This window comes from Nocardioides sp. GY 10113 (assembly GCF_004919105.1).
GTDB lineage: Bacteria > Actinomycetota > Actinomycetes > Propionibacteriales > Nocardioidaceae > Nocardioides.
The window spans coordinates 57537-106167 of sequence record NZ_STGK01000015.1; the positions used below are offsets into that span (position 1 = coordinate 57537).

A 48631-nucleotide genomic window follows, 5' to 3' on the forward strand; every position below is an offset into this window, starting at 1 on the left:
GTCGGCGAACTCCGGGTCGGTCATGATCGTCGCCGGGTTGGAGTTGACCAGGATGACCCGCAGGCCCTCCTCCTTGAGGATCCGGCAGGCCTGGGTGCCGGAGTAGTCGAACTCGCAGGCCTGGCCGATGACGATCGGGCCGGACCCGATCACCAGGACGGACTTGATGTCCTCGCGCTTGGGCATGTCAGGCCTTTCCGTCCATCAGGTCGACGAACCGGTCGAAGAGGTACGCCGCGTCGTGCGGGCCGGCGGCGGCCTCGGGGTGGTACTGGACGGAGAAGGCCTTCAGCCCTCCGTCGGGGTCACGGAGCTCGAGGCCCTCGACCACGTCGTCGTTGAGGCAGACGTGGCTGACGGTCGCCTCGCCGTACGGCGTGGTGGTCGAGCCCTCGAGCGGGGCGTCCACGGCGAAGCCGTGGTTATGCGCGGTCACCTCGACCTTGCCGGTGGTGCGGTCGATCACCGGCTGGTTGATGCCGCGGTGGCCGTACTTGAGCTTGTACGTGCCGAAGCCGAGGGCCCGACCGAAGAGCTGGTTGCCGAAGCAGATCCCGAAGTAGGGGATCCCGGCGGCCAGCGCGCCGCGGAGCAGCTCGACCTGGCCGGTGGTCGCGGCCGGGTCGCCGGGGCCGTTGGAGAAGAACAGACCGTCGGGGGCGACCGCCTGCACCTCCTCGAGGGTGGCGGTGGCGGGCAGCACGTGCACCTCGATGCCGCGCTCGGCCATCCGGTAGGGCGTCATCGCCTTGATGCCGAGGTCGAGGGCGACGACGGTGTGCCGCTTCTCCCCCTGTGCCGGCACCACGTAGGCCTCGCCCGTGGAGACCTCTCCGGAGAGCTCGGCGCCGGCCATCTGGGCGGACGCCTTGACCCGCTCGAGCAGGGCCTGCGGGTCGGTCTCGGTGCTGGAGATGCCGGCCCGCATCGCGCCGCGCTCGCGCAGGTGGCGGGTGAGCGCGCGGGTGTCGATGCCGCTGATGCCGACGATCCCCTGGGCGACCAGCTCCTCGTCGAGGCTGCGCTCGCTGCGCCAGTTGCTGGCCCGGCGGGCGGGGTCGCGGACGACGTAGCCGGAGACCCAGATGCGGGCCGACTCGGGGTCCTCGTCGTTGACGCCGGTGTTGCCGATGTGCGGAGCGGTCATCACCACGATCTGGCGGTGGTAGGAGGGGTCGGTCAGGGTCTCCTGGTAGCCGGTCATGCCGGTGTTGAAGACGGCCTCGCCGAACGTCTCGCCGGTCGCGCCGTAGGCCTCGCCGCGGAAGACGCGGCCGTCCTCGAGGACGAGCAGCGCCTCGCCGGTGGGGGTGCCGGTCATGCCAGGTCTCCTTCCAGCACGGTCGGTACGCCGCGCAGCAGGGTCGAGTGGACGGCACCCGTGAGGGAGCGGCCGTGCCAGGGGTTGTTGCGGGACAGGGAGACCGATCGGTCGCGGTCGACGGTCACCTCCGCCGCCGGGTCGACCAGGGTCAGGTTGGCGGGCTCGCCGACCGCGATCGGCCGCCCGTGGCCGGCCAGCCCGGCGATCCGGGCCGGGGTGGTGCTCATCGCGGCAGCGACGTCGGCCCAGCCCATCTGGCCGCTCTCGACCATCACGGTGGCGACCACCGGCAGGGCGGTCTCCAGGCCGAGCATGCCGAAGGCGGCGTCGACGAAGGCGTGCTCCTTGTCGTGCCGGGCGTGCGGCGCGTGGTCGGTGGCGACGGCGTCGATGGTGCCGTCGGCCAGCGCGGCGCGCAGCGCCTGCACGTCCTCGTCGGGCCGCAGCGGCGGGTTGACCTTGAACGTCGGGTCGTAGCCGGTGAGCAGGTCCGTGGTGAGCAGCAGGTGGTGCGGCGTGACCTCGGCCGTGACGTCGATGCCCTGCGCCTTGGCCCAGCGGATCACCTCGACGCTGCCGGCGGTGGAGACGTGCGCGACGTGGACGCGGCTGCCGGTGTGCCGGGCCAGCATCACGTCGCGCGCGACGATGACCTCCTCGGCGACGCCGGGCCAGCCGGGCAGGCCGAGCCGGCCGGAGAGCTCACCCTCGTGGCAGCAGGCGCTGGGGCCGGCGAGGTCCGGGTCCTGGCTGTGCTGGCTGATCACGCCGCCGAACGCCTTGACGTACTCCAGCGCGCGGCGCATCACGCGGGCGTCGTGGACGCACTTGCCGTCGTCGGAGAAGACGCGCACCTGGGCGCGCGAGCGGGCCATCAGCCCGAGCTCCGCGAGCTCCTCGCCCGCCAGTGCCTTGGTCACCGCGCCGACCGGCTGCACGTCGACCAGGCCGACGGAGCGGCCCAGGTCGTAGACGCGCTCGGCCGCCTCGGCGGTGTCGGTGACCGGGTTGGTGTTGGCCATCGCCAGCACCGCGGTGAAGCCACCCACGGCGGCGGCGCGGGAGCCGGTCAGCACCGTCTCGGCGTCCTCGCGGCCCGGCTCGCGCAGGTGGGTGTGCAGGTCGACGAGGCCGGGCAGCAGGACCAGGCCGTCGGCGTCGATGGTCCGCGTCTCCGCGTCGGCGCTCAGCGTGCCGATCTCGCGGATCACGCCGTCGGCCACGAGCACGTCCGCGGCGTCGGCGCCGAGCAGGCGGGCGCCCTTGATCAAGTAGGGGCTGTGCTTCTCGACAGGCTGGGCACTCATGCGCTCTCCTCCCCGGTGAGCAGGTGGTACAGGACGGACATCCGGACGGCGACGCCGGCCGAGACCTGGTCGAGGACGACCGAGCGGCCCACCGCGTCGGCGGCGTCGGCCGAGATCTCCAGCCCGCGGTTCATCGGGCCGGGGTGCAGGATCGGGGTGTCGGGGCCGAGCAGCGCGAGGCGGTCGCGGGTCAGGCCGTAGCCGACGGTGTACTCCCGGGCGGTCGGGAAGTAGCCGCCGCTCATCCGCTCGCGCTGGACGCGCAGCATCATCACGGCGTCGGCCGTGGGCAGCACGCTGTCGAGGTCGTAGGAGAGGTCGAACCCGACCGACTTCGACCAGTCGCCGACACCGGCCGGCATCAGGGTCGGCGGCGCGACCACGGTGACGCTGGCGCCGAGCTTGAGCAGGCTCTTGATGTTGCTGCGGAACACCCGGCTGTGCGTCAGGTCGCCGACCAGGACGACGTGGCGGCCCTCCAGCGAGCCGAGCCGCCGGGTCAGCGTGTAGGCGTCGAGCAGCGCCTGGGTGGGGTGCTCGTGCATGCCGTCGCCGGCATTGATCACGGGCACGTCGATCCACTGGCTGATCTGGTGCGCGGCTCCGCTGGCGGAGTGGCGCACCACCAGGCCGTCGATGCCCATCGCGGTGACGGTGAGCACGGTGTCGCGCAGGCTCTCGCCCTTGCTCGCGCTGCTGCCCTTGGCGGACAGGTTGATCACGTCGGCGGAGAGCCACTTGCCGGCGATCTCGAAGCTGGACCGGGTCCGGGTGGAGTCCTCGAAGAACAGGTTGATGACCGTGCGGCCCCGCAGCGCGGGGAGCTTCTTCACGGCGCGACGCTGGACGTCGTGCATCTCGGCGGCGGTCTCGAAGATCTCCTCGATCCCGGCCGCATCCAGGTCGTCGATGCTGAGCAGGTGCCGGGTCACGCGTCTCCCCCAGTCTCCGCCGCGCGGGTCTCACCGGCGGGCTGGCCGGCGGCGATGTCGTAGATGCGGACCTCGTCGGCCCCGTCGGTCTCGTGCAGCCGCAGCCCGACCCGCTCGCTGCGGGCGGTGGGCAGGTTCTTGCCGACGAAGTCGGCGCGGATCGGGAGCTCGCGGTGACCGCGGTCGACCAGCACCGCCAGCCGGACGACGGCCGGCCGGCCCAGGTCGCTCAGCGCGTCCAGCGCGGCGCGGATGGTGCGCCCGGAGTAGAGCACGTCGTCGACGAGCACCACGGTCCTGCCGTCGATCCCGGAGGCGGGCAGGTCGGTCTTGTGCGGGGCCCGGGTCGGGTGGGAGCGGAGGTCGTCGCGGTACATCGTGACGTCCAGCGACCCGGTCGGGACCGTCGCGCCCTCGACCTCGGCGATGCGCTCGGCCAGGCGCTGGGCGAGCGGGACGCCGCGCGTGTGCAGGCCGAGGAGCAGGAGGTTCTCGGCGCCCTTGTTGCGCTCGAGGATCTCGTGCGAGATGCGGGTCAGTGCCCGGGAGATGTCACCGGCGTCGAGGACGACGCGCCCGGTGTCGAGCTGATCATGGACCTGCGGCTGGGTAGGCATGCGCCTGCCTGACCTCCTTCTCCGCCTCACGGGACGGCTCGTTAAAGGATGTCTGAACGACTCCAGACACTACCGGTTGCGGGGAGCGCGGGGCCAAACGGGCGCGCTCGCGCGTCGCGTTTCGAGGCGTGGCTCACAGCTCCGCCAGCGCGCTCTCGATCGCCCGGTGGAACGTCGGGTACGCGTAGATCATGGTGCGCAGCGTCTCGATCGGCACCTGGGCGTGCACGGCCGCCACCAGGAGGCCGATCATCTCCCCGCCGCTGGGCCCCGCGGTGGTGGCACCGACCAGCACCCCACGCCCGGCGTCGGCGACCAGCTTCACCAGGCCGCTGTTGGCGGTGCCGTCCGGTCCCGGCCCGTGGATCCAGCCGCGCGAGGACGCGGTGAGGTCGGTGCGGCCGACGGCCACCTCGAGGCCGGCGGCGCGGGCCTGCGCCTCCGTCAGGCCGACCGCACCCACCTCGGGGTCGGTGAACGTCACCCGGCTGACCGCGCGGTAGTCGGCCCACGGCCCGTCCTCGCCGCGCAGGTCCCGCAGCGCCACCGCTGCCTGGTACATCGACATGTGCGTGAAGGCGCCCTCGCCGGTGATGTCGCCGATCGCCCACAGGCCCTCGCCCGCGCGCATCCGCTCGTCGACCGTCAGGAACCGCGCGGCCGGGTCCAGCCCGACCGACTCCAGGCCCAGGTCGGCGAGGTTGCTGCGCCGCCCCGCCGCCACCAGGAGCGCCTCGCACGCCACCGTGTCGCCGTCGGTCTCGACCGAGAACACCCCGTCGGCGTGGCTGACCCGGGTCACCGTCGTACCGGCCCGGACGGTGATGCCGTCTGCGGAGAGCGCCGCGGCGACGACCTCGGCGGCCTCCGGCTCCTCCGGGCCGAGGATCCGCGGTCCGGCCTCGAGCACGGTGACCTCGACGCCGAAGCGGGCGAAGGCCTGCGCCAGCTCGCAGCCGATCGCTCCCCCGCCCAGCACGGTGAGGCGGGCCGGCAGGTCGCGGACCCGCATCGCGTCCCGGTTGGTCCAGTACGGCGTCGCGGCCAGCCCCTCGATCGGCGGCACCGCGGGATCGGTGCCGGTGTTGAGCACCACCCCGCGCCGGGCGCGCAGCGTCACCGGGCCGCGGCCGGTCTCGACGACGACCTCACCGGGGCCGGTCAGGCGCGCGGTGCCGCGGACGAACCGCGCGCCGGCCGACTCGAGCCGTTCGACGGCGACCCGGTCGTCCCAGTCGTCCGTCGCCTCCTCGCGGATCCGGCGGGCGACCGGCGCCCAGTCCGGAGCGACCTCGGCCGTGCCGGCCGTGCCGGCCACGCGACGAGCCTCGGCCAGCGTGTTGGCGGCGCGGATCATGATCTTCGACGGTATGCACCCGAAGTAGGGACACTCGCCGCCGACGAGGCGGCGGTCCACGGCGACGACCTCCAGGCCGTCCCGGGCGAGCTCGCCGGCGAGGTGCTCACCGCCCGGTCCGGTGCCGATCACGACCACGTCGACGGTCTGGGCGGGCGCCGCCGGGTCCGGGCTGTCGGGCATGACACGACAGTACGGATCGGCGATGACTCAGGCCAGAGGCGCCGAGGTGAAGCGAGGTTGGCCGTTCGTGGCGCGGCCAGCGCACCTAGTTGCCGCTGCCGGGCAGCCGGGGCAGGTGGTTCGGCGGCGCCGCCGGGGCCTTCCGCGGCTCCTCCCGCCGGGTGGCGGCCACGGTCGGGAGCACGTTGCCGGGCCGGGTGGCGCCGGTCGTCGGCACCCGCGTCGGCGTCGTCGTGGCGGTCGTGGCGGTCGTCGGCGGCGTGGTGCCGGTCGTGGCGGTCGTCGTGCCGGACGTCGGCCCCGTCGTCGGCGGGGTGATCGGCTCCGTGGTCGGCTCGGTCGTCGGCCCGGTCGTCGGCTCGGTCGTCGGCTCGGTCGTCGGCTCCGTCGTCGGCGGAGTGACCGGCTCCGTCGTCGGCTCGGTCGTCGGCTCGGTCGTCGGCGGAGTGACCGGCTCCGTCGTCGGCTCCGTCGTCGGCTCGGTCGTCGGCTCCGTGGTGACCGTGGACTCGGTCGGCGTGACCTCCTCGCACACCTCGTACTGCATGAACCACTGCCCGTTGCCGGAGCCGCCCTGCGAGACGAAGTAGGGCTCGTCGACCGCGTGCCCGCCGTGCACGGGCCCCTGAGGCTGGCCGTTCGTGAAGTTCCAGCCGTCGGCGTCCGGGGAGGGCGGCTGGTCGGTGGGGCCGCCGGTCCAGACGGCCAGGTAGACCGTGCACACCTCCTCGGCCGCCGCCGTGGGCAGGCTCCCCCGCGGGCCCACCGCACCGAGGAGCGCCGCGCCCAGCGCGACGACCACCGCGACGACGGCCGCGAGTGTGATCAGGATCCGCCTACCCACGCCCTGATACTGACCGCTCGCCGCCCGGCCGTCTACACCGTCGGCGCCGGACGGCCGGAGCGACCGGCCGCGGCATGCCGAAGCCCCGCCCGCCGGGTGGCGGACGGGGCTTCGTGACCGTGACGGGCGTCAGCCCGGGCCGGTGCTCAGACCAGGCTCTCCTTGCCGCGCTGGATCGCGCCCAGCACGCCGTTGACGAAGGCCGGCGACTCGTCGGTCGACAGGTCGGTGACCAGGCTCATCGCCTCGCTGACCGCGACCGCGTCGGGCACGTCCTCGGCGTACAGCAGCTCCCAGACACCGAGCCGGAGAACGTTGCGGTCGACCGCGGGCATCCGCTCGAGGGACCAGCCCTGCGCGAACTGGCGCAGCACCTCGTCGATCCGGGCCTGGTGGGCCACCACGCCCCGCACCAGCACCGCGGTGTAGGGGTTGGTCGGGGCGTTGCCCTCGGCGACCGCCCGCTCGAGGCCGTCCACCCCGCTCTCGCCGCGCAGGTCGGCGGCGAAGAGGAGGTCCAAGGCCCGCTTGCGGGCCTTCGTACGTGCGCTCATCGGGTCCGATCAGCCCTTGACGCGGCCGAGGTAGGAGGAGTCGCGGGTGTCGACCTTGACCTTCTCGCCCTGCTCGACGAAGAGCGGCACCTGGATCTCGTGGCCGGTCTCGACGGTGGCGGGCTTGGTGCGGCCGGTGGCGGAGTCGCCGACCACGCCGGGCTCGGTGTAGGTGATCACGAGCTCGACGGAGGCGGGGAGCTCGATGAAGAGGACGCGGCCCTCGTTCATCGCCACGATCGCCTCGGCGTTCTCCAGCAGGAAGTTCTTCGCGTCGCCGACGATCTCGGGGGTGACCTCGATCTGGTCGTAGGTGTCGGTGTCCATGAAGACGTAGTTCGTACCGTCGTTGTAGAGGTACTGGTACGTGCGGCGGTCGACCGTGGCGGTCTCGACCTTGGTGCCGGCGTTGAAGGTCTTGTCGACGTTCTTGCCCGACTCCACGTTCTTGATCTTGGTGCGCACGAACGCCGGGCCCTTGCCGGGCTTCACGTGCTGGAACTCGACCACCTGCCAGAGCTGGCCGTCGATCTTCAGCACCATGCCGTTCTTCAGGTCGTTCGTGGTTGCCATGCGTTCGTCTTCTCCGATGCAGGGATGGGCGATGTCAAAGGTGCGTGCCGCACGGGGTCGGGCCCGGGGCGCGCGCGTGGGCCCGCACGCGAGCCAGCGAGCAAGTCTAGTCCGCTGAACCTGGATCCACCGATTCTCGGCTGCTACGCGGCGATCGGTGGATCCGGGCGGGGCCGGGATCCACCGGTTCGCCGGCCCCGGTCAGCCGGCCGCGAGGAACTCGAGCGCCTGCCGGTAGCCGTCGATGCCCTGCCCCGCGATCACGGTCGCCGCGTGCGGGGTGACCACCGAGGTGTGCCGGAACACCTCGGGACGCTGCCCCGGGTCGGAGATGTGCACCTCGACCAGCGGCGCGACGAGCTGCGCGCAGGCGTCGTAGAGGGCGTAGGAGTAGTGCGTCCAGGCGGCGGCGTTGAGCACCACCGGCGTCTGCTCGTCGGCGGCGTCGTTGAGCCAGTCCAGGAGGTCGCCCTCGTGGTTGGTCTGCCGGACCTCGACCTCGAGCCCGAGCTCGGCGCCCCAGCCCTCGCAGAGCTCGGCGAGCTCGTCGTACGTCGTGGCACCGTAGATCTCCGGCTGGCGCCGGCCCAGGCGACCCAGGTTGGGACCGTTGAGCACCAGCACCCGGGTCACCGGGACACCGCCTCGAACGCGGCCCGGAGGTCGTCCTCCGACGGCCCGGCGAGCACGACCGGACGGGCGAGGTCCTCGAGGACCACGAACCGGATCACCGATCCGCGGGCCTTCTTGTCGACCGCCATCGCGGACAGCAGCTCCTCGAACGTCGCCTCCCCGCCGTACGACGTGGGCAGGCCCACGCGGGCCAGCACGCTGCGGTGCCGCTCGACCACGGCGGCGTCCAGTCCGCCGGTGCGGGCGGCCAGCTCGGCGACGTAGACGCACCCGATCGCCACAGCCTCGCCGTGGCGCAGCGCGTAGCCGGAGGCCCGCTCGATGGCGTGCCCGAGCGTGTGCCCGTAGTTGAGCGTCTCGCGCCCCGGGTGGGCCGCGCCGGCGGCTCCAGCGGTCTCCTTCAGGTCGCCGGCGACGACGTCGGCCTTGACCCGGATGGCGCGCTCGACCAGCTCGCGCAGCGCCGGGGAGTCGGCGGTGAGGTCGGCTGGATCGGTCGCCTCGACCAGGTCGAGGATCGCGGGATCGGCGATGAAGCCGGCCTTGATCACCTCGGCCAGTCCGGAGACGAGCTCCTCACGCGGGAGCGTGTCCAGCAGGGCGAGGTCGCAGAGCACGCCGACGGGCTCGTGGAAGGAGCCGACCAGGTTCTTGCCGACATCGGTGTTGATGCCGGTCTTGCCGCCGACCGCGGCGTCGACCATCGCGAGCAGCGTGGTCGGCACGTGCACCACGGCGACCCCGCGCAGCCAGGTGGCCGCCACGAAGCCGCCCAGGTCGGTGGTGGCACCCCCGCCGAGGGTGACCACCACGTCGGAGCGGGTGAACCCCTCCTCGCCGAGCGCGTCCCAGCAGGCCGAGGCCGTCTCGGCGGTCTTGGCCTCCTCCCCGTCGGGGATCTGCAGCACCGTGACGTCGTACTCCTCGGCGAGCGCCGGATAGGCGTCCAGCACCCGGTCGAGCAGGCCCTCGAGCGACTCCGGGCAGACGACGGCGACGCGCTGCGCGCCGGCAGGCAGCAGCGCGGGCAGCCGGTCGAGCGCGCCGTGACCGACCAGCACGTCGTACGGCGCGGCGGTGGCGACGGTGATGGTGGTCGGCGCGGGGTGGGTGCTCACCGGGCGATCAGCTCCTGGATCTCGCGGGCCACGTCCTGCGGATCGCGGCCGTCGGTGTCGACGGTGTGGGAGGCGACGGAGTCGTAGACCGGGGTGCGCTCCTCGAGCAGCGCCTTGATCCGGCCACGGACGTTGCCGAGCAGCAGCGGCCGGGAGGTGCCCAGGCCGACCCGCTTCACCGCGTCGGCCAGGCCGACCCGGAGGAACACCACGGCTCCGCCGGCGGCACGGTAGTCGGCGAGCAGCGCCCGGGTGCCGGGGTCGAGCACCGCTCCCCCGCCGAGCGAGAGAACGCCGTCGTGGTCGGCGAGCGCGGTCGCGACGGCAGCGCGCTCGAGCTCGCGGAACCGCTCCTCGCCGTCGCTGACGAAGATGTCGGCGACGCTCCGGCCGGCGCTCGTCTCTACGTCGGTGTCGGTGTCGCGGCCGGTGACGCCGAACGCCGAGGCGAGCAGCGCGCCGACGGTCGACTTGCCGGCGCCCATCGGGCCGACCAGGACGACCAGCGGCTGTCGGCCGGCCTGGCTCACCGGTACCTCAGCGCGTCCAGGTACCCCTGGGCGTTTCGCCGCGTCTCGGCCACCGAGTCGCCGCCGAACTTCTCGATCACCGCGTCGGCCAGGACCAGGGCGACCATCGCCTCGGCCACGATGCCGGCCGCCGGGACCGCGCAGACATCCGAGCGCTGGTGGTGCGCGACGGACTCCTCGCCGGTGGCCAGGTCCACGGTGCGCAGGGCGCGCGGCACCGTGGCGATGGGCTTCATGGCGGCCCGGACCCGCAGCACCTCGCCGGTGGTCATGCCGCCCTCGGTGCCGCCGGAGCGGCCGGAGACCCGGCGCAGCCCCTCGTCGGTGGGGACGATCTCGTCGTGGGCCAGCGAGCCGGGCGTGGCGGCGAGCTCGAAGCCGTCGCCGACCTCGACCCCCTTGATCGCCTGGATGCCCATCAGCGCGCCGGCCAGGCGGGCGTCGAGGCGCCGGTCCCAGTGCACGTGCGAGCCGAGACCCGGCGGAAGGCCGTGCACGACGACCTCGACGACGCCGCCGAGGGTGTCGCCGTCCTTGTGGGCCTGGTCGATCCGCTCGACCATCGCCTTCGAACCGTCGGCGTCGAAGCAGCGCACCGGGTCCTCGTCGAGCCGCGCGACGTCGTCGAGGGTGGGCAGCTCGGTGCCCGGGGTGCGCACCCCGCCGATCTCCAGCACGTGCGAGACGACCGTGGCGCCCACGGTCTGCGCCAGGAAGTTGCTGGCCACCCGACCGAGGGCGACCCGGGCGGCGGTCTCGCGGGCGGAGGCGCGCTCCAGGATCGGGCGGGCGTCCTCGAAGTCGTACTTCTGCATGCCGGCGAGGTCCGCGTGGCCGGGCCGGGGCCGGGTCAGCGGGGCGTTGCGGGCCAGCGAGGCCAGCTCCTCGGGGTCGACCGGGTCGGCGGCCATCACCTTCTCCCAGCGGGGCCACTCGGTGTTGCCGACCTCGATGGCGACCGGGCCGCCCTGGGACTCGCCGTGGCGGACGCCGCCGATGATCCGGACCTCGTCGGCCTCGAACTTCATCCGGGCGCCGCGTCCGTAGCCGAGGCGTCGGCGGGCGAGGGAGTCGGCGATGTCATCGGTCGTGATCTCCACGTGGGCCGGGAGGCCCTCCAGGATCGCGACGAGCGAGGGTCCGTGGGACTCCCCGGCAGTCAACCAGCGCAGCATGGGAGGAGTCTCCCACGGTGTCAGCCGGGGATCGGGACCTGTCCCAGGAGCACGCCGGCGAGCGCGCCCAGCGCGAGGAACGGACCGAACGGGATGTGGCGCCTGATGGCGTTGCCCGCGCGACGCAGCGGCAGCAGCGCCACCGCGCCGAGCACCGCCGCCGCGAGCACCGACGCCACCACCGTCGGTACGCCGAACGGCCCGAGACCCAGCCCGAGCAGCGCGCCGAGGCGAACGTCGCCGAACGCCATGATCCGCGGGCTGGCCAGCCACAGCAGGCCGTAGTAGCCGCCCAGGCCGAGGAACCCCACCGCCCCGGCGACCAGCACCTCGGGCCGTCCGACGGCGGCGGCGCCCACCGCGACCAGGACCGCGACGATCGCGGCGGTGGGCCAGATCAGGCGCGAGGGGAGGTACCAGGTCACGTAGTCGACGACGGCCAGGGCACAGCAGACCGGCACCAGGACCAGCAGCCAGGTCAAGGCCCAGCTCCACCCGACGACGCCGCCGAGGAGCCCCGCGGCGAGCGTGCACGCGGCCGCGCAACCCCACGCCAGCCGTGGGCGCGAGGCGAGCTCGGCGTAGGGCACCTTGGCCGGGAAGTCGCCGGGATCCTCGTCCGGATCCGGCTCGGGCTCCGGCAGCGCGGCGATCATCCGCGGGACCAGCGTCCCACCGAACGTCCCCGCGGCGGCGCAGAGGGCCGCGGCCCCCAGGTGCCACTCCACGCCCGGCAACCTACTGTGCCGCGGCGCGGCCCGCGGCCCGTTCGGCGAGAGCGCTCTCGCCGGCGGCGCGCATCGCGGCGCGCGGCGCGGCCCGCCCGGTGAAGGCCTCGAACTGCAGGTAGGCCTGGTGCAGCAGCAGGTCCAGGCCCGAGACCAGCGCGCCGCCGGCCGCCGCGGCCAACGGCGTCGGCCACGGGTCGTAGAGCACCTCGAAGAGCACCGGCGCGTCCGCGAACCGCGCGACCAGGGCCGGCTCCTGCGCCGCCGCCGGGATGGTGGAGACCACCACCTCGGCGGCGCCCCGGTCGCACCCGGCGAGGTCGGCGTGGGTCACCTCGGGGCGCCCCGGGTGCGCCGCGATGGCGGCCAGCGTCGGCGTGGCACGCCCGGCGTCACGGGCGGCCACCACGATCCGGCGAGCGCCGAGCTCGGCCAGCGCCAGGCCGGTGGAGGCCGCGGTCGCTCCCGCGCCGAGGATCACCGCGGTGTGCACCGGGCCGTCGTAGCGCTCGCGGATCGCAGCCACCGCGCCGGGCAGGTCGGTGTTGTCGGCTGCCCAGTCGGTCCCGTCGATGCGGAGCAGCGTGTTGGCGCCGCCGGCCAGCCGCGCCCGGTCGGTGCTGCTCGCGGCCAGCTCGAGCGCCTCGCGCTTGAGCGGCGCGGTGACCGACAGGCCACGCCAGTCGGGTCCGAGGCCGGCGAGCACCGCGGCCAGACCGCCCGCGGGCACCCGCACCGCGTCGTACGACGCGGAGAGGCCGAGGGCGGCGTAGCCGGCGCGGTGCAGGGTCGGCGACAGCGAGTGCGCGACCGGGTCCCCCAGCACCGCGCAGCGCGGAACGACCGGTCCGCCCCCGCGCTCCGCCCCGGGGTCCGACACGGGGTCAGGCGCCGGCATCAGCAGTCGTCACTGGTCTGGCAGTACTCCTGGACCCGCGCGACGTTGGCCTGGTGCTCGGAGTAGCTGGTCGCGAACAGCGTGCCGCCGTTCTCGAAGTCCGCCACGAAGTAGAGCCAGTCGCCGTCGGCGGGTCGCAGCGCGGCACGGATCGTCTGCCGTCCGGGCGAGCCGATCGGTCCCGGCGGCAGGCCCGGGTGCTGGTAGGTGTTGTAGAGCGAGTCACTCGCCCGCTCCTCGGCGGTCGTCCACGGGTCGCCGTCGCGCTTGCTGACGTAGGCCACCGTGGAGTCCATCTGGAGCGGCATGCCCATCTCCAGGCGGTTGTAGATCACCCGGGCCACCTTGGGGTAGTCCTGAGCCCGGTTGACCTCGAGCTCGAGGATGCTGGCCACCGTCATCAGCTCGTGCGCGCTCAGGCCGAGCGCACGCGCACCGGCGGGCACCTCCAGCTCCTTCTCCACCGACGCGGTCAGGTCGACCATCTCGCTGAGCAGCGCCCGCGGCGTGAGGTCGTCGGGCAGCTCGTAGGTCGCCGGGAAGAGGTAGCCCTCGGGGTTGCCCTCCGCCTCGGCCGGCAGCCCGATCTTCGACGGGGACTTCAGCAGCGCGGTGAGCTGGGACTTCTTGAAGTCGGACTTGGCGACGATCGCGTCGACGATCTGGCTGAGGCGGGAGCCCTCGGGGATCGTGACGGTCTTGGTGGCCCGCATGTTGCCGGGGTCCACCAGGTAGGCGACGGCGTCCGCGGCCGCCATCTGCTTCCTCATCACGTAGGTGCCGGCCTGGATGCCCTGCGCCTTGGAGTTCTCCGCGGCGGCGTCGACGAACGCGTCGCCGGAGGCCACCACGTCGAGGTCCGCGAGCTCGGAGCCCATCGAGCGGAGGGTCTGGCCGGGGTCGATCACCACGGTGACCTTGCCGCTGCCCGGACCGGGGTAGTCCTCCGGGCCGGCGAACATCGACCGGACCGAGTCGAAGGCGCGCGGCAGGAAGATCGCCGCCAGCAGCGCGAACACCGCGGTCACCACGAGGATCGGCACGCAGCCGGAGCGGCCGCGCCCGGCGAAGCCGCCGCGGCGCGGGGACCGGACAGCCCGCCGCCCGCCGCGCTCGGCCCGGCGTCCGCCAGGGGCCGTCGGCACCGCCGCCGGCGCCGCCCCCGACGGGAAGGTCGACGGGGAGGCGGGCGGGGAGGCGGGCGGGAGGGCCGGCGCCGGGGCGCCGTCTGCGTCACTCATGGGTCTCCTCGGAGTCGCCGGTCCTCCCGGCAGGGCTGTCGTCTCGCTCGCCGTCCGGGTCCGAGTGTCCCGGCGTTGCGACCAGCTCCCCCGGAGGGTTCCCGGTCGCGCGCTCGGTGTCCAGCGCGTGCTGCAGGATCACGACCGCGGCCGCCTGGTCGATGATCGCGCGCCGCTTCTGTCCCTTGCGCTGGTCGCGCAGCATAGCCTCGGCGGTGACCGTGGTGAGCCGCTCGTCGACCAAGCGGACCGCCACCGGCGCGATGCGCGCCGCGAGCCGAGCCGCCAGCTCGCGGACCTTGACGGCTGCGGGCCCCTCGGCACCGGAGAGCGACCGGGGAAGCCCGACGACGACCTCCACGGCCTCCTCGCTCGCCACCAGCTGGGCGATCCGGCGCAGGTCGCCCTTCCCGCGGCGCACCGTCTCGACCGGGGTCGCGATCATCCCGGAGGGGTCGCAGCGGGCCACGCCGATCCGGGCGTCGCCCGGATCGACGCCGAGGCGTACGCCGTACCTCACCTGCGCTCGATCCCGTGCTCAGACGCCCGCGACGGCGGCCGTCACCGCGGCCAGGGCCTCGTCGATCCGGGAGACGTCGGAGCCACCGCCCTGGGCCATGTCGGCCTTGCCGCCGCCGCGACCGTCGATGAACGGCGCCACCGCACGGACCAGCTCGCCGGCGGCCAGGCCGCGGGCCTGGGCCGCCTCGTTCAGGGCCGCCACCACGGCGGCCTTGCCGTCGGCGACGCCGATCAGGACCACCACGGCGGGTGCGTCCCCGGGGAGCCGGCCCCGGACGTCGGTCGCGAGCGTGCGCACGTCGCCGCCGGCGGCGCCGTCGAGGCGCTGGGCCACGACCTGCACGCCGTTGACGTCGACCGCACCCGCGGCCAGCCCGGCGCCGCCGGAGAGCAGTTGCGCCAGCCGGATCCTCTCCAGCTCCTTCTCGGTCTGCTTGAGCCGGTCGAGCAGGTCGCCCACGCGGCCGACGAGGTCACCGGACTGGACCTTGAGCAGCGTGTTGAGCTGGTTCACCACGTCCCGCTCGCGGGCCAGGTAGGCGAAGCCCTCCACGCCGGTGAGCGCCTCGATCCGGCGGTTGCCGGAGCCGACGCTGGCCTCGCCGGTCACCACGATGGTGCCGATCTGGCTGGAGTGCTCGACGTGGGTGCCGCCGCAGAGCTCGCGCGACCAGGGGCCGCCGATCTCGACGACGCGGACCTTCGACTCGTCGTACGTCTCGCCGAAGAGTGCGATCGCGCCCCACTCCTTGGCCTCGGGCAGGGTCATGTAGTCCCAGGAGACGGCGAGGTCGGCCCGCAGGGCGTTGTTGGCGACCTCCTCGATCTCCTTGACCTGGCCCTCGGGGAGCGCCTGCGTCCAGCCGAAGTCGAGACGCAGGTAGCCGGGGCGGTTGTAGGAACCCGCCTGGAGCGCGGTGGGGCCGAGCACCTCGCGCAGGGCCGCGTGCACCACGTGGGTGCCGGAGTGCGCCTGGCGGGCGCCGAGGCGCCACTGCGGGTCGACCCGGGCGTGCAGCAGCGACGCATCCGCGGGCAGCTCGCCGTCGACGACCCGGACCTGGTGGACCACGAGCCCGCGGACCGGGCGCTGGACGTCGAGCACCTCGAGCGTGCCGCCGGCGAACTCGATGACGCCGGCGTCGGCGGCCTGGCCGCCGGACTCGGCGTAGAAGGGGGTGCGGTCCAGCACCAGCTCGCCGATCTCGCCGCCGGCGAGCACCGGCACCGCAACACCCTCCTTGAGCAGCGCGAGCGGCGTGGACTCGGTCTCCAGCGTCTCGTAGGCCAGCCACTGGGTGGGGCCGTTGGCGTCCAGGATCCCGCGGTAGACGCCCGTGTCGGCGTGCTGCCCCTTCTTGGCGCGGGCGTCGGCCTTGGCCCGCTCGCGCTGCTCGGTCATCAGCTGCCGGAAGCCGGCCTCGTCGACGTCGAGCCCCGCCTCCGAGGCCATCTCCAGCGTCAGGTCGATCGGGAAGCCGTAGGTGTCGTGCAGCGCGAACGCCTTCTCACCGGGGATGGTGGCGGCGCCGGCCTTCTTCACCTCGCCCGCGGCGAGGTCGAAGATCTGCGTGCCCGAGGCGAGCGTCTTGCGGAACGCGTCCTCCTCGGCGAACGCGACCCGCGCGATCCGGTCCCAGTCGGTGTGCAGGTCGGTGTAGGTCTCGCCCATCCTGTCGCGCGAGACCGGCATCAGCTCGGGCAGCGCGCGGTCGCCGTACCCGAGCAGGCGCATGTTGCGGATCGCGCGGCGCAGCAGGCGGCGCAGCACGTAGCCGCGGCCCTCGTTGCCGGGCGTGACGCCGTCGCTGATCAGCATCATCGACGAGCGCACGTGGTCGGCCACGACGCGGAACCGGACGTCGTCGGGGTAGGCGGCGCCGTACTTCTTGCCCGACAGCTCCTCGGCCTTCTCGATGACCGGGTACATCACGTCGGTCTCGTACATGTTCGCCTTGCCCTGGAGCAGGTAGGCGACGCGCTCGAGGCCCATGCCGGTGTCGATGTTCTTCTTGGGGAGCTGGCCGGCGATGTCGAAGTCCGACTTCGATCGGACCGCGGAGAGCTCGTCCTGCATGAAGACGAGGTTCCAGAACTCGAGGTAGCGGTCGCCCGCGTCCCAGTCACGGTCGGCGCCGAACTCGGGGCCGCGGTCGATCAGGATCTCCGAGCACGGGCCGCCCGGTCCGGGGATGCCCATCGACCAGTAGTTCTCCTTGGCCGGCAGCCGGACGATCCGGTCGTCGGGCAGGCCGGTGACCTTCTTCCAGATCGCCACCGCCTCGTCGTCGCCGTCCAGGACGCTCGGGTAGAGGACCGACTCGTCGAAGCCGAAGCCGCCCTGGTCCTGGGAGCGCGTGACCAGCTCCCAGGCGAACTCGACGGCGCCCTCCTTGAAGTAGTCGCCGAAGGAGAAGTTGCCGCACATCTCGAAGAAGGTGCCGTGCCGGGTGGTCTTGCCGACCTCCTCGATGTCCGGCGTGCGGATGCACTTCTGAACGCTGGTGGCGCGCGCGTACGGCGGCGTCTCCTGACCCAGGAAGTAGGGCTTGAAGGGCACCATGCCGGCGTTGACGAACAACAGGTTGGGGTCGTCGAGCAGCAGGGAGGCGGAGGGAACGACCGTGTGCCCCCGCTCCTCGAAGTGGGCGAGGAACCGCCGGCGGATCTCGGCGGTGCTCAGGTAGCCCGTCATCAGTCGTTGCCTCTCTCAGGTGCTTCGTTGGGTCGTGCCAGTGCTGGGGTGGGGTGCGGTGCCGCGGTCAGCTCGCCCGGCCCGTCGGCCCCGGCGCTCGCGAGCCGGTAGCGCTCGCGCAGGTCCGCCTCGGCGTGCACGCGGCCCTGCTCCAGCTCCTCGCGGAACATCCGGGCCCCCACGAAGGCGGCGCCGACACGGTCGCGCATCCCGTCGACCGTGAACGCCTCGAGGACGCGGCGGACACGGACCACGCCGTAGACGCCGGCGGCCACACCGGCGCCGAACCAGATCCCACGGCCCATCATGTCGGCTCCATCCCCGCCCGCTGCCGGGCCTCGTACTCGCGGCGGGCCTGCCGCAGGTCGGTGCGTCGCTGCTTCCGGGCCCGCTTGACCTCGCGCCTCATCTCGAAGCGGATCCGGTTGCGGACCTCCGGCGAGAGCGCCCGTCGCAGGCCGGCGGCCAGCGCGGCGGTCTTGATCACCGACTCGCGCAGCACGATGTCGGCGAAGACCGGAGCGGGCACCACCGGCGCCGGCTCGCGGTGCTCCTGGCCGAGCGCGGTGATCAGGTACTCCCGGTCGTCCGCGACGGCCGGCACCTGGCCGCCATCGGCTGCGGCCCGGGTCGCCCGCTCGGCCCGCGCCGTCTGGGCCCCCAGCTGTTCCTCGATCCGGACCAGCTGGCGCCGCAGCTCCTCGGCGTCGGCTGCCGCCTGCGCGAGCAGCTCGGTGGTCCTCCTCCGCTCCCGCCCGATCCCACGCGCCAACACGCTCACGGCGAGGGCCAGGCCGACGAGGGCGAGCAGCGCCAGGGCGGCCAGCCAGTACGGCAGCGAGAGGTCGGGGGTCACGGGGGACAAGACTATCGGCCGCGAATGATGGAGCGGATCCGCTCCCACCGCTGCTTGATCTGCGCCTCCGCACCGAGCTCGGTCGGACGGTAGTAGCGGGCGTCGGCGACCGCGTCGGGCGCGTACTGCTGGGTGGCGATCCCGTACGGCGCGTCGTGGCTGTACCGGTACCCCTCACCGTGGCCGATCTTCTTGGCGCCGGCGTAGTGGGCGTCGCGCAGGTGCGGCGGCACGGCGCCGATCTTCCCGGCCCGCACGTCGCGCAGCGCCTCGTCGACCGCCAGGTACACCGCGTTCGACTTGGGCGCCACCGCGAGCGCGACCACGGCCTGGGCCAGGGTGATCCGCCCCTCGGGCAGTCCGATGAGCTGGACCGCCTGGGCGGCGGCGACGGCGGTCTGCAACGCCGTCGGGTCGGCCAGTCCGATGTCCTCGCTGGCCGAGATGATCAGCCGGCGCGCGATGAACCGGGGGTCCTCCCCCGCCTCGAGCATCCGCGCCAGATAGTGCAGGGCGGCGTCGGCGTCCGAGCCGCGGATCGACTTGATGAACGCGCTGATCACGTCGTAGTGCTGGTCGCCGTCGCGGTCGTAGCGGACCGCGGCCTGGTCGGCGGCGGCCTCCGCGGTGGACAGGTCGATCACCACCCGGCCGTCCCCGTCCGTGTCGCCGGCCAACGAGGCGGCGCCGGCGGCCGCCTCGAGATAGGTCAGCGAGCGGCGCGCGTCGCCGCCGGCGAGTCGGACCAGGTGGTCGCGGGCCTCGTCGTCGAGGCGGTAGGCGTCCGCCAGGCCGCGCGGGTCGCTGACCGCGTTCGCCAGCACCGCCCGGATCCCGTCGTCGTCCAGCGACTCCAGGCGCAGCAGCAGGCTGCGCGAGAGCAGCGGCGAGATGACGCTGAAGGACGGGTTCTCGGTGGTCGCGGCGACCAGGGTCACCCAGCGGTTCTCCACGCCCGGCAGCAGCGCGTCCTGCTGGGCCTTCGAGAAGCGGTGCACCTCGTCGACGAAGAGGACCGTCTCCTCGCCCGTCGCGACCAGCGTGGCGCGGGCCGAGTCGATGGCGGCCCGGACCTCCTTGACGCCGGCCTGCACCGCGGAGATCTCCACGAAGCGACGGCCGGTCTGCCGGCTGACGATGGAGGCGATGGTCGTCTTGCCGGTGCCGGGCGGCCCCCAGAGCAGCAGCGACAAGGAGCGGTCCCCGTCGACCAGCTGCCGTAGCGGCGAGCCCGGGGCGCGCAGCTGCGGCTGCCCGACCAGCTCGTCCAGGGAACGCGGACGCATCCGCACCGCCAGCGGTGCGGATGCGTGGGTGGCGTCGCTCAGCGAACCGCCCGTGCCGGCGCGACGGCCTCCGGCGATCTCCTCGCCGAAGAGGCCGTCGCTCGCGTCAGCCTCGGCCACTCAGTCAACCAACCCGTCAGCCTCGGCCGATCGTCTTCGCGTCCAGGTCGAACCAGGTGTCGGCGTAGCCGGGCCCGTCGACCAGGTCCGAGCTCGGGGTAGCACCCGGGTCCGGCTGGCCGTGGGCGTCGACGCCCAGCAGCCGCGCGGTCACCGGCTGCTGCGGTGCCTCGCCGAGCCGCGCCGGGAAGTGGCACGCGACCTTGTGGCGCTTGCCGATCTGCAGCAGAGGCGGCTCGTGCTTGGCGCAGATCTCCTGGGCGATCGGGCACCGGGTCCGGAACCGGCAGCCCGAGGGCGGGTCGATCGGGCTGGGGACGTCGCCGGTGAGCTGGATCCGCTCGCGCCGACCACCGGTGACCGCCTGGCCCACGTCGGGCACCGCGGACAGCAGCGCCTGCGTGTACGGGTGGTGGGCGTTGGTGTAGATCGAGTCACGGTCGCCGATCTCGACGATCTTGCCCAGGTACATCACCGCGACCTCGGGGCAGAAGTGCCGGACCACGGCGAGGTCGTGCGCGATGAACAGGAACGCGATGTCGAACTCACGCTGCAGGTCCTGCAGCAGGTTGATCACCTGCGCCTGGATCGACACGTCGAGCGCGGAGACCGGCTCGTCGGCCACGATCAGCTTCGGCTGCAGGGCCAGCGCACGGGCGATGCCGATCCGCTGCCGCTGCCCGCCGGAGAACTCGTTCGGGTAGCGGTTGTAGTGCTCCGGGTTCAGGCCGACGATCTCGAGCAGCTCCTGGACCCGCGCGAGCGTCTTCTCCTTGGGCACCATGTTGTGGATGCGCAACGGGGCGCCGACGATCGAGCCGACGGTGTGCCGCGGGTTCAGCGAGCTGTAGGGGTCCTGGAAGATCATCTGGACGTCGCGCCGCAGCGGCTTCAGGTCCCGGCCCGAGAGCGGCGCGATGTCACGGCCCTCGAACTCGACCTTGCCGGCGCTCGGCTTGTAGAGGCGCGTGATCGCGCGGCCCGCGGTGGACTTGCCGCACCCCGACTCGCCGACCAGGCCGAGCGAGCCGCCCTTGGGCACCTCGAACGAGAGGCCGTCGACCGCCTGGACGTCACCCACCTTGCGGCGGATGACGCCGGTCGAGCGCACCGGGAAGTACATCTTCAGGTTCTCGACGCGGAGCACCGCCGGCGCGTCCGGGTCCAGCTGCGCCGCGGCGTGCGCGTGGCTGGCGACGTCCGCGAAGGTGGGCAACTCGTCGCTGTCCCCCGACAACGCCTCGGCGAGCTGCTCGTCGGGGGTCAGGTCCGGGGTGTCGTTCTCGGTCGGCTCGGGCTGTTCGGACGGGGCCATCTCAGCGCTCCTCGGACAGCTCGTGGGCGATCTCGGGCGCGACCAGCGTCTCGTAGATCACCTCGGGGTTGGGCAGGTGGCACCGGGTGAGGTGCGTGGCGCCGCGCGGACCGGGAACCAGCTCCGGCAGCTCGGTGCGGCACAGGTCGCCGGGCACCTTGTCGCGGTGCAGGCAGCGCGGGTGGAAGGCACAGCCCGGCGGCGGGGTCAGCAGGCTCGGCGGGTTGCCGGGGATGGGGACCATCCGCTTGTTCGGGTCGCCGCCCACGTCGGGGACGCTGGAGAGCAGCCCCCAGGTGTAGGGCATCTCCGGGTGGATCATCACCTCGCTGACCGGCCCGTACTCGACCGCGCGACCGCCGTACATGACCAGCACGTCGTCCGCCATCTCGGCGACCACGCCGAGGTCGTGGGTGATGATGATGACCGCCGCGTTGAACTCCTTCTGGAGGTTCTGCAATAGGTCGAGGATCTGTGCCTGGACGGTCACGTCGAGGGCCGTGGTCGGCTCGTCGGCGATCACCAGGCCCGGGTCGTTGATCAGCGCCATCGCGATCATCGCCCGCTGGCGCATGCCGCCGGAGAACTGGTGCGGGTAGGCGTCGTAGCGTCGGTCCGGCTGCGGGATGCCGACGAGCTCGAGCATCTCGATCACCCGGGTGCGGGCGGCCTTCTTGCTCACGTCGTGGTGCACCCGGTAGGCCTCGGCGATCTGGTTGCCGACCGTGTAGTACGGGTGCAGCGCCGAGAGCGGGTCCTGGAAGATCATCGCGATGTCGCGACCCCGGAGCTTGCGCATCTCGGCGTTCGACAGCTGCAGCAGGTCGGTGCCGTCGAGCCGGATGCTGCCGCTGACCTGGGCGCGCGTGCCGCGGTGCAGGCCGAGGATCGCCGAGCTCGAGACCGACTTGCCGGACCCGGACTCGCCGACGATGCCGAGCGTCTTGCCGCGGTCGAGGGAGAACGAGAGGCCGTCGGTCGCCTTGACGATGCCGTCCGGCGTCGGGAAGTGGACGCGCAGGTCGTCCACGGTGAGGAACTTATCCATCTTGGGGGTCTCCGATTCCTAGCCCAGCCGGACCCGGGGGTCGATGAAGGCGTAGGCGATGTCCACGACGATGTTGGCGAGGACCACGAACGCGCCCGCCAGGACCACGACACCGATGATGGTGGGCAGGTCCCAGGCGTTGGACGCCTGGACCGTCAGCAGGCCGAGGCCGGGGTAGGCGAACACGGACTCCGTGATGATCGCACCTCCGAGCAGCGTTGCGAAGTCCAGGCCGGTCATCGTGACGAGGGGGGTGAGTGCGGCCCGGAGACCGTGCTTGAACAGGACCGTGCGGCCGGGGAGACCCTTGGCGGTCGCGGTCCGGATGTAGTCCTCGTTCAGCGACTCGAGCACGAACGCGCGCGTCATGCGGACGTAGCTGGCGAGGAAGACCAGGGCGAGCGTGAAGCCAGGGAGCATCAGGTTGCTCAACCAGCTGCCGAAGCCACCATCGGCGATGCTGGCGTACTGCGGATAGGGCAGCAGGCCCCACTTGACCACGACGTACTTCAGGAAGAAGACACCGATGAAGAACGTCGGGAAGGCGTAGGCGATCAGCGTGACGCCGACGATGCCGCGGTCCAGGATCGATCCCTTGGTGACCGCTGCCGCGATGCCGAGCGAGATGCCGCCGAGCAACCACAGCGCCACGGCGACCAGCGCCAGTGAGATCGAGACCGGCGCCGCCTCGGCGATCAGCTCGTTCACCGTCTTGGCGTTGAGCTGGGAATAGCCGAAGCACGGCGCATCGCACTCGGTCACGATCGCGGGGTTGGCCGCGCGCAGCTCCGGGTCGTCAGGGAACTGCCGGCCCACGGCGACGCCCTTGACGAAGTCGGCCCACTGGACGACGACGGGCTTGTCGTAGCCGAGCGCCTTCTCGGTGGTGGCGATCTGCTCCTGCGTGCAGATCTTGCCGCACGCGTAGCGCGCCTGGTCGACCGGCGCTGCGAAGAAGAGGACGAACGTCACGAAGGACAGGACGAGTAGCAGCACCACCCCGATGATGCTGCGGCGCACCGCGTAGGCCCACATAACTTCTCACCCTCTAGCTCGGGAACTGCTGTGTCTATCTGTGGCCGCGCCGAGGCGCGACGGAGCGGCCACGTCGTCGTGGCCGCGGAGTGCCGGGCGGACGCTCGCGCGCCCGCCCGGCACCCTCAGGTGGTGGTCACCCTGATCAGTTCTGAACGCCGATCAGGCCGAGCTCCGCGTACGACGACGACGCGGCGGTCGTCGTGAACCCGGTCACCTTGGAGCCGTGCAGCCAGTTGAACTTCGTGGCCTCGAGCGGGATGTAGGCGTAGGTCTCGCCCAGCACCTTGTCGGCCTCCTTGAGGAACTCCGTCTGCTCGTCGACGTCCTCGGCGTTGGCGGCCTGGTCGACCAGGGCCTCGAAGTCGTCGTTCTGGTAGCAGCCGTAGTCCTGGCCGCAGGTGGCGGCGGAGACGTTCGGACGCGAGTCGAACAGCGGCGGCAGCACCGTCATGGCCGACGGCCAGTCAGCACCCCAGCCGGCCCACATCAGGTCGACGTCCTTGTCCGGGGACGAGATCACGTCGTAGTAGGTGTCGCTCAGACCGTCGAGCTCGACCTTGAAGCCAGCGGCCTCCCAGCTCTCCTGCAGGATCGCCATCGCCTTGTCGGTGGTGGGCGACTTCTGGTAGGCGAGCTTGATCGGGTACGGCAGCTTCTCGCCGGACTCCTCGAGCAGCGCCTTGGCCGCCTCCGGGTCACCGTTGTTGTCGTTGTCGTTCGCGAACGCCGGGTTCGGCTCGGAGCCGGGGACGTCGGCGGCGATGACGGTCTCGGCCGGAGCGGCGGCGGTCTCGCCACCGAGGGCCTTGACGTAGCCGTTCAGGTTGGTCGCGACCGCGAGGGCCTCACGCACCTTGACGTTGGTGATCGTCTTGGAGTTCGGCACCAGGTACGACACGTACGGCGAGAGGACGTTGGTGTAGCGCTCCTCGACCGGGCCGGAGATCTGCGGCATCTGGTTCGGAGCCAGACGCGCGGTGGTGATCGCGTACTGGTCGTTGCCGGCGTCCTGGATCAGGCGGTCGTTGAAGAGCTCACCGGCGGTGTCCGACGGGTTGATCTGCCACTCGATCGTGTCCGGCAGCGCGAGGCGCAGGGCCTCCGGGTCGTCGGTGGTCTCGTCGTACTCGTCGTTGCGGACCAGCGTGGCGCCCTTGTTCTTGTCCCAGGTGCCGCCCTCGACCTTGTACGGGCCGTTCGACAGGATCTTCCACTTGGAGCGGTCGCCCTCGTCGAAGGACTCCTTGTACGGGTCCGTCATCATCATGCCCGCGATGGCCTGCGGGAAGTCGGCCCACGGCTTGTTGAAGTGGAAGGTGATGGTCTTGCCCTCACACGACACGGCCTTCTCGAACTCGGCCTGCTGCTCCGGGGTCGCCTTGTAGGGACCCGGGTAGTCCTCCACGTCGATGTAGCTCAGCGTGTAGTTCGGGCCACCGATGATGACGTCGTTGGCGAAGACACGGCTGGTGCCGTACTGGACGTCCTCGCACGTGATGTCCGAGCCGTCCTCCCACTTGACGCCGTCCTTCAGCGTGAACGACCACACCTTGCCGCCGTCGCTGGAGGTACCGGTGTCGGTCGCCAGGTCGGGGACCGGCGTGGTGGCCACGGACGCGTCCTCCGACATCGGGAACGCGAGCAGGCCGCGGTAGAACACGCGACGCCAGTTCGCGAGCTGCACACCGTAGTAGATGCGCTGCGGGTCCGAGCTCTCGAAGGGGAAGTGCTGCAGGTAGTACAGCGTGCCCCCCTTGGTGCCCTCGGCCGACGTGCCCCCAGTGCTGCTGTCGTCGTCGGACCCACCCCCGCACGCGGCGAGTGCCAGGCCAAGGGCGGACGCGGCGCTGGCCGCAACCACCCGCCTCAGATTCTTACCCATCAACTTCCTCCTTGGATGTGCGGGCCCGAGATACTCCGCACGTACGGCGACGGGATGCCACCGGTGTCGTGGATGTGCACGGTGACCGCCCCCGCGGCGGTCACCGGTTGCCCTTGGGATCAAGGGCGTCGCGAAGGCCGTCTCCGACGAGGTTGAAGGAGACGACGATCAGCGCGATCAGGGCCGCCGGGAAGAAGAAGTACAGGAACGCGGAGTCCGCGTACCGCAGCGCATCCGTGAGGATGTTCCCGAGCGTCGGGGTGGGCGGCGAGATGCCGACACCCAGGTAGCTCAGCGCCGCCTCGGCGGAGACGAACGCCGGCATCATGAGCGTGAAGGTGACCAGGATCGGGGCCCACAGGTTCGGCAGGATCTCCTTGAAGTAGATCCGCCGCCGGGACGCCCCCATCATCTGCGCGGCCTGGACGAACTCGCGCTCGCGCAGCGAGAGCACCTGACCCCGCACGATGCGCGCGATGCTGGTCCAGCCGAAGAGACCGAGGACCACGATCACGTAGACCGCGGCAGCCGGGTTGCCCGGCGGGATGTGCACGACCTCCTCCAGGAAGGCCAGTCCGACCGTGGCCAGCGCCAGCAGCATCAGGGTCTGCGGGAAGGCGAGCGTGAGGTCGATGGTGCGACCGATGATGGCGTCGGCCCAACCGCCGGCGGCACCGGAGACGATGCCGAGCACGATGCCGAGCGTCATCGCGATCGCGGTCGCGCAGATCGCGATGCCCAGCGAGAACGTGGTGCCGTACCAGAGGCGGGCCAGCGCGTCGCGCCCCGTGCCCGGCTCGACCCCGAGCCAGTGGTCCCAGGACATGCCGCTGTTGCCGCCGATCGGAAGCCCGAACTCGTCGAGCAGGTCCGTGTCGTTGGCCAGCGGGTCGATCAGGCCGGTCATCACCACGATCGGCGCGGCGATCGCCATCAGCGTGAAGATCACGACGATCACGAGCGAGACCATCGTGAGCTTGTCCTTGCGCAGGCGAGCCATCGCCAGCTGCATCGGCGACTTGCTGACGACCACCGTGCCCTCGTCGGGCTCGTGCGCCTCGCCGGCGGCCAGGTGGCTGTCAAGGTCACTGCTCGGCGCGGTCATTCCCACCTCGGTCTTATCGCTTGCATACGGCGGTGCACGACGCAGGTCGTGCACCGCCAGCAACACTAAGACGGTCCGGCTGAGAATAGATGCCGGGGCGATAACAGTTTGATCTCGACGGCCAGCAAGGCCTACCGCGATCGGCGGCTCAGTCGGTGGATTCCTTCGCCGGCACCGCGTCCACACCGGCTTCCTTCCGCTGCTCGGGGGTGATCGGCGCCGGCGCCGCGGTGAGCGGGTCGTACCCCCCACCGGACTTCGGGAAGGCGATGACGTCGCGGATCGACTCGCTCCTGGACAGCAGCGCCACGATCCGGTCCCAGCCGAAGGCGATGCCGCCGTGGGGCGGTGCGCCGTACTTGAACGCCTCGAGCAGGAAGCCGAACTTCTCCTCCGCGTCGGCCGCGCTGATCCCCATCACCTCGAACACCCGCTTCTGGATGTCCTCGCGATGGATTCGGACCGACCCGCCGCCGATCTCGTTGCCGTTGCAGACGATGTCGTAGGCCCAGGCCAGGGCGTTCCCGGGGTCCTTGTCGAAGGCCTCCAGGTCCTGGGGCGAGGTGAACGCATGGTGCACCGCGGTCCACGCGCCGCTGCCCACGGCGACGTCGCCGGCCGCGGTGGCCTCGTCCGCGGGCTCGAACAGCGGGGCGTCGACGACCCACAGGAAGCTCCAGGCGTCCTCGTCGATCAGGCCGCAGCGGCGACCGATCTCGAGGCGCGCGGCGCCGAGCAGCGCCCGGCTGGACTTCACCGCGCCGGCGGCGAAGAAGATGCAGTCCCCCGGCTGCGCGCCGACATGCGCGGCCAGGCCCGCCCTCTCCGCGTCGCTCAGGTTCTTGGCGACCGGGCCGGTCAGCTCGCCGTCCTCCTGGATCAGCACGTAGGCGAGCCCGCGCGCACCGCGCTGCTTGGCCCACTCCTGCCAGGCGTCCAGCTGCTTGCGCGGCTGGCTGGCGCCGCCCGGCATCACCACGGCGCCGACGTACGGCGCCTGGAAGACCCGGAACGTGGTGTCGGCGAAGTACTCCGTGCACTCCACCAGCTCCTGGCCCATCCGCAGGTCCGGCTTGTCCGAGCCGTAGCGGGCCATCGCCTCGGCGTACGTCATCCGCGGCAGCGGCAGCGGCAGGTCGTGGCCGATCAGCTTCCACAGGGCGGCGACGATCTGCTCGGCGAGCGCGATCACGTCGTCCTGCTCCACGAAGCTCATCTCGATGTCGAGCTGGGTGAACTCCGGCTGCCGGTCGGCGCGGAAGTCCTCGTCCCGGTAGCAGCGCGCGATCTGGTAGTACCGCTCCATCCCGGCGACCATCAGCAGCTGCTTGAACAGCTGCGGGCTCTGCGGCAGCGCGTACCAGCTGCCCGGGGCCAGGCGCGCGGGCACCAGGAAGTCGCGAGCGCCCTCGGGCGTGCTGCGGGTCAGGGTCGGGGTCTCGATCTCGACGAACCCGTGCCCGTCGAGGACCTCGCGCGCGGCGCGGTTGACCTTGCTGCGCAGCCGGATCGTCTCGCCCGGGCCGGTGCGGCGCAGGTCCAGGTAGCGGTGGCGCAGCCGCGCCTCCTCCCCCACCTCGACGTGGTCGCTGATCGGGAACGGCAGCGGCGCGGCGGCGCTGAGCACCTCGACCTCGGCGGCGACGACCTCGATCTCACCCGTCGCCATGTTCGGGTTCTCGTTGCCCGCCTTGCGGGCGATCACCTCGCCGGTGACCTTGAGGCAGTACTCGGCGCGCAGGTGGTGGGCGACCTCCTCGTCGCGGATCACCACCTGGACCAGTCCGCTGGACTCGCGCAGGTCGATGAAGGCGACACCGCCGTGATCGCGGCGGTTGGCCACCCAGCCGGCCAGCGTCACGGTCTGACCGACGTGCTCGGGGCGCAGGCTGCCGGCGTCATGGGTGCGGATCACTTCGGGGTCTCCTTGGGGGATGTGGTGGTGCGGGTGATGCGGGGACGCAGGTCCTCACTCGGAGGCTCCCACGTCTGCGGGTCAGCGGCGAACTGCTCGCCGCTGCGGATGTCCTTGACCTGGTCGGCGCTGCCCGGTTCGTCGGGGTTCCGGGGGAACCAGACGAAGGGGATGCCACGCCGCTCGGCGTGGCGGATCTGCTTGCCGAACTTCTGCGCGGAGGGGGCGACCTCGCAGGGGATGCCGCGGCCGCGCAGCGCGGTGGCGACCGCTTCGCTGGCCGGCCGCGACTCCTCGTCGGTCAACGCGACCAGCACCGCGCTGGGGACCGACCGGTCCGCACGGATCCCGGTCTTCGCGATCAGGGGCACGACCACCCGGCTGACGCCGAGCGAGATGCCCACGCCCGGGTAGGTGGTGCGACCGTCGCTGGCCAGCGCGTCGTAGCGGCCACCGGAGCAGATCGAGCCCATCGACTCGTACCCCTCCAGCCGGGTCTCGAAGACGGTGCCGGTGTAGTAGTCCAGGCCGCGGGCGATCGACAGGTCGGCGGTGACGGTCACCCGGTCGCCGGCCAGGTCGGCGACCCCCCGGACCAGGCGGGCGAGCTCGTCGAGGCCCTCCGCGAGCAGCGGGTGCTCCACCCCCAGCGCCTGGACCTTGCCGACGAACGAGTCGTCGTCGGTGGCGATCGTGGCCAGCGCCAGGACCCGGTCGGCGGTGGCCGCGTCGATGCCGCCCTCGGTGGTGAGCAGCTCGTGGACCTTCTCGGTCGGCAGCTTGTCGAGCTTGTCGACCAGCCGCATCACCTCGTCGGTGTCCGACACGCCGAGGCCGAGGTAGAAGCCCTGGATCAGCTTGCGGTTGTTCACCTGCAGCCGGAACCGCGGCAGGAAGTCGAGGCGGGTGAGCGCGTCGACCATCACCCGGGTGACCTCGACGTCGTGGTGGAAGCCGAGCGAGTCGCGCCCGATCACGTCGACGTCGGCCTGCAGGAACTCGCGGTAGCGGCCCTCCTGCGGCCGCTCGCCGCGCCACACCTTCTGGATCTGGTAGCGCCGGAACGGGAACTCCAGCTTGCCGGCGTTCTCCAGCACGTAGCGGGCGAACGGCACGGTCAGGTCGAAGTGCAGGCCCATCCCGGCGTGACCCTCGGCGGACTCCTCCTGCAGCCGGCGCAGCACGTAGACCTCCTTGGAGGTGTCGCCCTTGCGCAGCAGCTGGTCCAGCGGCTCGACGGCGCGGGTCTCGATGCCCGCGAACCCGTGCAGCTCGAACGTCGTACGGAGGATGTCGATCACCTGCTGCTCCACCACGCGCTGGGCGGGCAGCAGCTCGGGGAACCCGCTCAGCGGGGTCGGCTTGGCGCTCATCGGGATTTCTCTGGGTCCTTTACAGGCCTCGGGTGACGCGAGCCGCGTCGCCCGTGTCGAGCAGGTCGAGGAGGTACGGGTTGGTGGCGCGCTCGCGCCCGATCGTGGTCTGCTCGCCGTGGCCGGGCAGGACGGCGATGTCGTCGTCCAGCGGCAGCACCTTCGCGGCGAGCGAGCGCAGCATCGTCGGATGGTCGCCGCCCGGGAGGTCGGTGCGGCCGATCGAGCCGGCGAACAGGAGGTCGCCGGAGAACATCACCTGCGAGATGCCCTGGTCGCCGTACGGGGTCCGGAAGGTGACCGACCCGCCGGTGTGCCCCGGCGTGTGGTCGACGGTCAGCTCGAGTCCGGCCAGCTCCAGCGTGCGGCCGTCGGTGAGCTCCTGCACGTCGTCGGGCTCGGCCCAGGTGTAGTCGCCGCCGAGCAGCATCTGGGAGGTCTCGCGGCTCATCCCGGCCATCGGGTCCGTGAGCAGGTGCCGGTCCGCCGGATGCACCCACGCGGTCGCGTCGTAGGTGCCCGCCACGGGGGCGACCGACCACATGTGGTCGATGTGGCCGTGGGTGAGCAGCACCGCGACGGGCTTGAGCCGGTGCTCGCGAACGACCTCGGCAACGCCCGCTGCGGCGTCCTTCCCCGGATCGATCACCACGCACTCGGCGCCCGGTCCGGTGGCCGCGACATAGCAGTTCGTACCCCACGGTCCTGCGGGGAAGCCGGCGATCAGCACCGACCCAGCCTATCGGCCGGGCCGATCGGCACTAGCATGGCCCACTGTGACTTACTCGGAGTGGGGACGTGTCGAGACTGACGGCACCGTCTACGTGAAGACGACCGATGGCGAGCGAGCGGTCGGCCAGGTCCCGGACGCGACCCCGGAAGAGGCCCTTGCCTTCTTCACGCGGCGCTTCGAGAGCCTGGCCGTCGAGGTCGATCTCCTGCACCGCCGCGTGAACTCCGGCGTGCTCTCACCCGAGGAGGCGGCCACCGCGGTCAAGACCGTGCGCGCCCAGGTGACCGACGCCAACGCCGTCGGCGACCTGGCCGGACTGAGCGCCAAGCTGGACGAGCTCGGCCCGGTCATCGCCACCCAGCGCGACGCGCGACGCGCCGAGAAGGCGCGCCGGTCCTCGGAGGCCAAGGAGGCCAAGGAGGCGCTGGCCAGCGAGGCCGAGCGGATCGCCGGCGGCCGCGACTGGAAGCACGGCGCCAACCGGCTGCGCGAGCTCCTCGAGCAGTGGAAGCAGCTCCCCCGCCTGGACCGGAGCACCGACGACGAGCTCTGGAAGCGCTTCTCCTCGGCCCGCTCCGCCTACACCAAGGCGCGCAAGGCCCACTTCGCCGAGCAGGACGAGCGACGCGAGGGCGCGCGTGTCGTCAAGGAGCGTCTGGTCGCCGAGGCGGAGTCGATCGCCGGTTCCACGGAGTGGGGCCCCACCGCCGGCCGGTACCGCGACCTGATGCGCCAGTGGAAGGCCGCCGGCCCCGCACCCAAGGCGATCGACGACCAGCTGTGGGCCCGCTTCCGCGCCGCGCAGGACCAGTTCTTTGGCGCCCGCGACGAGGCCAACGCCGCGCTGGACGCCGAGTTCGCCGAGAACGCCGTGGTGAAGGAGCAGATCCTGGTCGAGGCCGAGGCGCTGCTGCCGGTCACCGACCTCGACGCGGCCAAGGCGGCCTTCCGCGATCTCGCGGATCGCTGGGACGAGGCCGGCAAGGTCCCCCGCGACCGGATCAAGGAGCTCGAGGGCCGGATGCGCACCGTCGAGCAGGCGATCCGCAAGGTCGAGGACGAGCAGTGGCGGCGTACCGACCCGGAGAAGTCGGCCCGCGCCGACGACATGGTCGCCAAGCTCGAGGCCGCGATCGCCGAGGCCGAGGTCCAGCTCGAGAAGGCCCGGGCGTCCGGCAACGAGAAGAAGATCCGCGAGCTCGAGGACAACCTCGAGGGTCGGCGGTCGTTCCTGGAGATGGCGAAGCGCGCCAGCGCCGACTTCAGCTGAGGTCGCCGCGCGCCCGCTCGCTGAGTGCACCAACGTCGGGGCCCACGTCCGGGTCCGACGGTCGAGATCAGACATCAGGAGAAACCGTGCCCGTACGCCGCCGACTCGCCAGGCTGTCACTGCTGACGGCGATGATCATCCCCGTCGCGATCCTCACCGCACCCCTGAGCCCGGCACAGGCGGTCGCCGGCACAGCCGCGGAGTGCCATTGGATCAACCAGGGCGGGATGTCGGCGAAGAAGATCTGCACCGACTACAACAGCTCGTTCCCGGGCTCGCGGGTGCATGGCGACATCAGCGGCTGGATGCCCAACATCAGCGCCCCCCAGTACACGATCAACCTGGAGCTGTGGGACACGAAGAAGGACGGTCACTGCACCTGGATCCAGGTGCGCAAGATCAAGAGCTCCTTCAACCTCAACTACATGGAACCGGGCAGCAAGGTGTGCGGCCTGGGCGAGTCGAAGCTGATCAACGTTGAGCACATCGGCACCGCCGCCGGCACGCTGAAGATCCTCCACTGCCGCGACACCGACGCGGGCGGCAAGACCTGCACCGTCTTCGCGCGCCAGGTGATCAAGCAAGGGCTCTAGGCCGGGAGGGCACCACGCCCGCTCCGACGCACCGAGATCGAGCTCAGCGAGCCGCCGGGTGCCGCAGGACGCTCACTCGGTCACGTGTCACGCGGTCACGCGATAGACGTCGAACACCCCCGGCACCGCTCGCACCGCGTTCAGCACGGTGTCGAGGTGCTTGGCATCGGCCATCTCGAACGTGAACCGCAGCTTGGCGACACGGTCGCGCGAGGTGTTGAGCGTGGCCGAGAGCAGGTTGAGGTGCGAGTCGGAGAGCACCATCGAGATGTCGGTGAGGAGCCTCGACCGGTCCAGGGCCTCGACCTGGATGTTGACCAGGAACGTGGACTGGCCGGTCGGGGCCCACTCGACGTCGAGCACCTTCTCCGGCTGCCCCAGCAGGCTGGAGGCGTTGGTGCAGTCCTTGCGGTGCACCGACACTCCCCCGCCCTTGGTCACGAAGCCGAGGATCGGGTCCATCGGCACCGGGGCGCAACAGCGCGCGAGCTTCACCCAGACGTCGGGCGCGCCCTTGACGATGACGCCGGCGTCGCCGCCACCCGCCAGTCGAGTACGCCGTTGGCGGCTCGGGCCGGTGATGGTGACGGCCTCGGCGAGGTCCTCCTGCGCGCCCTCGTCGCCGCCGTGCAGCTCGATCACCCTGCGGACGACGGTCTGGGCGCCGAGGTTGCCCTCGCCGACGGCGGCGTAGAGCGCGGAGACGTCGGTGAGCTTGAACTGCTCGGCGGCCTGGGTCAGCGAGTCGTGGCTGAGCAGGCGCTTGAGGGGCAGCCCCTCCTTGCGCATCACCTTGGCGATCTCGTCCTTGCCGCGCTCGATCGCCTCCTCGCGCCGCTCCTTGGTGAACCACTGGCGGATCTTCGAGCGCGCGCGCTGGGACTTGACGAAGTTCAGCCAGTCGCGTGAGGGGCCCGCGGTCGGCGCCTTGGAGGTGAAGACCTCCACCACGTCACCGTTCTCGAGGGCGGACTCCAGCGGCACCAGCCGGCCGTTGACCCGGGCGCCGATGGTGTGGTGGCCGACCTCGGTGTGCACGGCGTACGCGAAGTCGACCGGCGTCGAGCCCGACGGCAGCGCGATCACGTCGCCGCGCGGGGTGAAGACGTAGGTCTCTGCGCGGTTGATCTCGAACCGCAGCGACTCCAGGAACTCGTCGGGGTCCTCGACCTCGCTCTGCCAGTCCAGCAGCTGCCGGACCCAGGTCATGTCGTCGAGGTCGCCCGGCTTGTCGGTGTCCTGGCCGGCGCGGCCGGCCTCCTTGTACTTCCAGTGGGCGGCCACGCCGTACTCCGCGCGCCGGTGCATCGCGAAGGTCCGGATCTGCATCTCCACCGGCTTGCCCTGCGGCCCGATCACGGTGGTGTGCAGCGACTGGTACATGTTGAACTTCGGCATCGCGACGTAGTCCTTGAACCGGCCCAGCACCGGGTTCCACCGCGAGTGCAGCACGCCGAGGACGCCGTAGCAGTCCCGGTCGGCCTCGACCAGGATGCGGATCCCGACGAGGTCGTAGATGTCCGAGAAGTCCCGGCCGCCGACGATCATCTTCTGGTAGATCGAGTAGTAGTGCTTCGGCCGGCCGGTGACGGTCGCCTTGATCTTCGACTCGCGCAGGTCCTTCTCGACCTGGCTGATCACCTCGGCCAGGAAGTGGTCGCGGGCGGGCGCGCGCTCGGCGACCAGGCGGACGATCTCGTCGTAGATCTTGGGGTGCAGGGTCGCGAACGCGAGGTCCTCGAGCTCCCACTTGACCGTGTTCATGCCGAGCCGGTGGGCCAGCGGGGCGTAGATGTCCAGGGTCTCCCGGGCGGTCCGCTCCTGGCTCTTCTGCGGCACGAACCGCAGCGTGCGCATGTTGTGCAGGCGGTCGGCGAGCTTGATCACCAGCACCCGGATGTCGCGGGACATCGCGACGATCATCTTGCGGATCGTCTCGGCCTTCGCGGTGTCGCCGTAGACGACCTTGTCCAGCTTCGTGACGCCGTCGACCAGGAGCGCGACCTCGTCGCCGAAGTCGCGGCGGCACTCCTCCAGCGTGTACGGCGTGTCCTCGACCGTGTCGTGGAGGAGCGCGGCGACGAGCGTGGGCTCGGTCATCCCGATCCCGGCCAGGATCGTGGTCACCGCGAGCGGGTGCGTGATGTAGGGGTCGCCGCTCTTGCGCTTCTGGTCGCTGTGCAGTCGCTCGGCGGTGACGTAGGCCCGCTCGAGGAGCGCGAGGTCGGCCTTGGGGTGGTTGGCCCGGACCGCACGGAACAGCGGCTCGAGGACCGGGTTCGTCCCCGACCGCGACCCCATCCGCGCGAGCCGCGCCCGCACGGCGGAGGGGCGTGGCGCGGTGCGTTCCTCGGTCATTGCGCCAGTCTAGGACCACACCCAGCGCGCGCCGCCGGGAGCCGTGCGCTCGGGACTACGTCCCCGGGACCGCGCCGCGTCAGATCGCGTGCAGCGCGGAGACGGGCATGGCGCCGAGCGCCGAGCGGCCGTCCAGGAAGCCCAGCTCCATCAGCACCGCCAACGCGGCGGGCTCCGCACCGCACCGGCGCACCAGCTCCGCGGCGGCAGCGGCCGTCCCCCCGGTGGCCAGCACGTCGTCGACCACCAGCACCCGCTCGCCCGGTGCGAACGCGTCGGCGTGCACCTCCAGCGTCGCCTCGCCGTACTCCAGGGCGTAGGCGATCGCGTGGGTCTCCCCCGGCAGCTTGCCGGGCTTGCGGACCGGCACGAACCCGACGCCGAGCGCCATCGCGACCGGTGCGGCGAGGATGAAGCCGCGGGCCTCCAGGCCCGCGACCTTGTCCACGACCGGCGCACCGTCGGCGCCCCGGCCCACCTCGGCGAGCGCGTCGATGACGACCCGGAACGCGGCGGTGTCGGCCAGCAGCGGGGTGATGTCCTTGAACATCACCCCCGGCTCCGGGAAGTCCGGCACGTCGCGCACCAGGCGCGCCATCAGCTCCGCGACCGAGTCCGTCATCGGACGCCTACTTCTTGCCGCGCTTGGAGCGGGGCTGGCGGACCGGCTGACGCCGCCCCGAGGCACCGCTCTCGTCCACCGGACGGGCCTGGGTCGGGAGCACCCGGCCCTTGCCACTGGCCGGCTCGTCCGTACGACGCGAGGCCGGGACGGTCTGCTCGGCGTCGTCGTCGAAGGTGGGGCCCTCGTCCACGTCCCCCTGCGGCTCGCGCACCGGCATGTCCTCGGCGAAGGACGGCACGCTCGCGTACCGGTCGGCCATCGCGCGCTTCTTGGCGCGGGCCCGGCGGGCCTGCTCCTGGACCTCGGTCTCGCGGGACTTCAGGTGCACCAGCACCCGCGGCGCGAGCATCACCGAGGAGTAGACGCCGGCGGCCATGCCGACGAACTGCGCGAGCGCCAGGTCCTGCAGCGAGCTGGCGCCGAGCTGGGCCGTGCTCACCCAGAGGATCGCGCCGATCGGGATCAGCGCCACGATCGAGGTGTTGATCGACCGCACCAGCGTCTGGTTCACGGCCAGGTTGGCCGCGTCGGCGTAGGACTGCGTGCTCTTGCGCAGCGTGGTGGTGTTCTCCTTGACCTTGTCGAAGACCACGACGGTGTCGTAGAGCGAGAAGCCGAGGATCGCCAGCAGGCCGGTGACCGCCGCCGGCGTCACCTGGAAGCCCGAGAGCGCGTAGACGCCGACGGTCAGCGCGATGTCGTGGAACAGCGCGACCAGCGCCGCCACCGACATCTTCCACTCCCGGAAGTAGATCCAGATGAAGAAGACGACCAGCGTCAGGAAGACGGCCACACCGATCAGCGCGCGCTGGGCGACCTCCTGGCCCCAGCTGGGGCCGACCTCGGTCCGCGAGTCGACGCTGTACTCCGGGTTCTCGGCCAGCACCGCCGCGTCGACAGCCGCGCGCTCGGAGACGCCCAGCGTCTCCATCTGGACGGTCAGCGCGTCGTTGCCGGCGGTGGTCACGACCGGGTCGGTCGCGCCCTCGATGCCTTCGGCCGCGATCGCCTCGCGCAGCGCGTCGGCGTTCGCCTGGGTGGCGTTGCCGTCCCCGACCTCCACCGAGTACGTCGTACCGCCGACGAACTCGACGCCGAAGTTGAGCCCCTTGAAGTAGATGGAGAGCAGCGCGGCACCGACGAGCAGCGCGGTGACGCCGTACCAGAGCGCGCGGTGGCCGATGAAGTCGAACGACTTGCGGCCCTGGTAGAGGTCGTTGCCGAGCCTCGACATCTTGCCCATCAGGCCTTGCCTCCTGCGTACTCGGCCGGCACGTCCAAACCGAGCGTCTCCCTGCTGAGACCCGACAGCTTGTGACCGGAGTTGAAGAACCGGAACTGGGCCAGCCACGACACCATCGGCTTCGTGAACCAGAACAGGACCGCCAGGTCGATGAGCGTCGACAGGCCCAGCGCGAACCCGAAGCCCTTCACCGCGCCGGTGGCGAAGATGTAGAGGACCGCGGCCGAGAGCAGCGAGACGGTGTTGGCCGCCATCCGCGTCACCCGGGCGCGGGCCCAGCCCGTCTCGACGGCGACCCGCATCGACTTGCCCTCCCGCATCTCGTCACGGATCCGCTCGAAGTAGATGACGAACGAGTCCGCGACGATGCCCACGGCGATGATCAGACCCGCGATGCCCGGCAGGGTCAGCGTGAAGCCGGCGGTCTCGCCGAGCAGCAGCACCATCGCGTACGTGATCGCGGCCGCGACGAAGAGCGAGGCGACGACCACGGCACCGAGGCCGCGGTAGTAGATCAGGCAGTAGAGCATCACCAGCGCGAGGCCGAAGGCGCCGGCGGTGAGGCCCGCACGCAGCTGGTTGCCGGCCAGTGACGGCCCGATCTCCTCGACGCTGGGCTGCTTCTCGAAGGCGATCGGCAGCGCGCCGTACTTGAGGCTGGTCGCGAGCGAGGTCGCACTGGCCTCGTTGAAGTCACCCGAGATCTGGGACCGACCGTCGGTGATCACGCCGTCCATCCGCGGGGCGGAGATGACCTGGCCGTCCAGCACGATGGCGAACTGCTCGCCGGTCCCGACGAAGGCACGCGAGACCGTCGCGAAGTCGTCCTTCGCCCCGGTCGAGCCCTTCGGGTTGGCCTTGCTCTTGTCGTTGCCCATCTCCAGGTTGACGACCCAGCTGATCTGGCCCTGCGGGATGCCGGCCGAGGAGTCGTTGAGCTCGGTGCCCTCGATCACCGACCGGGACAGCAGGTACTTCTCCGACTGGCCGTCCTGCGGCTCGTGGCAGGCCACCAGGGGCTTGTCGGGGTCGTCCTTGAGGTCCGCGGGCGCGCCCTGGTCGTCGACGAGGATCCCGTCGGCGGTGCAGGTGAAGGAGTTGTACTTCTCGATCGACGCCGGGTCCGGGTTCCGGCTCCAGGCGATCTCGCCCTCGGCGGTCCCGTCGCCGGCGGTGGTCTTCTCGGCGGGGGCGTCGGTGGCCCCCTCGGCCGGCGCATCGGTCGCGCCGTCGGTTGCCGTGGCCGTCGCCTCGTCGGTCGCCTCGTCGGTCGCCTCGTCGGTCGCCTCGGCCTGGGCGGCCTTCTCGGCCTTCTTCGCCTTCTTGTCGTTCCCGTCCGGCGCCAGGCTCAGCGGCGCCCGGCCGAGGCCGGGGCCGGCGGAGGTGGCGCACGGGCCCGGGTCGGACTCCGCGCAGGCGACCAGGCGGAACCGCAGCTGCGCCTGGCGCTCCACGGTCTCCTGGAGCTGGTTGCGGTTCTCGGTGGAACCGGGGACCTCGACCACGATGTTGTTGCCCTGCGTGGTCACCGATGCCTCGGTGACGCCGGAGCCGTTGACGCGCTCGTCGATGATCCGGCGGGCCTCGTCGAGGTTCTCCTGGCTCGGCGAGCCGGTGGCGATCAGGGTGATCCGGGTGCCGCCCTCGAGGTCGAGGCCCAGCGCCGGCTTCCAGGTGCCCGTCAGCGCGACCAGGCCGTAGCAGATCGCCACGCCCAGGAAGAACACGACGAGCGTCCGGCCGGGCCGGTGACGTCGGGATGCCATCGGGTCAGTTCTCTCCCTGCTCGCGGCCGGTGTCGGAGTCGGGCTCGTAGCCGTCGTACTCGTCGCCGCGCTCGTCCGTCGCCGGCTCGTCGTTGCGCTGCACCTTGGAGCCGATGGCGCCGCGCACGACCCGCACGGTCGTGCCGGGAGAGACCTCGATGAGCAGGTGCTCGTCGGTGATCTCGGCGATGGTGCCGAGGATGCCGGAGGTCAGCATCACCTCGTCGCCGACCTGCAGGGCAGCCTGCAGCTGCTGAACGGCCTTCTGCCGACGCTGCTGCGGACGGATCAGCAGCAGCCAGAAGATCACGGCGATCGCAAGGATCGGGATCAGTTCCACGAAAGACCTCTCACAGCATGTTGGGAGCCCGGCCTCCGGGAGCGGAGGTCAGGCGGTGACCGACGCGCCAGTGTAGACATGCGGCCCCCGGGCATCGGGAACGAGGGGGTGTGTCGGTTCTGTCAACCCTCCGCCCGGCCGCCGGCGCAGTCAACCAGCCCGGTCAACCGGGACGCTCAGGCGTCGAAGAGCGGATCCTCGGCGACCTCGCCGAGCAGGGAGTCGGGCGGCGGGGTGAGCCCGAGGTGCCGCCAGGCGGCGGTCGTGGCGATCCGGCCGCGCGGCGTCCGGGCCAGGAAGCCGTTCCGGACCAGGAAGGGCTCGGCGACCTCCTCGACCGTCTCCCGCTCCTCGCCGACGGCGACGGCCAACGTGGAGATACCGACCGGCCCCCCGCCGAAGCGGCGGCACAGTACGTCGAGCACGCCCCGGTCGAGGCGGTCGAGGCCGAGCGCGTCGACCTCGTAGAGGTCCAGCGCGTTGCGCGCGACGGGCGCGGTGACGATCCCGTCGGCGCGCACCTGAGCGTAGTCCCGCACCCGGCGCAGCAGCCGGTTGGCGATCCGCGGCGTGCCGCGCGAGCGGGAGGCGATCTCCGCGGAGCCCTCGGTGGTCAGGTCGACGCCGAGCAGACCGGCCGACCGGTGCACGATCCGGTCGAGCTCGTGAGGCTCGTAGAACTCCAGGTGCGCGGTGAAGCCGAAGCGGTCCCGCAGCGGGCCGGGGAGCAGACCGGCACGCGTCGTGGCACCGACCAGCGTGAACGGCGGCAGCTCGATCGGGATCGCGGTCGCGCCGGGCCCCTTGCCGATCACCACGTCGACCCGGAAGTCCTCCATCGCGAGGTAGAGCATCTCCTCGGCGGGCCGGGACATCCGGTGGATCTCGTCGACGAAGAGCACCTCCCCCTCGTTGAGGCCCGAGAGGATCGCCGCGAGATCTCCGGCGTGGGTGATGGCCGGACCGCTGGTCAACCGCAGGGCTGTGCCCATCTCGGCGGCGATGATCATCGCCAGCGTGGTCTTGCCGAGACCGGGCGGCCCGGAGAGCAGCACGTGGTCGGGGGCGCGACCGCGCCGCCGCGCGGCCTCGAGCACCAGGCCCAGCTGGTCGCGAACGCGCACCTGGCCGACCACCTCGTCCAGGCTGCGCGGCCGCAGCGCCGCCTCGACGGCCCGCTCGTCGCCGTCGGCCTCGGCCGTCGTGAGGGACCTCAGGTGGGTCTCCTCCGCGGCTTCGAGCTCGTCCTCGTGGAAGGGCATGGGCGTTCCGTCCCTCAGGCCTTGGAGAGCGTGCGGAGCGCGGAGCGAAGAAGGACGCTCACGTCGGCCGACCCGTTCATGGCCTCCGCCTCGGGCGCGATGGCGTCGACCGCCTTCTCCGCGTCCTTGGTGGAGTACCCGAGGCCGACCAGCGCCTGGGTGACCTGGTCGCGCCACGGGGCGGCGCCGGCGGCGCGGGGGGCGAGCGATGCGGAGCCCGTCGGCGCCCCGATCCGGTCCTTGAGTTCGAGGATGATCCGCTGCGCGCCCTTCTGGCCGATGCCGGGGACCTTGGTCAGCGTCTTGACGTCGTCGGCCGCGATCGCGGTGCGGATCCCGTCGGGCGAGAGCACCGCGACGATCGCCTGAGCGAGCTTGGGTCCGACCCCCGATGCGGTCTGCACGAGCTCGAAGACGGCCTTCTCGTCGGCGTCGGCGAAACCGTAGAGCGTCATCGAGTCCTCGCGGACGACCATGCTGGTCGGCAGGGTCGCCTCCTCACCGTTGCGGAGCGTGGCGAGCGTCGCGGGGGTGCACATCAGCTCGTAGCCGACCCCGGCCACGTCGAGGACGACGCTCGAGAGGGTGACGGCGGCGACGCGGCCGCGGACGAAGGCGATCATCGGGGGCTCCCAGCGGTGCGTGAGGTGAGTCGGTTGCGGGTCTTGGGTGCGGCGGCCAGCGCGGCCTCGATCCGGGACTGCGCTCCCCCGCGCCACAGGTGCGTGATGGCGAGCGCGAGCGCATCGGCGGCGTCGGCGGGCTTCGGCGGCGCGTCGAGGCGGAGGATCCGGGTCACCATCGCGCCGACTTGGGCCTTGTCGGCCCGGCCGTTGCCGGAGACGGCGGCCTTCACCTCGCTCGGGGTGTGCAGCGCGACCGGCAGCCCGCGGCGCGCGGCGCAGACCATCGCGATCCCGGCGGCCTGGGCGGTGCCCATGATCGTGGAGACGTCGGAGCGGGCGAAGATCCGCTCGATCGCCACCGCGTCGGGACGGTGCTCGTCGAGGCGGGCGTCGATGCCCGCCTCGATCGTGACCAGCCGCTCCGGCACCGACAGGTGCGACGAGGTGCGGACCACGCCGACGTCGAGCATCCGCAACGGCCGGCCCAGCGAGCCCTCGACCACACCGATGCCGCAGCGGGTCAGCCCGGGGTCGATCCCGAGTACGCGCATGCCTCGCCTCCTAGGTCGCCGGATCGAACAGGTGTTCGCAGGCTACCCGGCGGCTCCGACGCTTCGGGGCCTGACACGCCCGGCGGTGCTGGTTTCGAGGCTCGCTTCGCTCGCACCTCAACCACCGGCGTCCGCTGGTTGAGGTGCGAGGAGCGCTAGCGACGAGCCTCGAAACCAAGGACCCCGCCGTCGCGCCTCAGGCGTCGATCGCCTCGAGCACCTCGTCGGAGATGTCGGCGTTCGAGAAGACGTTCTGCACGTCGTCGAGGTCGTCGACGGCGTCGACCAGCTTGAACACCTTCGCGGCGGCGTCGGCCTCGGCGACCGGGATGTCCATGGTCGCGACGAACTGGACCTCGGCCGAGTCGTACTCGATGCCGGCGTCCTGGAGCGCGGTGCGGACCGCGACCACGTCGGTGGCCTCGGACTGGACCTCGAACGCCTCGCCGAGGTCGTTGACCTCCTCGGCGCCGGCGTCCAGCGTCGCCTCGAGCACGTCGTCCTCGGTGACGTCCTTGCCGTCGTGCGACTTGGGCACCACCACCACGCCCTTGCGCGTGAAGAGGCGGGAGACGGAGCCGGGGTCGGCCATCGTGCCGCCGTTGCGGGTGACCGCGGTGCGGACCTCCATCGCGGCCCGGTTGCGGTTGTCGGTGAGGCACTCGACGAGCAGCGCGACGCCCTGGGGGCCGTAGACCTCGTACATGATCGTCTCGTAGTCGACGCCGCCGCCCTCGAGGCCGCCACCGCGCTTGACCGCGGAGTCGATGTTCTTGTTGGGCACCGACTGCTTCTTGGCCTTCTGGATGGCGTCGTACAGCGTCGGGTTGCCGGCCGGGTCGGGACCACCCATCTTGGCGGCGATCTCGATGTTCTTGATCAGCTTCGCGAAGAGCTTGCCCCGCTTGGCGTCGATCGCAGCCTTCTTGTGCTTGGTGGTCGCCCACTTGGAGTGGCCAGACATACGTCCCTACTTCCCGCTCGACAACAGCGCTGTGACAGCGCCGTCGATTCTATCGCTGCGTCGATCCGGCTCAGCGAGGCGCCATGTCCAGCAGCAGGCGGTGGACCCGGTCCTCCCCGTTGACCTCCGGGTGGAAGGAGGTCGCGAGGATGTTTCCCTGCCGTACGGCGACCGGGTGGTCGTGCGCGGTGGCCAGCACCTCGACGCCCGGCCCGACCTCCTCCACCCACGGCGCCCGGATGAACACCGCGTGCACCGGGTCGTCGAGCCCGGCGAAGTCGAGGTCGGTCTCGAACGAGTCGACCTGCCGGCCGAAGGCGTTGCGCCGCACCGTCGCGTCCAGCCCGCCGATGGTCTCCTGCCCCTCCGCGCCGTCGAGGACCCGGTCGGCGAGCAGGATCATCCCGGCGCAGGTGCCCAACACCGGCATGCCGCCCCGGACCCTCTCACGGAGCGGCTCGAGGAGCTCGAACGTGCGGGCCAGCTTCGCCATCGTGGTCGACTCGCCGCCGGGCAGCACCAGCGCGTCGCAGTCGTCGAGCTCGCTCGGTCGGCGGATGCCGAGCGCGCGCACGCCGAGGGACTCGAGGGTGTGCAGGTGCTCGCGGACGTCGCCCTGGAGCGCGAAGACGCCGATCGTGGTCACGGGCGGAGGTTAGTCGGTCTGGTGGTTCGCCTCCCATGCGGTCCACACGTTCCAGTACGGATCGTTGGGATCCCAGTCGGACGAGTCGTAGCCGGAGCCGTAGCTGAACGGATAGTTGCAGGTGTGCGTGTTTCCCGCCCAGGTCGGAGGCTTCCGGACGTTGCCCGAGTGCGCCGGCCACGCCTGCCGCTGGCCGTTGCGCCGCGTGGTCACGCCGGCGCCGCCGGTCGTGGCGTAGAGCGATCGGACCGACCACCCGAATCCGCGGTAGCCGAAGGCGTACGAACCCCACGCGGCAGGGTCCGACTCGGCCCAGGCCATGCTCTGCGAGGTGGCGGTCGGACTGTTGACGTCGTACCAGGTGCTGACGCCGCCGTCCGCCTGCTCCCAGGCGTAGATCCGGTAGCCGACGATGCCCGTGGTGTCGCCGCTGACGCTCCAGCTGATCGTGGCAACGCCTCCCGACACCGAGCATCCGGTGATCCGGGGGGTCACGGGGCCGGGGGCCAACGTCGCCTTCGCGGCGTCGGTGACGCTTCCCTGGTTCCAGGCCGCCGAGCTCCCCGGCAGCGCGGCGGACAGGGCCAGCACGAGCAGCATCGCGATCGACGGCACCCACCGTCGGGACCGACTCCTCCGTTGCGCCGTGTCCATCGCGACCGTCACGACAGGGAGAACTGGAGGGACTGGGCCGCATAGCCGCCCGCCATGGACGGCGCGGCGTTGGCGGACCGGAGGACGGTGATCCGGCAGGTCCACGTGGAGCCCGGGGCGATCGCCCCGCTGCCGGCGGTCCCCCAGGTCCTGGTCCCGACCACAGCGGTCGGGACCGCGGTCGGCACCTCCAGCGCGGTGACCGTGGCACCGGTGGTCCAGGTCGAGCCGGTACGGCAGGACATCGCCACCCGGAGCTCCGGCTCACCCGCGAGCTGGTAGTAGGGCGACCCGGTGCTGGGCGCACCGCAGAGGTTCGCCCGCACCGGGAGGTCGTTGCGGACCACGTTGGCACCGCCGTTGGTCGCGGTCTGCGTGATCGTCGAGCCCGCGGCGGGCGACTGGCCGCAGGAGCCGATCTGCACGCTGAACTGGCTGGCGCTCGCACTCCCTGCGTTGCGGAAGGTGACCTCGGTGACGCTGGCGTTCCCCGTGCCGGGCTGCAGCGGCGACGCGTCGTTCGCCCGGTAGAGGTTGATCGCACAGGTCACGTTGTTGTTGTCGGCACTGTCCGACGAGTGGCAGGCCAGCCCCTTGCCCTGGGCGGTGACGCTCAGCACCACCCCCTGGGCCGTCTTGAGCGCGGCGGAGCTGGTGATCGATCCGCGGACCCAGTCGGCGAGGGTCCCGCTCACGGCGCCGTAGGAGAGCAGCAGGCAGGCGAGTCCGGGCAGCACCCAGCGCAGCGCGGGCCCGCGCACACTCGCCATGTCCCCCCCGTCCGCTCGCGGCCGACCGGCGCGACACAGGCCCCGGATGCGCCGCGCGTCTCTCGTGGTCATCGACCACCGTGGCCGGATTCTGAGCGCTCGGAATCCGACCGGCAACGCGACACGCCGGCGACGACACGACGCCGGAGGACGAGGATCAATCGAGGTCGAGCGGGACCCGCCACATGCCGTAGTCGTTCGGGTCCCACGCGTAGAACGCCGGCGCGACGGTCGTTTCCGAGCACTCCGGGTAGCCGTAGACAGGCAAGGGATACATCGTTCGGGAGGGGCTCGGCCATCGCTGACGCCAGCCGTTGCGCCGGGTCGTCGCCAGCGTCATGTCGTCGGGGTTGCCGTAGAGGCTGCGCACCGAGACCCCGGCGCCCTTGAACGACGGCCCGTTGCTCACGCCGTCCGACCCCGTGTGCTCGCTGGTGGTCCCGTAGAAGGAGCCGGACGGCGCGGTGCTGGACGTGAAGATGATCGACCGGTTGCCGACCCCCTTGAAGTTGAGGACCGACGGCGTCGAGTACGGGGTCTTCCAGATGTACATCCGGTACCCCACGACGTCGGTCGAGGGGACCGGGGCCGGCCAGCTGATCTCCACCCTCGCGAAGTACGTGTCGTCGTCGCAGTTGACGTACGCCGGAGGCACCGGCCCCGGGCCCTTGGTCGACACCACGCTGGTGGCCGTCACCCCGTCGGCCGCGGCGTTCGTGACCGTCGCCGTCGACCACCCCGCGGACGTCGATGGCACCAGGATCGCCGCCAGCAGCGCCGACGCGCAGCCCACGACCGCCACTGCGACCAGGCGTCGTCGCCGCGACCCCTTCTCCCGTGTCACGACAGCGTCCAGGTGAAGAGCTGGCTGATGCTGGCGCCCGCGACGCGCGGGTCCGCGTACTGCGCCAGGGCGAGGGTGAACTCGCAGACCCAGGACGCTCCCGCCTTCAGCCCCCCGGACGCGGGCGTGGGCTCGTTCCAGGACTTGGGCCCCGCCGCGACCAGCGCAGCCGCCGTCGACGCCGGGTACTGGATCCGGGTCAGCGCGCCGCTCGAGGGTCCGCAGGCCACCGCGATCGTCAGGCCGGCGACGGTCGGAATCGTGGTCGTCTCGGTGTAGCTGCAGAGATTGGGGGTGCTCACCGTGCTGGTGCACGCACCAGGGGTGATCGTGAACTTCGACCCGTCCACCTTGCCGTGGTTCGTGAAGCTGACCGTGACCGTGCTGGCGGTGGCGCCCGGCACCAGCTCGAAGTTGCCGAAGAGGTTGTTCGAGCAGCTCGCGCTCTTGTTGTCGGAGGTGTCCGAGGACCAGCAGACCCCCGCGCCCACCACCTGCATCAGGATCGGCGCCGGCGTGGTGCGCAGGGTGTTGCCGTTGTTGCTGATGCCGGCAAGCGGCCACCCCGCCAGCGTTCCGCCGACCAGCGCGTGCAGCACGAGCGGCAGGGCGATGACTCCGGCGCCCAGCAGCAGCGCGACCCGGCGCGTCACGCGCCACCGTCCGCTTGCTCGCCACCGGAGGAGGCGGGTACGCCGGTCAGGCGCCAGGTGTCCGTCCTGACCTGGGCGCCGGCGTCCGCGGCGCGCCGGACGGCGGGATCCGCTGCGTCCGCCGGTCGCGGCGCCGGCTGCGGACGCGGCTCGTCGGCGGGAACGAGCGCGTCGAGCACCGGGGCCCCGGCGACCGTCCCGGTCTCCGCAGGGACTGCCGCCAGGTCGGGCTCCGCCGCGGCCGGGCGGTCGCAGCGGGCGCGCCGTCGGGATCGGACCGCGCTGACGCTGGCCGGCGCGAAGCACCCCACGACGATGGCCAGCCACCACCACCACGCGAACACCGGTGCGATCGCGACCTCGAGCCGGTGCACCCTTGCCGCGGAGTCGCTGGGGCTCACCGCACGGACCGTGCCGACCTCGCCGGCGCCGATCCGGACCGTGTCGCCGCCGTCGGCGGCCAGCTCGACCGGGAGGAGGCCGGTGCCGACGAAGGTGCCCGTGGCCGAGCCGTCCGCGTTCGGCGTGAACGCGAGCTGCTGGGCTCCCACCAGGGGGTCGTACCAGCTGACCGCCAGCGCGACGAGCGCGGCGCCCAGCAGCAGGGTCATCGGTGCACGCGCGCTCGGTCGCAGCAGCCGCCGCACGCCGCCGATCACGAGCGCGCCGACGAGCAGCATGGGAGCCATCAGCGCCAGCCAGCCAGCCCCCTTCCAGACCATCACCGCTCGGCCCACGATGTCCTTGCTCTCCAGTCGCCACGGATCCGACGGGCTGAGCACGCCCTTGGTGCTGATGGTTCCGTCGGGGTAGCGACGCTCGACGTTGTGGCTGAAGGTCGTCTCGCTGCCGGGGGGCCGGAACGTGATCAGGTCCCCCTTCCGCAGCGTGGCGAAGTCCGCGGGGCGTAGCCAGATCAGCGAGCCGACCGGCGCGACCTGTCCCATCGACGGCGTCTCGACCCGCACCCACCGGCCGCCGTCGGCGTACCAGGTGGCGCAGGACAGGATCACCAGCACGAACGCCGACCAGCCGGCGACGATCGCCAGGCGACGGCCCCGCCGGCCCCGGGGGCGGCGCGACACGCGGCGGCCCCGGCGACGACCCGCCGAGTGCCCGGCCGCCTGCCCCGAATCCGTCGTGAGCACGCTCACCAGGCCTCCGCTCAGCTCAGCTGCCAGGTGATCGACTGGGTGACGGTGACGCCCTGTGCCGACGGCAGGGCTCCGGTCGGCACCGTCACCGAGACCCGGCAGCTCCACACCGCGCTGGCGGCGTACGTGCCGGCTCGACTCTGGGTCGAGGTGAGGGACGACGCGCTGCCGACCGCGGCGAGCACCCAGGACCCGCTGTCCTGATAGGTGCTGCCGTCGTAGCACTTCACGCCCACGGTGAGGTTCGTCGTGCTGCCGCAGAGGTCCGCGACGGCCGGGCCGGAGGTCGACGACGTGGTCACCGTGGGGCTCTGGCTGCAGGCGCCGGCCGTGATGCTGAAGCTGGTCCCGGTCCGGGCACCCACGTTGGTGAACGTCATGTCGAAGGTCCGCGCCACGCCGTCGTTGGCCAGCACCGGCGATATCGAGCCGTAGATGTCACCGACCGTGCAGGTGGCCTGGTTCAGCGCGTTGTCGGAGGAGTAGCAGACCGTCCCCGGCGTCCCCGTCTTGATCTGCTTCAGGACCACCGCGGAGTCGGTCTTCAGCTGGTTCCCGCTGTTGGCGATGGACGCCAGCGTCCACCCCGAGAGCGTCCCGCCGACCCCCAGTACCAGGAGGAGCGAAGCGCCGGCCGCGGCGAGCCACGCCAGCCTCCCGACCCGGCCCCGGGTCGGCGCCGGGCGCTCGGCCCGACGCCTGCCGGGTGCCCGGCCGGGGGTCGCCCCGGCGCGGTGCTGCGGTGACGAACGCATGACCGGCTACGCCTTCAGGGTGAAGGTGACCGTCTGCGTGCCCACCTGGCCACCGAGGTCGGCCGGGGCCGTCGCGGCCAGGGTCACGGTGACGTCACAGGTCACGGTCTCGTCGAGGCCGAGGGCGAAGGTCTGATCGGTGGCTTCGTCGGCGAAGGCCTTCAGCGTCGCCCAGGACCCGGTGTAGACCGAGCTCGTCCCGCTGTCCTCGCAGGTGACGTCGACCGAGAGCCCGGCGTTGTCGCAGATGTCGCTGACGGCCGCGCTCGCTCCGCCGGACTGGGCGCAGGCGTCGGCGTCGATGTAGAGCGTTCCGGCGGTCGAGCCGACGTTGGTCAGCTCGATCCGCTCCGTGTGCGAGTCACCGACCGCGGGGTCGCCGGGGTCGAGCTCGTAGCTCGCCGCTCCGCTGTAGAGGTCGACCGCACAGCTCGCCTCGTTGGTACTGCTCGAGGCGCTCGTGCACGTAGTGCCGGAGCTGGCGTGGTACTCCTGGAGCGCGTACGAGTCCGTGACCCGCGCCTCGCTCTGGTCGTTGTTGATGATCGCGGTGCTCCACGTCGCGAGCGTGCCGTTCACGCCCAGCACGAGAAGTCCCGCACCGGCGGCACCTGCGCCCCACAGCCAGCCGCCCTTGCGGCGCTCTCGCCGCGGTGCTTCGGCGGCGCTCGTGGCCACGCCGCCCGTCGTCATGCTGTCTTCAGATCCCATGTCTCCCCCTCAGGATGGATCTCGGTGCGTCTCCCCGATGGGACGGCGGGCCGTCCGGGACGCGGTGGATGTCGTCGCCCGGCGCCCCTCCCCGGGCGCGCGATGGGCGCTACGTGCGTCAGGCGCTCAGCGTCCAGGTCAGTCCCTGGGTCGCCGTCAGGCCCGCCAGTGCGGCGGGGGCGTTCCCCGGCAGCGCGACCGAGACGTCGCACTGGACGTCCTTGCCGCTCGCCTTCGTGAGGCTCGACTCGACCTCCACGCTGGTGCCGTTGAGCGAGGTGAGCGTCGCCGGCCCGAGACTGACGCCGCCGTCGCCGTCACAGCTGATCGTGACCTCCGTGACGTCGCACAGGTCGTGCGTGCTCGGGCTGGTGTCGACGCAGGTCGCCATGTCGAGCGTCAGCGTTCCGTCGGCGGTGCCGTCGTTGACGAAGTGGATCTCCTCGGCGTGCGAATCGCCCGCGAGCAGCGTCGCTGCGTCGCCGCCGTAGGGCTGCAGCGTGCAGGCGAGGACCGAGTTGTCGGCGGAGCCCAGCGTGTCGCAGGACGACAGGTCGGAGGACCTGGTCTGCTTCAGGGCCACCGCGCCCCCGGTCGTGACGCTGTTCGTGTCGTTGCCGATGACCGCCTCGGTCCAGCTCGACAGCGTCCCACTGACGCCGAGCGCCAGCACCACTGCCGCGCCAGCGGCGGCGAACCAGATCAGGCCGCCCCTCCGGCGTCCGTCACCGTCGTTCTGGTACGAGGTCGCCTTGCGCTTCCCCGTGCTCCCCCCAGAGCCCATTTCTCCCCCTCAACATGGGTTCGTCTGCAGTGCCTTTCGTCAAGGAGACGCGCCACTTGAGGGGGAGAAAGGTAAAGAAAGTGAAAGGCGTCACCAACCGCGTTCGGCGAGGCGGTGCGGCTGCGGGATCTCCTCCACGTTGATCCCGACCATCGCCTCG

49 protein-coding genes and 1 pseudogene (1 of these 50 running past the window's edge) are annotated in these 48631 nt (G+C 71.8%); 2 read left to right on the plus strand and 48 right to left on the minus strand.

The window, feature by feature from the left end; translation table 11 throughout:
- The 29 genes from carB to E8D34_RS16865 form a co-directional block, all read right to left on the minus strand.
- A protein-coding gene (gene carB, locus E8D34_RS16720) for a carbamoyl-phosphate synthase large subunit (protein WP_136595792.1) crosses the window boundary here: on the minus strand, positions 1 to 186 show its beginning. Its footprint begins 3123 nt before the window's first position; 186 of the gene's 3309 nt are visible here — the first part of the coding sequence; the start codon lies at positions 184 to 186; its stop codon lies beyond the left edge, outside the window.
- Position 187: 1 nt separating this feature from the next.
- Positions 188 to 1321, minus strand: coding sequence for a glutamine-hydrolyzing carbamoyl-phosphate synthase small subunit (carA, locus tag E8D34_RS16725; RefSeq protein WP_136595793.1), 1134 nt, complete (start codon positions 1319 to 1321; stop codon positions 188 to 190).
- A complete protein-coding gene (locus E8D34_RS16730) occupies positions 1318 to 2631 on the minus strand; it encodes a dihydroorotase (protein WP_136595794.1) in 1314 nt (437 codons plus the stop codon). The genes carA and E8D34_RS16730 overlap by 4 nt, the downstream gene beginning before the upstream one ends.
- Positions 2628 to 3563: an aspartate carbamoyltransferase catalytic subunit gene (locus E8D34_RS16735; protein ID WP_136595795.1), complete on the minus strand. Its 936-nt coding sequence runs from the start codon at positions 3561 to 3563 to the stop codon at positions 2628 to 2630. Before E8D34_RS16735 ends, E8D34_RS16730 begins: the two co-directional genes overlap by 4 nt.
- Positions 3560 to 4180, minus strand: a complete 621-nt coding sequence (gene pyrR, locus E8D34_RS16740; protein ID WP_136595796.1) for a bifunctional pyr operon transcriptional regulator/uracil phosphoribosyltransferase PyrR — start codon at positions 4178 to 4180, stop codon at positions 3560 to 3562. The genes E8D34_RS16735 and pyrR overlap by 4 nt, the downstream gene beginning before the upstream one ends.
- 133 nt (positions 4181 to 4313) lie before the next feature.
- Complete coding sequence (locus E8D34_RS16745) at positions 4314 to 5720, minus strand: NAD(P)/FAD-dependent oxidoreductase (RefSeq protein WP_136595797.1); 1407 nt, start codon at positions 5718 to 5720, stop codon at positions 4314 to 4316.
- Between the two features lie 85 nt (positions 5721 to 5805).
- The gene (locus E8D34_RS21110; protein ID WP_206056772.1) at positions 5806 to 6564 is read right to left on the minus strand and encodes a hypothetical protein; all 759 of its coding nucleotides are present in this window, start codon (positions 6562 to 6564) and stop codon (positions 5806 to 5808) included.
- A gap of 146 nt (positions 6565 to 6710) precedes the next feature.
- Entirely contained in the window at positions 6711 to 7118 is a 408-nt protein-coding gene (nusB, locus tag E8D34_RS16755; protein ID WP_136595798.1) for a transcription antitermination factor NusB, read from the minus strand.
- Between the two features lie 9 nt (positions 7119 to 7127).
- Positions 7128 to 7691 (minus strand): elongation factor P, encoded by a 564-nt coding sequence (gene efp, locus E8D34_RS16760; protein ID WP_136595799.1) that lies wholly within the window; start codon positions 7689 to 7691, stop codon positions 7128 to 7130.
- Positions 7692 to 7892: 201 nt separating this feature from the next.
- The gene (locus E8D34_RS16765) at positions 7893 to 8324 is read right to left on the minus strand and encodes a type II 3-dehydroquinate dehydratase (RefSeq protein WP_136595800.1); all 432 of its coding nucleotides are present in this window, start codon (positions 8322 to 8324) and stop codon (positions 7893 to 7895) included.
- Positions 8321 to 9442, minus strand: coding sequence for a 3-dehydroquinate synthase (gene aroB / locus E8D34_RS16770; protein WP_136595801.1), 1122 nt, complete (start codon positions 9440 to 9442; stop codon positions 8321 to 8323). The genes E8D34_RS16765 and aroB overlap by 4 nt, the downstream gene beginning before the upstream one ends.
- Positions 9439 to 9927, minus strand: a complete 489-nt coding sequence (locus tag E8D34_RS16775) for a shikimate kinase (protein WP_136595851.1) — start codon at positions 9925 to 9927, stop codon at positions 9439 to 9441. Before E8D34_RS16775 ends, aroB begins: the two co-directional genes overlap by 4 nt.
- Positions 9928 to 9968: 41 nt before the next feature.
- Entirely contained in the window at positions 9969 to 11147 is a 1179-nt protein-coding gene (gene aroC, locus E8D34_RS16780; RefSeq protein ID WP_136595802.1) for a chorismate synthase, read from the minus strand.
- 20 nt (positions 11148 to 11167) lie between these two features.
- Positions 11168 to 11875, minus strand: coding sequence for a prepilin peptidase (locus tag E8D34_RS16785; RefSeq protein WP_136595803.1), 708 nt, complete (start codon positions 11873 to 11875; stop codon positions 11168 to 11170).
- Between the two features lie 10 nt (positions 11876 to 11885).
- Complete coding sequence (locus tag E8D34_RS16790; protein WP_136595804.1) at positions 11886 to 12773, minus strand: shikimate dehydrogenase; 888 nt, start codon at positions 12771 to 12773, stop codon at positions 11886 to 11888.
- Positions 12773 to 14014: an endolytic transglycosylase MltG gene (gene mltG / locus E8D34_RS16795; protein WP_168929485.1), complete on the minus strand. Its 1242-nt coding sequence runs from the start codon at positions 14012 to 14014 to the stop codon at positions 12773 to 12775. The genes E8D34_RS16790 and mltG overlap by 1 nt, the downstream gene beginning before the upstream one ends.
- Entirely contained in the window at positions 14007 to 14534 is a 528-nt protein-coding gene (ruvX, locus tag E8D34_RS16805; protein WP_136595807.1) for a Holliday junction resolvase RuvX, read from the minus strand. The genes mltG and ruvX overlap by 8 nt, the downstream gene beginning before the upstream one ends.
- Before the next feature lie 18 nt (positions 14535 to 14552).
- Positions 14553 to 17231 (minus strand): alanine--tRNA ligase, encoded by a 2679-nt coding sequence (gene alaS / locus E8D34_RS16810; protein ID WP_136595808.1) that lies wholly within the window; start codon positions 17229 to 17231, stop codon positions 14553 to 14555.
- Positions 17231 to 17539 (minus strand): DUF6167 family protein, encoded by a 309-nt coding sequence (locus tag E8D34_RS16815; RefSeq protein WP_136595809.1) that lies wholly within the window; start codon positions 17537 to 17539, stop codon positions 17231 to 17233. The genes alaS and E8D34_RS16815 overlap by 1 nt, the downstream gene beginning before the upstream one ends.
- Positions 17536 to 18087, minus strand: a complete 552-nt coding sequence (locus E8D34_RS16820) for a hypothetical protein (protein WP_136595810.1) — start codon at positions 18085 to 18087, stop codon at positions 17536 to 17538. The genes E8D34_RS16815 and E8D34_RS16820 overlap by 4 nt, the downstream gene beginning before the upstream one ends.
- A gap of 11 nt (positions 18088 to 18098) precedes the next feature.
- The gene (locus tag E8D34_RS16825) at positions 18099 to 19451 is read right to left on the minus strand and encodes a replication-associated recombination protein A (protein ID WP_240771420.1); all 1353 of its coding nucleotides are present in this window, start codon (positions 19449 to 19451) and stop codon (positions 18099 to 18101) included.
- Positions 19452 to 19509: 58 nt separating this feature from the next.
- On the minus strand, positions 19510 to 20808 hold the full coding sequence (locus E8D34_RS16830) for a dipeptide ABC transporter ATP-binding protein (protein ID WP_136595811.1): 1299 nt from the start codon (positions 20806 to 20808) through the stop codon (positions 19510 to 19512).
- A 1-nt stretch (position 20809) separates the two neighbouring features.
- Positions 20810 to 21856, minus strand: a complete 1047-nt coding sequence (locus E8D34_RS16835) for an ABC transporter ATP-binding protein (RefSeq protein WP_136595812.1) — start codon at positions 21854 to 21856, stop codon at positions 20810 to 20812.
- An 18-nt stretch (positions 21857 to 21874) separates the two neighbouring features.
- Positions 21875 to 22891: an ABC transporter permease gene (locus E8D34_RS16840; RefSeq protein WP_136595813.1), complete on the minus strand. Its 1017-nt coding sequence runs from the start codon at positions 22889 to 22891 to the stop codon at positions 21875 to 21877.
- A 145-nt stretch (positions 22892 to 23036) separates the two neighbouring features.
- Complete coding sequence (locus tag E8D34_RS16845; RefSeq protein ID WP_136595814.1) at positions 23037 to 24776, minus strand: ABC transporter substrate-binding protein; 1740 nt, start codon at positions 24774 to 24776, stop codon at positions 23037 to 23039.
- 100 nt (positions 24777 to 24876) lie between these two features.
- Positions 24877 to 25881: an ABC transporter permease gene (locus E8D34_RS16850; protein ID WP_136595815.1), complete on the minus strand. Its 1005-nt coding sequence runs from the start codon at positions 25879 to 25881 to the stop codon at positions 24877 to 24879.
- 148 nt (positions 25882 to 26029) lie between these two features.
- Entirely contained in the window at positions 26030 to 27796 is a 1767-nt protein-coding gene (aspS, locus tag E8D34_RS16855; protein ID WP_136595816.1) for an aspartate--tRNA ligase, read from the minus strand.
- Positions 27793 to 29169: a histidine--tRNA ligase gene (hisS, locus tag E8D34_RS16860; RefSeq protein WP_136595817.1), complete on the minus strand. Its 1377-nt coding sequence runs from the start codon at positions 29167 to 29169 to the stop codon at positions 27793 to 27795. Before hisS ends, aspS begins: the two co-directional genes overlap by 4 nt.
- A 19-nt stretch (positions 29170 to 29188) precedes the next feature.
- Positions 29189 to 29899 (minus strand): MBL fold metallo-hydrolase, encoded by a 711-nt coding sequence (locus E8D34_RS16865; RefSeq protein ID WP_136595818.1) that lies wholly within the window; start codon positions 29897 to 29899, stop codon positions 29189 to 29191.
- 46 nt (positions 29900 to 29945) lie between these two features.
- Here E8D34_RS16865 and E8D34_RS16870 point away from each other — a divergent pair, with 46 nt between their 5' ends.
- Both E8D34_RS16870 and E8D34_RS16875 read left to right on the plus strand, forming a co-directional pair.
- On the plus strand, positions 29946 to 31172 hold the full coding sequence (locus E8D34_RS16870) for a DUF349 domain-containing protein (protein WP_136595819.1): 1227 nt from the start codon (positions 29946 to 29948) through the stop codon (positions 31170 to 31172).
- Positions 31173 to 31258: 86 nt separating this feature from the next.
- Positions 31259 to 31765 carry a hypothetical protein gene (locus tag E8D34_RS16875; protein ID WP_136595820.1) on the plus strand — a complete coding sequence of 169 codons (507 nt, stop codon included), beginning with the start codon at positions 31259 to 31261 and terminating at the stop codon, positions 31763 to 31765.
- A gap of 87 nt (positions 31766 to 31852) precedes the next feature.
- Here E8D34_RS16875 and E8D34_RS16880 read toward each other — a convergent pair whose 3' ends face one another.
- The 19 genes and pseudogenes from E8D34_RS16880 to E8D34_RS21605 form a co-directional block, all read right to left on the minus strand.
- Entirely contained in the window at positions 31853 to 34123 is a 2271-nt protein-coding gene (locus E8D34_RS16880) for a bifunctional (p)ppGpp synthetase/guanosine-3',5'-bis(diphosphate) 3'-pyrophosphohydrolase (RefSeq protein WP_136595821.1), read from the minus strand.
- 79 nt (positions 34124 to 34202) lie between these two features.
- Positions 34203 to 34745: an adenine phosphoribosyltransferase gene (locus E8D34_RS16885; RefSeq protein ID WP_136595822.1), complete on the minus strand. Its 543-nt coding sequence runs from the start codon at positions 34743 to 34745 to the stop codon at positions 34203 to 34205.
- 7 nt (positions 34746 to 34752) lie between these two features.
- On the minus strand, positions 34753 to 35991 hold the full coding sequence (secF, locus tag E8D34_RS16890) for a protein translocase subunit SecF (RefSeq protein WP_136595823.1): 1239 nt from the start codon (positions 35989 to 35991) through the stop codon (positions 34753 to 34755).
- Positions 35991 to 37757 (minus strand): protein translocase subunit SecD, encoded by a 1767-nt coding sequence (gene secD / locus E8D34_RS16895; protein ID WP_136595824.1) that lies wholly within the window; start codon positions 37755 to 37757, stop codon positions 35991 to 35993. The genes secF and secD overlap by 1 nt, the downstream gene beginning before the upstream one ends.
- Before the next feature lie 4 nt (positions 37758 to 37761).
- Positions 37762 to 38097, minus strand: coding sequence for a preprotein translocase subunit YajC (gene yajC / locus E8D34_RS16900; RefSeq protein ID WP_136595825.1), 336 nt, complete (start codon positions 38095 to 38097; stop codon positions 37762 to 37764).
- Positions 38098 to 38273: 176 nt separating this feature from the next.
- Positions 38274 to 39359, minus strand: coding sequence for a Holliday junction branch migration DNA helicase RuvB (gene ruvB / locus E8D34_RS16905; RefSeq protein ID WP_136595826.1), 1086 nt, complete (start codon positions 39357 to 39359; stop codon positions 38274 to 38276).
- A 14-nt stretch (positions 39360 to 39373) separates the two neighbouring features.
- The gene (gene ruvA / locus E8D34_RS16910; protein WP_136595827.1) at positions 39374 to 39982 is read right to left on the minus strand and encodes a Holliday junction branch migration protein RuvA; all 609 of its coding nucleotides are present in this window, start codon (positions 39980 to 39982) and stop codon (positions 39374 to 39376) included.
- Entirely contained in the window at positions 39979 to 40536 is a 558-nt protein-coding gene (ruvC, locus tag E8D34_RS16915; protein WP_136595828.1) for a crossover junction endodeoxyribonuclease RuvC, read from the minus strand. The genes ruvA and ruvC overlap by 4 nt, the downstream gene beginning before the upstream one ends.
- Before the next feature lie 196 nt (positions 40537 to 40732).
- Positions 40733 to 41500: a YebC/PmpR family DNA-binding transcriptional regulator gene (locus tag E8D34_RS16920; protein WP_136595829.1), complete on the minus strand. Its 768-nt coding sequence runs from the start codon at positions 41498 to 41500 to the stop codon at positions 40733 to 40735.
- Positions 41501 to 41570: 70 nt separating this feature from the next.
- Positions 41571 to 42146 carry a pyridoxal 5'-phosphate synthase glutaminase subunit PdxT gene (gene pdxT, locus E8D34_RS16925; protein WP_136595830.1) on the minus strand — a complete coding sequence of 192 codons (576 nt, stop codon included), beginning with the start codon at positions 42144 to 42146 and terminating at the stop codon, positions 41571 to 41573.
- Between the two features lie 9 nt (positions 42147 to 42155).
- The gene (locus E8D34_RS16930; RefSeq protein WP_136595831.1) at positions 42156 to 42746 is read right to left on the minus strand and encodes a hypothetical protein; all 591 of its coding nucleotides are present in this window, start codon (positions 42744 to 42746) and stop codon (positions 42156 to 42158) included.
- Between the two features lie 62 nt (positions 42747 to 42808).
- Positions 42809 to 43570 carry a hypothetical protein gene (locus E8D34_RS16935; RefSeq protein ID WP_136595832.1) on the minus strand — a complete coding sequence of 254 codons (762 nt, stop codon included), beginning with the start codon at positions 43568 to 43570 and terminating at the stop codon, positions 42809 to 42811.
- Positions 43571 to 43727: 157 nt separating this feature from the next.
- Entirely contained in the window at positions 43728 to 44414 is a 687-nt protein-coding gene (locus tag E8D34_RS16940) for a hypothetical protein (RefSeq protein ID WP_136595833.1), read from the minus strand.
- Positions 44411 to 45067 carry a hypothetical protein gene (locus tag E8D34_RS16945; RefSeq protein WP_136595834.1) on the minus strand — a complete coding sequence of 219 codons (657 nt, stop codon included), beginning with the start codon at positions 45065 to 45067 and terminating at the stop codon, positions 44411 to 44413. The genes E8D34_RS16940 and E8D34_RS16945 overlap by 4 nt, the downstream gene beginning before the upstream one ends.
- On the minus strand, positions 45064 to 46152 hold the full coding sequence (locus E8D34_RS16950; RefSeq protein ID WP_136595835.1) for a S24/S26 family peptidase: 1089 nt from the start codon (positions 46150 to 46152) through the stop codon (positions 45064 to 45066). The genes E8D34_RS16945 and E8D34_RS16950 overlap by 4 nt, the downstream gene beginning before the upstream one ends.
- Positions 46153 to 46232: 80 nt before the next feature.
- Positions 46233 to 46976: a hypothetical protein gene (locus E8D34_RS16955; protein ID WP_136595836.1), complete on the minus strand. Its 744-nt coding sequence runs from the start codon at positions 46974 to 46976 to the stop codon at positions 46233 to 46235.
- 6 nt (positions 46977 to 46982) lie between these two features.
- Positions 46983 to 47687 (minus strand): hypothetical protein, encoded by a 705-nt coding sequence (locus E8D34_RS16960; RefSeq protein ID WP_136595837.1) that lies wholly within the window; start codon positions 47685 to 47687, stop codon positions 46983 to 46985.
- A gap of 118 nt (positions 47688 to 47805) precedes the next feature.
- Positions 47806 to 48471, minus strand: a complete 666-nt coding sequence (locus E8D34_RS16965; RefSeq protein ID WP_136595838.1) for a hypothetical protein — start codon at positions 48469 to 48471, stop codon at positions 47806 to 47808.
- 90 nt (positions 48472 to 48561) lie between these two features.
- Positions 48562 to 48631: pseudogene (locus E8D34_RS21605) on the minus strand (pyridoxal biosynthesis lyase PdxS); the annotation flags it as partial.

What these genes read in the sequence shown, in the direction of transcription:
- hisS (WP_136595817.1), bottom strand. Translation starts at nt 29,169, where the DNA reads ATGAGCGCCAAGCCGACCCCGCTGAGCGGGTTCCCCGAGCTGCTGCCC.
- E8D34_RS16930 (WP_136595831.1), bottom strand. Translation starts at nt 42,746, where the DNA reads ATGCTGCTCGTGCTGGCCCTGTCCGCCGCGCTGCCGGGGAGCTCGGCG.
- E8D34_RS16845 (WP_136595814.1), bottom strand. Translation starts at nt 24,776, where the DNA reads ATGGGTAAGAATCTGAGGCGGGTGGTTGCGGCCAGCGCCGCGTCCGCC.
- E8D34_RS16835 (WP_136595812.1), bottom strand. Translation starts at nt 21,856, where the DNA reads ATGGATAAGTTCCTCACCGTGGACGACCTGCGCGTCCACTTCCCGACG.
- pyrR (WP_136595796.1), bottom strand. Translation starts at nt 4,180, where the DNA reads ATGCCTACCCAGCCGCAGGTCCATGATCAGCTCGACACCGGGCGCGTC.
- E8D34_RS16730 (WP_136595794.1), bottom strand. Translation starts at nt 2,631, where the DNA reads ATGAGTGCCCAGCCTGTCGAGAAGCACAGCCCCTACTTGATCAAGGGC.
- E8D34_RS16955 (WP_136595836.1), bottom strand. Translation starts at nt 46,976, where the DNA reads ATGCGTTCGTCACCGCAGCACCGCGCCGGGGCGACCCCCGGCCGGGCA.
- E8D34_RS16885 (WP_136595822.1), bottom strand. Translation starts at nt 34,745, where the DNA reads ATGACGGACTCGGTCGCGGAGCTGATGGCGCGCCTGGTGCGCGACGTG.
- secD (WP_136595824.1), bottom strand. Translation starts at nt 37,757, where the DNA reads ATGGCATCCCGACGTCACCGGCCCGGCCGGACGCTCGTCGTGTTCTTC.
- aroC (WP_136595802.1), bottom strand. Translation starts at nt 11,147, where the DNA reads ATGCTGCGCTGGTTGACTGCCGGGGAGTCCCACGGACCCTCGCTCGTC.
- E8D34_RS16920 (WP_136595829.1), bottom strand. Translation starts at nt 41,500, where the DNA reads ATGTCTGGCCACTCCAAGTGGGCGACCACCAAGCACAAGAAGGCTGCG.
- carA (WP_136595793.1), bottom strand. Translation starts at nt 1,321, where the DNA reads ATGACCGGCACCCCCACCGGCGAGGCGCTGCTCGTCCTCGAGGACGGC.
- E8D34_RS16840 (WP_136595813.1), bottom strand. Translation starts at nt 22,891, where the DNA reads ATGTGGGCCTACGCGGTGCGCCGCAGCATCATCGGGGTGGTGCTGCTA.
- E8D34_RS16745 (WP_136595797.1), bottom strand. Translation starts at nt 5,720, where the DNA reads ATGCCCGACAGCCCGGACCCGGCGGCGCCCGCCCAGACCGTCGACGTG.
- mltG (WP_168929485.1), bottom strand. Translation starts at nt 14,014, where the DNA reads ATGAGTGACGCAGACGGCGCCCCGGCGCCGGCCCTCCCGCCCGCCTCC.
- E8D34_RS16960 (WP_136595837.1), bottom strand. Translation starts at nt 47,687, where the DNA reads ATGGGATCTGAAGACAGCATGACGACGGGCGGCGTGGCCACGAGCGCC.
- E8D34_RS16790 (WP_136595804.1), bottom strand. Translation starts at nt 12,773, where the DNA reads ATGCCGGCGCCTGACCCCGTGTCGGACCCCGGGGCGGAGCGCGGGGGC.
- efp (WP_136595799.1), bottom strand. Translation starts at nt 7,691, where the DNA reads ATGGCAACCACGAACGACCTGAAGAACGGCATGGTGCTGAAGATCGAC.
- alaS (WP_136595808.1), bottom strand. Translation starts at nt 17,231, where the DNA reads ATGACGGGCTACCTGAGCACCGCCGAGATCCGCCGGCGGTTCCTCGCC.
- E8D34_RS16775 (WP_136595851.1), bottom strand. Translation starts at nt 9,927, where the DNA reads ATGGGCGCCGGCAAGTCGACCGTCGGCGCGCTGCTCGCCTCGGCGTTC.
- ruvB (WP_136595826.1), bottom strand. Translation starts at nt 39,359, where the DNA reads ATGCCCTTCCACGAGGACGAGCTCGAAGCCGCGGAGGAGACCCACCTG.
- ruvA (WP_136595827.1), bottom strand. Translation starts at nt 39,982, where the DNA reads ATGATCGCCTTCGTCCGCGGCCGCGTCGCCGCCGTCACCCTCTCGAGC.
- E8D34_RS16965 (WP_136595838.1), bottom strand. Translation starts at nt 48,471, where the DNA reads ATGGGCTCTGGGGGGAGCACGGGGAAGCGCAAGGCGACCTCGTACCAG.
- nusB (WP_136595798.1), bottom strand. Translation starts at nt 7,118, where the DNA reads ATGAGCGCACGTACGAAGGCCCGCAAGCGGGCCTTGGACCTCCTCTTC.
- E8D34_RS16880 (WP_136595821.1), bottom strand. Translation starts at nt 34,123, where the DNA reads ATGACCGAGGAACGCACCGCGCCACGCCCCTCCGCCGTGCGGGCGCGG.
- ruvC (WP_136595828.1), bottom strand. Translation starts at nt 40,536, where the DNA reads ATGCGCGTACTCGGGATCGACCCCGGGCTGACCCGCTGCGGCATCGGT.
- E8D34_RS16850 (WP_136595815.1), bottom strand. Translation starts at nt 25,881, where the DNA reads ATGACCGCGCCGAGCAGTGACCTTGACAGCCACCTGGCCGCCGGCGAG.
- secF (WP_136595823.1), bottom strand. Translation starts at nt 35,991, where the DNA reads ATGGGCAAGATGTCGAGGCTCGGCAACGACCTCTACCAGGGCCGCAAG.
- E8D34_RS16815 (WP_136595809.1), bottom strand. Translation starts at nt 17,539, where the DNA reads ATGATGGGCCGTGGGATCTGGTTCGGCGCCGGTGTGGCCGCCGGCGTC.
- E8D34_RS16830 (WP_136595811.1), bottom strand. Translation starts at nt 20,808, where the DNA reads ATGGCCCCGTCCGAACAGCCCGAGCCGACCGAGAACGACACCCCGGAC.
- E8D34_RS16935 (WP_136595832.1), bottom strand. Translation starts at nt 43,570, where the DNA reads ATGGCGAGTGTGCGCGGGCCCGCGCTGCGCTGGGTGCTGCCCGGACTC.